Annotated in this window: 47 protein-coding genes; 26 read left to right on the top strand and 21 right to left on the bottom strand. The window is 60.8% G+C overall.

What is annotated here, in order from left to right; genetic code table 11:
* Positions 1–342: 342 nt before the first annotated feature.
* Together OKC31_RS19490 and OKC31_RS19485 are read right to left on the bottom strand one after the other, a co-directional pair.
* Entirely contained in the window at positions 343–2,919 is a 2,577-nt protein-coding gene (locus tag OKC31_RS19490) for a bifunctional acetate--CoA ligase family protein/GNAT family N-acetyltransferase (protein WP_247823748.1), read from the bottom strand.
* A 73-nt stretch (positions 2,920–2,992) separates the two neighbouring features.
* The gene (locus tag OKC31_RS19485) at positions 2,993–3,184 is read right to left on the bottom strand and encodes a hypothetical protein (RefSeq protein ID WP_019446537.1); all 192 of its coding nucleotides are present in this window, start codon (positions 3,182–3,184) and stop codon (positions 2,993–2,995) included.
* Positions 3,185–3,375: 191 nt separating this feature from the next.
* Here OKC31_RS19485 and OKC31_RS19480 point away from each other — a divergent pair, with 191 nt between their 5' ends.
* Positions 3,376–4,242: a hypothetical protein gene (locus OKC31_RS19480; protein WP_247823749.1), complete on the top strand. Its 867-nt coding sequence runs from the start codon at positions 3,376–3,378 to the stop codon at positions 4,240–4,242.
* On the opposite strand, the gene ilvY is transcribed toward OKC31_RS19480, so the two are convergent.
* A complete protein-coding gene (gene ilvY / locus OKC31_RS19475; protein ID WP_040069423.1) occupies positions 4,231–5,124 on the bottom strand; it encodes an HTH-type transcriptional activator IlvY in 894 nt (297 codons plus the stop codon). The two genes, OKC31_RS19480 and ilvY, sit on opposite strands and share 12 nt — an antisense overlap.
* Before the next feature lie 221 nt (positions 5,125–5,345).
* Between ilvY and ilvC the strand changes: the two genes are divergently transcribed.
* A complete protein-coding gene (gene ilvC, locus OKC31_RS19470) occupies positions 5,346–6,827 on the top strand; it encodes a ketol-acid reductoisomerase (RefSeq protein WP_247823750.1) in 1,482 nt (493 codons plus the stop codon).
* A 156-nt stretch (positions 6,828–6,983) separates the two neighbouring features.
* Here the strand turns inward: ilvC and pgi are convergent, their stop codons facing one another.
* From pgi to coaBC, 5 genes are all read right to left on the bottom strand, one after another.
* Positions 6,984–8,633, bottom strand: coding sequence for a glucose-6-phosphate isomerase (pgi, locus tag OKC31_RS19465; protein WP_247823751.1), 1,650 nt, complete (start codon positions 8,631–8,633; stop codon positions 6,984–6,986).
* A gap of 347 nt (positions 8,634–8,980) precedes the next feature.
* On the bottom strand, positions 8,981–9,817 hold the full coding sequence (locus OKC31_RS19460) for a mechanosensitive ion channel domain-containing protein (RefSeq protein ID WP_005339493.1): 837 nt from the start codon (positions 9,815–9,817) through the stop codon (positions 8,981–8,983).
* Between the two features lie 165 nt (positions 9,818–9,982).
* On the bottom strand, positions 9,983–10,579 hold the full coding sequence (slmA, locus tag OKC31_RS19455; protein WP_005339495.1) for a nucleoid occlusion factor SlmA: 597 nt from the start codon (positions 10,577–10,579) through the stop codon (positions 9,983–9,985).
* Between the two features lie 68 nt (positions 10,580–10,647).
* On the bottom strand, positions 10,648–11,106 hold the full coding sequence (dut, locus tag OKC31_RS19450) for a dUTP diphosphatase (RefSeq protein ID WP_005339498.1): 459 nt from the start codon (positions 11,104–11,106) through the stop codon (positions 10,648–10,650).
* 80 nt (positions 11,107–11,186) lie between these two features.
* Positions 11,187–12,389 carry a bifunctional phosphopantothenoylcysteine decarboxylase/phosphopantothenate--cysteine ligase CoaBC gene (gene coaBC / locus OKC31_RS19445; protein ID WP_124930445.1) on the bottom strand — a complete coding sequence of 401 codons (1,203 nt, stop codon included), beginning with the start codon at positions 12,387–12,389 and terminating at the stop codon, positions 11,187–11,189.
* Positions 12,390–12,536: 147 nt separating this feature from the next.
* On the opposite strand from coaBC, the gene radC reads away from it, so the two are divergent.
* The 6 genes from radC to OKC31_RS19415 all read left to right on the top strand — a co-directional run bounded on the left by radC (position 12,537) and on the right by OKC31_RS19415 (position 16,199).
* Positions 12,537–13,211 (top strand): RadC family protein, encoded by a 675-nt coding sequence (radC, locus tag OKC31_RS19440; protein WP_005339502.1) that lies wholly within the window; start codon positions 12,537–12,539, stop codon positions 13,209–13,211.
* Positions 13,212–13,347: 136 nt separating this feature from the next.
* The gene (gene rpmB, locus OKC31_RS19435; RefSeq protein ID WP_005307492.1) at positions 13,348–13,584 is read left to right on the top strand and encodes a 50S ribosomal protein L28; all 237 of its coding nucleotides are present in this window, start codon (positions 13,348–13,350) and stop codon (positions 13,582–13,584) included.
* An 11-nt stretch (positions 13,585–13,595) separates the two neighbouring features.
* Positions 13,596–13,763 (top strand): 50S ribosomal protein L33, encoded by a 168-nt coding sequence (gene rpmG / locus OKC31_RS19430; protein ID WP_005307500.1) that lies wholly within the window; start codon positions 13,596–13,598, stop codon positions 13,761–13,763.
* Between the two features lie 93 nt (positions 13,764–13,856).
* Positions 13,857–14,312 (top strand): hypothetical protein, encoded by a 456-nt coding sequence (locus OKC31_RS19425; protein WP_088868142.1) that lies wholly within the window; start codon positions 13,857–13,859, stop codon positions 14,310–14,312.
* Between the two features lie 24 nt (positions 14,313–14,336).
* The gene (gene mutM, locus OKC31_RS19420) at positions 14,337–15,149 is read left to right on the top strand and encodes a bifunctional DNA-formamidopyrimidine glycosylase/DNA-(apurinic or apyrimidinic site) lyase (RefSeq protein ID WP_247823752.1); all 813 of its coding nucleotides are present in this window, start codon (positions 14,337–14,339) and stop codon (positions 15,147–15,149) included.
* Positions 15,150–15,326: 177 nt separating this feature from the next.
* Entirely contained in the window at positions 15,327–16,199 is an 873-nt protein-coding gene (locus OKC31_RS19415) for a VirK/YbjX family protein (RefSeq protein WP_247824159.1), read from the top strand.
* Between the two features lie 93 nt (positions 16,200–16,292).
* Here OKC31_RS19415 and coaD read toward each other — a convergent pair whose 3' ends face one another.
* The gene (gene coaD / locus OKC31_RS19410; protein WP_088868145.1) at positions 16,293–16,778 is read right to left on the bottom strand and encodes a pantetheine-phosphate adenylyltransferase; all 486 of its coding nucleotides are present in this window, start codon (positions 16,776–16,778) and stop codon (positions 16,293–16,295) included.
* Positions 16,779–16,912: 134 nt separating this feature from the next.
* Between coaD and OKC31_RS19405 the strand changes: the two genes are divergently transcribed.
* Positions 16,913–17,950, top strand: coding sequence for a glycosyltransferase family 9 protein (locus OKC31_RS19405; RefSeq protein WP_041210780.1), 1,038 nt, complete (start codon positions 16,913–16,915; stop codon positions 17,948–17,950).
* A 332-nt stretch (positions 17,951–18,282) separates the two neighbouring features.
* Here the strand turns inward: OKC31_RS19405 and OKC31_RS19400 are convergent, their stop codons facing one another.
* Positions 18,283–19,059: a glycosyltransferase family 2 protein gene (locus OKC31_RS19400; protein ID WP_113740654.1), complete on the bottom strand. Its 777-nt coding sequence runs from the start codon at positions 19,057–19,059 to the stop codon at positions 18,283–18,285.
* A gap of 208 nt (positions 19,060–19,267) precedes the next feature.
* On the opposite strand from OKC31_RS19400, the gene waaF reads away from it, so the two are divergent.
* Both waaF and waaA read left to right on the top strand, forming a co-directional pair.
* Positions 19,268–20,302 (top strand): lipopolysaccharide heptosyltransferase II, encoded by a 1,035-nt coding sequence (gene waaF, locus OKC31_RS19395; RefSeq protein WP_247823753.1) that lies wholly within the window; start codon positions 19,268–19,270, stop codon positions 20,300–20,302.
* A 1-nt stretch (position 20,303) separates the two neighbouring features.
* Positions 20,304–21,569, top strand: coding sequence for a lipid IV(A) 3-deoxy-D-manno-octulosonic acid transferase (waaA, locus tag OKC31_RS19390; protein ID WP_247823754.1), 1,266 nt, complete (start codon positions 20,304–20,306; stop codon positions 21,567–21,569).
* A 78-nt stretch (positions 21,570–21,647) separates the two neighbouring features.
* On the opposite strand, the gene OKC31_RS19385 is transcribed toward waaA, so the two are convergent.
* Genes OKC31_RS19385 through OKC31_RS19375 form a run of 3 tightly spaced genes read right to left on the bottom strand, consistent with a single transcriptional unit; the run spans position 21,648 to position 23,725 of the window.
* Positions 21,648–22,907: a PTS ascorbate transporter subunit IIC gene (locus tag OKC31_RS19385; protein WP_042030406.1), complete on the bottom strand. Its 1,260-nt coding sequence runs from the start codon at positions 22,905–22,907 to the stop codon at positions 21,648–21,650.
* A 51-nt stretch (positions 22,908–22,958) separates the two neighbouring features.
* Positions 22,959–23,246 carry a PTS sugar transporter subunit IIB gene (locus OKC31_RS19380; protein WP_005356014.1) on the bottom strand — a complete coding sequence of 96 codons (288 nt, stop codon included), beginning with the start codon at positions 23,244–23,246 and terminating at the stop codon, positions 22,959–22,961.
* Positions 23,247–23,281: 35 nt separating this feature from the next.
* On the bottom strand, positions 23,282–23,725 hold the full coding sequence (locus OKC31_RS19375; protein WP_005356016.1) for a PTS sugar transporter subunit IIA: 444 nt from the start codon (positions 23,723–23,725) through the stop codon (positions 23,282–23,284).
* A 251-nt stretch (positions 23,726–23,976) separates the two neighbouring features.
* Here OKC31_RS19375 and OKC31_RS19370 point away from each other — a divergent pair, with 251 nt between their 5' ends.
* The 4 genes from OKC31_RS19370 (at position 23,977) to OKC31_RS19355 (ending at position 26,682) form a co-directional block, all read left to right on the top strand.
* A complete protein-coding gene (locus tag OKC31_RS19370; protein ID WP_064339009.1) occupies positions 23,977–24,999 on the top strand; it encodes a LacI family DNA-binding transcriptional regulator in 1,023 nt (340 codons plus the stop codon).
* 32 nt (positions 25,000–25,031) lie between these two features.
* Positions 25,032–26,012, top strand: coding sequence for an acrylyl-CoA reductase (NADPH) (acuI, locus tag OKC31_RS19365; protein WP_247823755.1), 981 nt, complete (start codon positions 25,032–25,034; stop codon positions 26,010–26,012).
* Positions 26,013–26,086: 74 nt separating this feature from the next.
* Complete coding sequence (locus tag OKC31_RS19360) at positions 26,087–26,212, top strand: hypothetical protein (RefSeq protein WP_005339521.1); 126 nt, start codon at positions 26,087–26,089, stop codon at positions 26,210–26,212.
* A gap of 137 nt (positions 26,213–26,349) precedes the next feature.
* Entirely contained in the window at positions 26,350–26,682 is a 333-nt protein-coding gene (locus tag OKC31_RS19355; protein WP_247823756.1) for a DUF2799 domain-containing protein, read from the top strand.
* A 20-nt stretch (positions 26,683–26,702) separates the two neighbouring features.
* On the opposite strand, the gene OKC31_RS19350 is transcribed toward OKC31_RS19355, so the two are convergent.
* Both OKC31_RS19350 and OKC31_RS19345 read right to left on the bottom strand, forming a co-directional pair.
* On the bottom strand, positions 26,703–26,867 hold the full coding sequence (locus OKC31_RS19350) for a hypothetical protein (protein WP_005339525.1): 165 nt from the start codon (positions 26,865–26,867) through the stop codon (positions 26,703–26,705).
* Between the two features lie 112 nt (positions 26,868–26,979).
* On the bottom strand, positions 26,980–27,414 hold the full coding sequence (locus OKC31_RS19345; protein WP_040069400.1) for a flagellar basal body-associated protein FliL: 435 nt from the start codon (positions 27,412–27,414) through the stop codon (positions 26,980–26,982).
* Between the two features lie 145 nt (positions 27,415–27,559).
* On the opposite strand from OKC31_RS19345, the gene OKC31_RS19340 reads away from it, so the two are divergent.
* Together OKC31_RS19340 and ubiA are read left to right on the top strand one after the other, a co-directional pair.
* Positions 27,560–28,096 (top strand): chorismate--pyruvate lyase family protein, encoded by a 537-nt coding sequence (locus OKC31_RS19340; protein WP_247823757.1) that lies wholly within the window; start codon positions 27,560–27,562, stop codon positions 28,094–28,096.
* Positions 28,093–28,962, top strand: coding sequence for a 4-hydroxybenzoate octaprenyltransferase (gene ubiA / locus OKC31_RS19335; RefSeq protein WP_005339536.1), 870 nt, complete (start codon positions 28,093–28,095; stop codon positions 28,960–28,962). The genes OKC31_RS19340 and ubiA overlap by 4 nt, the downstream gene beginning before the upstream one ends.
* Positions 28,963–29,030: 68 nt before the next feature.
* Here ubiA and plsB read toward each other — a convergent pair whose 3' ends face one another.
* Positions 29,031–31,454 carry a glycerol-3-phosphate 1-O-acyltransferase PlsB gene (plsB, locus tag OKC31_RS19330; protein WP_247823758.1) on the bottom strand — a complete coding sequence of 808 codons (2,424 nt, stop codon included), beginning with the start codon at positions 31,452–31,454 and terminating at the stop codon, positions 29,031–29,033.
* Positions 31,455–31,658: 204 nt separating this feature from the next.
* Between plsB and lexA the strand changes: the two genes are divergently transcribed.
* From lexA to OKC31_RS19310, 4 genes are all read left to right on the top strand, one after another.
* Positions 31,659–32,282, top strand: a complete 624-nt coding sequence (lexA, locus tag OKC31_RS19325) for a transcriptional repressor LexA (RefSeq protein WP_005339540.1) — start codon at positions 31,659–31,661, stop codon at positions 32,280–32,282.
* Positions 32,283–32,766: 484 nt separating this feature from the next.
* Positions 32,767–32,982 carry a hypothetical protein gene (locus tag OKC31_RS19320; protein ID WP_247823759.1) on the top strand — a complete coding sequence of 72 codons (216 nt, stop codon included), beginning with the start codon at positions 32,767–32,769 and terminating at the stop codon, positions 32,980–32,982.
* Between the two features lie 210 nt (positions 32,983–33,192).
* Positions 33,193–33,819, top strand: a complete 627-nt coding sequence (locus OKC31_RS19315) for an SCO family protein (protein WP_204480477.1) — start codon at positions 33,193–33,195, stop codon at positions 33,817–33,819.
* A 74-nt stretch (positions 33,820–33,893) separates the two neighbouring features.
* On the top strand, positions 33,894–35,183 hold the full coding sequence (locus tag OKC31_RS19310; RefSeq protein WP_247824160.1) for an MATE family efflux transporter: 1,290 nt from the start codon (positions 33,894–33,896) through the stop codon (positions 35,181–35,183).
* A 13-nt stretch (positions 35,184–35,196) separates the two neighbouring features.
* Here OKC31_RS19310 and trmL read toward each other — a convergent pair whose 3' ends face one another.
* The 3 genes from trmL to OKC31_RS19295 form a co-directional block, all read right to left on the bottom strand.
* Positions 35,197–35,661 (bottom strand): tRNA (uridine(34)/cytosine(34)/5-carboxymethylaminomethyluridine(34)-2'-O)-methyltransferase TrmL, encoded by a 465-nt coding sequence (gene trmL, locus OKC31_RS19305; RefSeq protein WP_005339545.1) that lies wholly within the window; start codon positions 35,659–35,661, stop codon positions 35,197–35,199.
* A gap of 74 nt (positions 35,662–35,735) precedes the next feature.
* Complete coding sequence (locus tag OKC31_RS19300) at positions 35,736–37,106, bottom strand: ATP-binding protein (RefSeq protein WP_247823760.1); 1,371 nt, start codon at positions 37,104–37,106, stop codon at positions 35,736–35,738.
* Positions 37,088–37,783 carry a response regulator gene (locus OKC31_RS19295; RefSeq protein ID WP_005339549.1) on the bottom strand — a complete coding sequence of 232 codons (696 nt, stop codon included), beginning with the start codon at positions 37,781–37,783 and terminating at the stop codon, positions 37,088–37,090. The genes OKC31_RS19300 and OKC31_RS19295 overlap by 19 nt, the downstream gene beginning before the upstream one ends.
* An 85-nt stretch (positions 37,784–37,868) precedes the next feature.
* On the opposite strand from OKC31_RS19295, the gene fieF reads away from it, so the two are divergent.
* From fieF to OKC31_RS19275, 4 genes are all read left to right on the top strand, one after another.
* A complete protein-coding gene (gene fieF, locus OKC31_RS19290) occupies positions 37,869–38,780 on the top strand; it encodes a cation efflux pump FieF (RefSeq protein WP_042081837.1) in 912 nt (303 codons plus the stop codon).
* 8 nt (positions 38,781–38,788) lie between these two features.
* Positions 38,789–39,568 carry a serine O-acetyltransferase gene (cysE, locus tag OKC31_RS19285; protein WP_005339552.1) on the top strand — a complete coding sequence of 260 codons (780 nt, stop codon included), beginning with the start codon at positions 38,789–38,791 and terminating at the stop codon, positions 39,566–39,568.
* Between the two features lie 20 nt (positions 39,569–39,588).
* Positions 39,589–40,869 carry a hypothetical protein gene (locus OKC31_RS19280; protein WP_247823761.1) on the top strand — a complete coding sequence of 427 codons (1,281 nt, stop codon included), beginning with the start codon at positions 39,589–39,591 and terminating at the stop codon, positions 40,867–40,869.
* 246 nt (positions 40,870–41,115) lie between these two features.
* A complete protein-coding gene (locus OKC31_RS19275) occupies positions 41,116–41,325 on the top strand; it encodes a cell division protein ZapB (protein WP_005339554.1) in 210 nt (69 codons plus the stop codon).
* A gap of 72 nt (positions 41,326–41,397) precedes the next feature.
* Here the strand turns inward: OKC31_RS19275 and elbB are convergent, their stop codons facing one another.
* Positions 41,398–42,048, bottom strand: a complete 651-nt coding sequence (elbB, locus tag OKC31_RS19270) for an isoprenoid biosynthesis glyoxalase ElbB (protein ID WP_139494158.1) — start codon at positions 42,046–42,048, stop codon at positions 41,398–41,400.
* Between the two features lie 400 nt (positions 42,049–42,448).
* Between elbB and polA the strand changes: the two genes are divergently transcribed.
* A complete protein-coding gene (gene polA / locus OKC31_RS19265; RefSeq protein ID WP_247823762.1) occupies positions 42,449–45,214 on the top strand; it encodes a DNA polymerase I in 2,766 nt (921 codons plus the stop codon).
* An 88-nt stretch (positions 45,215–45,302) separates the two neighbouring features.
* Here polA and OKC31_RS19260 read toward each other — a convergent pair whose 3' ends face one another.
* Positions 45,303–45,842, bottom strand: coding sequence for a gamma carbonic anhydrase family protein (locus OKC31_RS19260; protein ID WP_159164585.1), 540 nt, complete (start codon positions 45,840–45,842; stop codon positions 45,303–45,305).
* Between the last annotated feature and the right edge of the window lie 130 nt (positions 45,843–45,972).

Genomic DNA, 45,972 nt, shown 5'->3' with positions numbered 1-45,972 from the left:
CGGTAGTTCAGTCGGTTAGAATACCGGCCTGTCACGCCGGGGGTCGCGGGTTCGAGTCCCGTCCGCTCCGCCACTAAATAGAAGGCCTTCCCGATTGGGAAGGCCTTTTTGCTATGGGCGATTTGCCCGTTGGCCACAGCGTTGCACGCCAGAATAGACACCAAAGCCCGGTCTGATGACCGGGCTTTTGCATTTTTAGCATCCAGAAGCCACTGACCAGTGGCCCTTGCCTGAGGGAGGGCGCTAGCAGGCCTGCTTTCCCTCCTTTTGGTATGTAATTGCGGTCATTTTTGGATGATTCGCAACCATTTGTACTGGATTACTCGCTTCCACCCATCCCCATCACCGGACTCCAGCCCCACAGGGAAGGGCCATATTGACCACTCCCTCCTCCATCTGGACATCAATGGTAAAGCCGAGTCGCCTGGCGAGGGTCACCATGCCGCGATTGCTCGGCATGGTCATGCCGGAGAGCTGGCCAATCCCCTGTTCGTAGGCGTAGCGTATGATCTTCTCCATCATCAGTTTGCCGAGCCCAAGTCCTTTCAGGTCGGAACGAACCAGAATGGCAAATTCGGCATCGCTGAGATCCGGCGTCGAGATGGCGCGCACTACCCCGAGAATCTGATCTTTACGTTCCCCATCCTGCCCTACGGCGACAAAGGCCATTTCGCGGTCGTAATCGATCTGGGTCATGCGGGCTAACTCTTCGTGACCCAGCTCACCCACGTCGGCGAAGAAGCGTTTGTACCTGTCCTCATCGGAAACCTGCAGCACGAACTGTTTGTGAGCCGGTTCATCTTCCGGGCGAATGGGGCGCAGCAGAACATGACTCTGATCCTTGAGCCAGGCTCCTTCCTCCAGCTCGGTCGGGTAGGGGCGGATAGCCAGCCGACTGGCGGCTGGAAGTGCTGGGTCGGCCAGCGTCACGCTGGCATCCAGCACTACCATCTCGGCACCGCACGCTTGCAGCGGATGAAGATCCAGCTCCTGAATTTGCGGGAAGGCGAGCAGCAGTTCGGATAGCTGGCAGAGCACCTGACCGAGGGCATCGATATCCAGCCGATCCGGAGTGGCATGTTCACGGATCTTGCGACTCTTGAGCGCACCGATGATCTGGTAACGGGCCAGCGCCTGATTGAGCGGTGGCAGCGCTGCAACCATCTCCTGTGGTTCCGCACCCGATTCACCGAGCAGGATGACAGGGCCAAAGATGGCATCTTGCTGGATTCGAACCCGCAGCTCAAGGCCACCGCTGCGCCGCGCCATGCGCTGTACCAGCAACCCTTCAATGCGGGCGCCGGGATCGTGCTGTTTCACCCTGTCCAGAATGGCATCGGCAGCTTGCGCCACCTCGGCCGAGGTACGCAGATTGAGCACCACACCGTGCACGGCAGATTTGTGCAGGATATCGGGCGAACGGAGTTTGACTGCCACCGGGTAGCCGATCTGCTCGGCAGTCAGGGTTGCCTCGATGGCGTCGGTGACGATCCAGGTGGGCAATGTTGCGAGCCCGGCTGCTTGCAAGATGGGGTGGGCGAGATGGGTATCCAGCCTCAGCTTTTTGCGATCCTGTGCCTGGCGGATCAGCTGCTGGCAGAGCTCGATATTGAGCTGGTTGCCGTGCAGGGAGGCGGGGGTCTCCATCAGCTGCTTCTGGTTGCGGCGGTACTCCACCATATGCATGAAAGCGGCCATGGCGCTTTCCGGGGTACGGTAGGTCGGGATGCCCGCTTCGGTAAAGAGTTTGCGCCCCTCCTGTGCCGAGTACTCGCCTGCCCAGTTGGTGAGGATATTGAAACGGCGAGCTCTGGGGTGCTGTTTCAGGTGGGCGATAAGGTGGCTGGCCAGCGGCGCACTCGGGGCCGTGAGCGAGGGGGCGTGGATGATCAGGATGGCATCGATCCCCTCTTCCCCGAGCAGGTTGTCCAGCGCCTCCTGATAGGTGGCGATGGTGGCATCGCTGCCGATATCGAGCGGTGGGCGTGCCAGTTTGCCGCCCCGCTCCAGCAGCACATCCACCGCCATATTGGCCAGCCCGCGGCCATTGGAGATGATGGCGAGCCGCTCCCCCTTGAGGGTCATGGAGTGGCTGAGGGTTTCAACTGCGGCAAACAGCTCGTGGGTATCCCGTACTCGCAACATGCCGGCGCGGCGGATGGCGGCGTCATAGACGTTGTCGAGGCCATGAGCCGGATCATGGCGTCCGCTTTTCAGTACCAGGATCGGCTTGTTGCGCGAGGCGGCTCGCGCCGCCGAGAGAAAATGGCGGGCATCGTGCAGCTTGTCCATATAGAGCAGGATGGCGCGGGTCACGCTGTCGCGGGAGAGCTGGTCCAGCAGCTGGCCGAAGTCGATGTCGCAATGATCGCCAAGGGAGATGAAGGCAGAGAATCCCAGCTCATGTTGCTTGGCCCAGTCGAGAATGGTGGTGCTGACCGCGGCAGACTGGGAGAGAAAGGCGACCTGCCCGGGATTGGCGGCAATTGGTGAAAAGCTGGCATTGAGCCCCTGACCGGGCAGCAGCATCCCCATGCTGTTGGGTCCGAGCAGGCGGATGCCATATTGCTTGCAGAGCCGTTTCAGCTCCTGCCGCTCATCTTGTGAAAAATCGGCGGCGAGGATGATAGCGGCGCCTGTTCCCTTCTGGCCGAGCGCCTCCAGCAGGGGGATGACCCGCTCCCGGCGAGTGCAGATGATGGCTAGATCCGGAGCCAGTGGCAGGCTGGGAATGTCGGGATAGGCCAGCACGCCGGCCACTGCTTTGCTGCGCGGGGTGACTGGCAGGATGGGCCCTTTGAAGTGGCCCGCCAGCAGGTGGCGGACGATGACATGGCCCGCTTTGTGCGGATCGGTCGAGGCGCCGATGATGGCGATTGATTGGGGTTTGAACAGCCGATCCAGACCGCTTGCGTTCATGGGCACTCCCGTCGAAAGGGGGAAGATACCAGTCTAATACCTCTTTGTTGCAGGTTCTGTGACCGGCTCCCGATCACCGTTTGTTCAGGGCGTTGGCGCGCAGGTAAAAGCGCAGCTCCCCCTGTACCCGGCGGATGGCACCGAGGTGACGCTCCTGCAGATAGATCTCCTGCTCCCTGTCCAGCAAGGTGCTGGGCAGACCCATGCTCTGCAGATACTCCTCAAACAGGGTTGATCCCTTGATCTCGACCAGATGCTGTTTCATGGCGCTCCTCCCTGATGTGGTTCGATGATGGCGAATATTCAGTCTGCGATCCCTTGCCCGGTTTGCCTATTGTCACTTCTGACATGAGACGGGACAGGAGAAGGTTCACACATCTGGCAGCGAACGCCGCATCAGACCCTTGGCTGGCGTTATAGTATGACCAGAAGCATGGCGCTTGGATGGTGCAGGGAATGAAGCGAGTCGGATTGTGGTGCATGGTGTTGTGGCTGTGGGCGGCAGATGCGTCGGCTGCCGTGCAGTCGATCCGCACCTGGAATCTGCTGCTGGAGCATCCCAACCCGGCAGTGGTGCAGTTGTTGCGGCTCTCCCTTGATCTGACGGTGCCCGAATATGGCCCCTACCAGCTGGTCTCCAGCCCGCCGATGGAACAGGGACGGACGGTGAAAGAGCTGCACAGCGGCGAGCTGGTTCAGGTCGGAGTGTTTGCCCCCGATGAGGAGCGGGAAAGGGATCTGCTGGCGGTACATATTCCATTGGCCAAGGGGCTGCTGGGGTGGCGGGTGTGTCTGGTTCGGCAGGGGGATGAGGGGCGTTTTGCCGCGATCGGATCGTTGGCGGACTGGCATCGCGCCGGGCTCTCCATCGGTCAGCATAGATCCTGGCCAGACACCCAGTTGCTGCGGGCTAACGGCCTCAAGGTGACGGTGGGCAATCTCTATGAGGCGCTCTTCAACATGCTGCGCAAGAAGCGCTTTGACTGCTTCCTGCGCTCGGTCATCGAGGTCGAGGATGAACTGCGGCAGCACACGGATCTCGCCATCGAGCCCCGTCTGGTGTTTCGCTATCCGCTGGCGCTGCTCTTCTTTGTCTCGCCAAAATATCCGGAGCTGGCGCAGCGCATCGAGCTCGGCCTGCAGCGGGCGCGGCAGTCTGGTGCTTTTGACCGGGTCTTTGAAGAGGGATTTGGCAGCACCATTCGGCGGCTGAAACTGGATGAGCGGGTGCGCCTCGAGCTGCACAACCCCGACTTGCCGCTGCCCAGCCGCATCATGATGGCCGATCCGGCCCTTATCTATAATCCGGTGTCAGCGCAGTGAGCCCTGATTCTGCGCGGTATCCCAGAAGGCGCGGATCAGCGGCTCCTCCAGCCGCTTCTTGAGCACCCCGATCCCCACATCAAATGGCTTGAAGGCGGGCTTGAGGTCGATGATCCGCACCTTGTCGCCGAGCGGGCTGTGGTCGATCACCGCCGCCGGCACCAGCCCCACGCCACAACCGAGCGCCACCATGGCGACGATTCCCTCGTTACCCGCCACTTCGGCATAGATGTTGGGGGCTATCCCCTTGTTGCGAAACCACTGATCGCTGCGTTTGCGGGCCAAGCCCTGCTCGGAAAGGATGACTGGCAGCTGCTCCCAGTCCGGTTCTCCCTGACGGAACCACTGGTTCAGTTGCGGGGCGTTGCGCGGCGCGATAAAGACCAGCGGCACCTGCTGCAGGCTGGCGAACTCCAGCTTGGCGGGCAGGGCGTCGGGGCGGGCGGCGATGGCGAGATCGGCCTCGTCGGCCAGGATCTTGTCCACCGCCAGCGCCGGGTCGCCAGTCTCCAGCTTGATCTCCAGCTGGGGGTAGCGGCGGCGAAAGCGCTCCAGTACCTCGGGCAGCAGAAAGTAGCTGGCAGTGACCGAGCAGAAGACCCGCAGGCGCCCCTGCAGCGGTTCATCGCTGCGTTTGAGCTCCTGTTTGAGCTGACGCCACTCCTGCAACAGGCCGCCACCAAACTCCCGCAGCTTCTCGCCGGCAGGGGTGAGTCGCACCGAGCGGTTGTCCCGCTCGAACAGGATGCAGCCGGTCTCCTGCTCCAGCCGCTGGATGGCGCGACTCAGGGTGGAGGGGCTGACCGCCATGGCATCGGCACTCTTGCCGAAGTGGAGGGAGTCGGCGAGGTGGAGAAACAGCTCGAGATTGCGAAGGTCCATCTTTCAGCTCCTGGCGCGGCTTGTGTGCCCGATATCCAGCGGTTGGCGGCTTGTTGCTGCCATCTCGCGGTACATTCAGCAGGCAATTATGAAGGATTAACGTTTCAATTATTGCAACGTACTGTTTCGAATATATCAGTTCAGGCAATAAGTGTCCCGCGCTATATTGGTTCAGACAACGCCGCCATCCGGCATGGAATCAATCGAACGGAGCAATCACCATGGCTAACTATTTCAACACCTTGAACCTGCGTCAGCAGTTGGCCCAGCTGGGCAAGTGTCGTTTCATGCAGCGCGAAGAGTTCGCGGACGGCTGCAACGTGCTGAAGGGCAAGAAGGTGGTGATTGTGGGCTGTGGTGCCCAGGGTCTGAACCAGGGTCTGAACATGCGCGACTCCGGGCTGGATATCTCCTACGCCCTGCGCAAGGCCGCCATCACCGAGAAGCGCGCCTCCTGGCAGAAGGCTACCGACAACGGCTTCGCGGTTGGCACCTATGAAGAGCTGATCCCGACCGCCGATCTGGTGCTCAACCTGACCCCGGACAAACAGCACTCCGACGTCGTCAAAACCGTGATGCCGCTGATGAAGCAGGGCGCCGCGCTGGGTTACTCCCACGGCTTCAACGTGGTGGAAGAGGGTCAGCAGATCCGTTCCGACATCACAGTCGTGATGGTGGCGCCCAAGTGCCCGGGCACCGAGGTGCGTGAAGAATACAAGCGCGGCTTCGGCGTACCGACCCTGATCGCCGTTCACCCTGAAAATGACCCGAAAGGCGAAGGCATGGCCATCGCCAAGGCGTGGGCCTCTGCCACCGGCGGCGACCGTGCCGGCGTGCTGGAGTCCTCCTTCGTGGCGGAAGTGAAATCCGACCTGATGGGCGAGCAGACCATCCTCTGCGGCATGCTGCAGGCCGGTTCTCTGCTCTGCTACGACAAGCTGGTTGCCGAAGGGACAGACCCGGCCTACGCCGGCAAGCTGATCCAGTTCGGCTGGGAGACCATCACCGAAGCCCTGAAGCAGGGTGGCATCAGCCTGATGATGGACCGCCTCTCCAACCCGGCCAAGCTGCGCGCCTTCGAGCTCTCCGAGCAGCTCAAGACCCTGATGCGCCCGCTGTTCGAGAAACACATGGACGACATCATCGCCGGTGAGTTCTCCCGCGGCATGATGGCCGACTGGGCCGAAGACGACATCAAGCTGCTGACCTGGCGCGAAGAGACCGGCAAGTCCGCCTTCGAAAACGCCCCGGCGTTTGCAGGCAAGATTGCCGAGCAGGAGTACTTCGACAATGGCGTGGTGATGGTGGCCATGGTCAAGGCGGGTGTCGAGCTGGCGTTCGAAACCATGGTGGCCTCCGGCATCTACGAAGAGTCCGCCTACTACGAATCCCTGCACGAGCTGCCGCTGATCGCCAACACAGTTGCTCGCAAGCGTCTGTACGAGATGAACGTGGTCATCTCCGACACCGCCGAGTACGGTAACTACCTGTTCGCCAACGCTGCAGTGCCGTTGCTGCGCGAGCACTTCATGCCGACCCTGAAAGCGGGCGATCTGGGGGCCAGCAAGGCGGAAGGGCAGAGCGTGGATAACCTGGCGCTGCTGGCGGCCAACGAAGCGACCCGCAACCACCCGATCGAAAAAATCGGTCAAGTACTGCGCGGTTACATGAAGGACATGAAACGCATCGCCGTTGGCGGTTAAGTCTGCATCGGGCAGGATGATGATGGGGCGGGGATGACGATCCCCGTCGCCGGTCGGACTGGACACCCGACCGGCCAGCCAGAAAAATCAGCCCGACAATCATAAAAAAGCCCCGCTCATCGAGCGGGGCTTTTGCATTCAGAAAGGCTGGATAAATCAGGCTTTCCACGCTTTCCAGGTGTTGATCAGACCGTTGGTGGAGCAGTCGTGGCTGGTGACAGCTTCGTTGTTGCCCAGCTCCGGCAGGATCTTGTTGGCCAGCTGTTTGCCCAGCTCCACGCCCCACTGGTCGAAGGAGAAAATGTTCCAGATTGCGCCCTGTACGAAGATCTTGTGCTCGTACATGGCGATCAGGGCACCCAGGGTTTTCGGGGTCAGGCTCTTGAACAGGATGGAGTTGGTCGGGCGGTTGCCTTCGAACACCTTGAACGGCACCAGATCCTTGACCTGCTCCAGGGTTTTTCCAGCCGCCAGGAACTCGGCTTCAACCTCTTCCTTGCTCTTGCCGAAGGCCAGTGCCTCGGTCTGGGCGAAGAAGTTGGCCAGCAGTTTCGGGTGGTGGTCACCGATCGGGTTGTGGCTGATGGCTGGTGCCAGGAAGTCACAGGGGATCAGCTTGGTGCCCTGATGGATCAGCTGGTAGAAGGCGTGCTGGCCGTTGGTACCCGGCTCACCCCAGATGATGGGGCCGGTCTGGTAGTCAACCGGCTTGCCGTTGCGATCCACGTACTTGCCGTTGGATTCCATGTTGCCTTGCTGGAAGTAGGCAGGGAAGCGGTGCATGTACTGGTCGTACGGCAGAATGGCTTCGGACTCGGCACCGTAGAAGTTGTTGTACCACAGGCCAATCAGCGCCAGCAGCACCGGCACGTTCTGCTCATAGGAGGCAGTGGCGAAGTGCATGTCCATTTCGAAGGCGCCTTGCAGCAGGGCTTCGAAGTTCTCGAAACCGACAGACAGGGCGATGGGCATGCCGATGGCAGACCAGGAGGAGTAGCGGCCGCCAACCCAGTCCCAGAACTCGAACATGTTGTTGGTGTCGATGCCGAACTCGGCCACGGCCTTGCCGTTGGTGGAGAGGGCGGCGAAGTGCTTGGCAACGTGGGCCTTGTCACCGGCGATCTTGATGAACCAGTCGCGGGCGGTCAGGGCGTTGGTCATGGTCTCCTGGGTGGTGAAGGTCTTGGAGGCCACCAGGAACAGGGTGGTTTCCGGATCGATCTTCTTCAGGGTCTCGGCGATGTGAGTGCCATCGACGTTGGAGACGAAGTGCATCTGCAGGTGGTTTTTGTAGGGACGCAGTGCCTCGGTGATCATCACCGGGCCGAGATCGGAGCCACCGATACCGATGTTGACCACGTGCTGGATCGCCTTGCCGGAGTAGCCTTTCCACTCGCCGGAGATGATCTTCTCGCAGAAGCCCTTCATCTTGGCCAGTACGGCGTTCACTTCCGGCATCACATCCTTGCCGTCGCTCTCGATGGGGCGGTCGGAGCGGTTGCGCAGGGCCACGTGCAGTACGGAGCGGCCTTCGGTCATGTTGATCTTGTCGCCATTGAACATGGCATCGATCGCGCTGCGAAGATCGGTCTCTTTGGCCAGATCAACCAGCAACTTGAGGGTTTCTTCGGTGATCAGGTTCTTCGAGTAATCAACCAGGATGTCGCCGCCGAAGGTGAGGGAAAACTTGTCAAAGCGCTTCGGGTCCTGCGCGAACAGATCCTTGAGTCGGGTCTCTTTGTTTGCTGCAAAGTGGGCTTCCAGTGCCTGCCAGGCCTGGGTTTGGGTTGGATTGATATTTTTCATAGGATTCCTGAAATGCCAAGTTGTGTTTGAACCTTGCAGGCAAGGTCCCGCCAAACCTTATTATCCGAGCATTATAGCGAGCCGATCGGGCGGCCCGTGTAACAGATTTTTACCGATTGTCTTTTACCGCAATGGGTCACTGCCGGGAGCATACAACCAGAACATTGGGATTATGTGTCACGAAAGCAAGGCGGATCTTGCGCTTGCTCATGATTGGGGCCACCCCGATAGCCTGAAATTGTTTTCATCCGGTTGGCGTGGTTATGCATCGACATGGCCATGGGCTGGGGCCAGAAACGACAATGCCAGCCCGAAGGCTGGCATTGTCTGTTGCAGCAGAACCGCGATCACGCCTGCGGTTTTTGCATGTGCATCACCATCTGCGGGAAGGGGATCTCGATGCCTTCGGCATCAAAGGTCAGTTTCACCTTCTCGTGGAAGTCGAACCAGACACCCCAGTAGTCAGCGGTTTTCACCCAGGGGCGCACCACGATATTGACCGAGGAGTCGGCCAGCGCGGCGACGGCGATGGTAGCGGCCGGATCTTTCAGGATGCGCGGCTCTTCGCTTACCAGACGCTCCAGGATCTGTTTGGCCTTGCGCAGGTCGGAGCCGTAGCCGATGCCAAAGGTCATATCGACGCGGCGGGTATCCATACGCGAGTAGTTGACGATGGTGCCGTTGAGGATGGCGGAGTTCGGTACTACCACCATCTTGTTGTCACCGGAGGTGAGGGTAGTGGTAAAGAGCTGAACGGACTGTACTACACCCGCGGTACCTGCCACTTCGATAAACTCGCCCGCCTTGATGGGGCGGAAGATGATCAGCAGGAAGCCGGCAGCGAAGTTGGAGAGCGAGCCTTGCAGTGCCAGACCGATGGCCAGACCGGCGGCACCGATAATGGCGACGAAGGAGGCGGTCTGCACGCCGACACGTCCCAGCGCGGCGATCACCACGAACACCAGAATGGCGTATTTGAGGATGCTGCCGACGAAGTGAGTGACTGTGGTGTCCAGCTTGCGGGCCTGCATCACCTTGACCACGCCACCGCTGATGAGGTTGGCAGCGATATAGCCGACCAGCAGGGTCAGCAGGGCGGCGGCGATATTGACGCCGTATTCGATCAGCAGTCCCTGATTATTGACCAGCCAGGTCTGCGCTTCGGTAATGATTTCGGGTTCCATAGGATGTCCTGTCAGGTTCTAAAAGGTTTATGGTGGATAAATCTAACACCGCAGCGCGACAGTACGGGTCGCATCTGGTACTTCTTTTCTGCCATAAAAACCTGACACAAAAAAGAAGGGAGGCCAAAGCCTCCCTTCTTTTTGCTGAATGACGCGAAAAAACCATCAGCTCTGCAGCAGCTGGCTGCGGATAAATTGCCACTGATCTTCGAAACCGGCGGTCGGCTTGAGCTTGAACTCGGAGCGCACGAACTGGCTGATGCGGCCTTCGGTGTAGGCCAGCAGCAGATTGGCCAGCATGGTCTCGTCGAGCTGGAAGCCCTGGCCCTCGCGTAGCCGCTTTTCGCGCAGCACCTGTTTGATCTGGGTCTCCAGCTTGTCGAAGAGGATGCTGATGCGATCCCGCAGCCGATCGTGCTCACCCAGCAGGGCGTCGCCGTTGAGGATGCGGGTGATGCCGGGATTGCGCTCGGCGAACACCAGCAGCAGCTGCAGGATATGGTGACAGCGCGCCATGGTGTCCTTCTCTTCCGCCATGATCAGATTGACCCGTGACAGCAGGGAATCCTCGATAAAGTCGATCAGCCCCTCGAACATCCGCGCCTTGCTGGGAAAATGTCGATAGAGGGCTGCTTCAGAGACGCCGACCTCGGCCGCCAGACGGGCCGTGGTGATGCGCTGACCCGGACTGGTTTCCAGCATATGGGCGAGCGCCTGCAGGATCTGATCGCGCCGACTCTGTTTCTGATTACTGCTTGCCATGGATTCCCCTAAAAAAACAATGGCTTGATTCTGTTATTAGGCACCGCCCATCGGGCTGGTGTGGTCTGTTATTGGCGACCAGAAGAACCAAAACCGCCTTCACCCCGTTCGCTCTGATTGAACTCATCGACCAGTTGGAAGCTGGCCTGAACCACCGGCATGATCACCAGCTGGGCGATGCGCTCGCCGGGTTGCATGGTGAACTCATCTTTGCCGCGGTTCCAGACCGATACCATCAGCTGACCCTGGTAATCGGAATCGATCAGACCGACCAGGTTGCCCAGCACGATGCCGTGCTTATGGCCGAGGCCAGAGCGGGGCAGGATGGTGGCACACAGACCCGGATCCTGGATGTGAATGGCCAGACCGGTCGGCACCAGGGTGGTATCACCCGGAGCCAGAGTCAGCGGCGCATCCAGCAGAGCGCGCAGATCCATGCCGGCAGAGCCCGGTGTGGCGTAGGCGGGCAGCGGGTACTCGGTACCGATACGGGCATCCAGAATCTTCAGTTCAATTTGTGTAGTCATGAATCGCTTTTTCAGTTGGATCTTGTATTGGCGTCCCTCTTGGCAGGCGGGGCGCCGTGAGTCTTGTTCTTTCGGGACGCTCAGTGCCGGTAGTGGCGCGCAATCAGGGCGATCAGGTGACGGGCCAGCGTCAGCTTGTCGGCCAGCGGCAGCGGGGCCTGGCCCCCTTGCCAGAACACGGTCAGGGCGTTGTCATCGGCGTTGAAGCCTTGCCCCTCGCGGGACACATCGTTGGCGGCGATCATGTCCAGCCGCTTACGCTGCAACTTGTCGAGGGCGTATTGTTCCACATCCACGGTTTCGGCGGCAAATCCGACGGTGAAGGGTTTGTCTGAAAGGGCGCCGACGGCCGCGATGATGTCGGGGTTTTTCACCAGCTTCACCACCATCTGGTCGTTATCGCCGGTCTTCTTGATCTTCTGACTGGCGACCTGCTCGGGGCGATAGTCGGCCACCGCCGCGCAGCCGATGAAGAGGTCGCACTCGCCGACCCGGCTCATCACCGCCTGATGCATCTGCTCCGCGCTCTCGACATCGATGCGGGTGACTCCAGCAGGTGTAGCCAGCGTTACCGGGCCGCTCACCAGCGTCACCTCGGCGCCCGCTTCGCGGGCGGCGCGAGCGATGGCGTAACCCATCTTGCCGGAGCTGTGGTTGCTGATGTAGCGCACCGGATCCAGTGCCTCGCGGGTTGGTCCTGCGGTGAGCAGCAGCTTGACGCCCGCCAGCAAGGGCTCGGCGGCCAGCTGCTGGCAGCAGCGATCCACCAGTTCGAGGGGATCCAGCATCCGCCCCGGGCCCACATCGCCACAGGCCTGGCTGCCGGCATCCGGCCCCCACAGCAGAATGCCGCGGCTGGCCAGGGTCTTGAGGTTGGCCTGGGTGGCGGCGTTGAGATACATCTGCTGGTTCATGGCGGGCGCCAGCGCGATGGGCGCCGGAGTGGCCAGACAGAGGGTGGTCAGCAGTTCGTCGGCCATGCCTGCCGCCATCCGCGCCATCAGGTTGGCGCTGGCGGGGGCGATCAGTACCAGATCGGCCCACTTGGCCAGCTCGATATGGCCCATGCCCGCTTCGGCGGAGGGATCCAGCAGGCTGTAGGCCACCGGATGACCGGAGACCGCCTGCAGGGTCAGCGGGGTGATGAACTCCTTGGCGGAGCGGGTCATCACCACCCGCACTTCGGCGCCCTGATCTTTCAGGCGGCGTACCAGCTCGGCACTCTTGTAGGCGGCGATCCCGCCACTGACACCCAACAGGATGCGTTTATCGGCCAATCTCATCTGCTGTTTCTCTATCCGGCTCATTCTGACTGGTCGGCTAAGATACCACACGCAATGGATGACGACAGGGGTTGGCATCAAGGGGTGTGGTCGGGCGCGCGCAATTTTTTGCTATGTTTTTTCTCAACAGGGATGAGGGAGAGACAAATGAGCATCAAAGAGTGGCCGGAAGATGAACGCCCCAGAGAGAAGTTGCTGCGTCAGGGGCCCGCGGCGCTCTCCGATGCCGAGCTGCTCGCCATCTTTTTGCGCACCGGCGTGAATGGCCTGAGTGCAGTGGATCTTTCACGTAATCTATTGAATCAATTCGGCTCTTTGCGCAGCTTGCTGGGCGCGGATCAACGGGCATTCTGCGAGGCGCACGGCCTTGGCCCGGCCAAATATGCCCAGTTGCAGGCGGTGCTGGAGATGGCCAGACGCCATCTGGCCGAGCAGTTGCAACGGGGCGATGCCCTCACCTCGCCCCAGCTGACCCGCGACTATCTGCAGGCTCAGCTGCGGGATCGGCCGAGGGAAGTGTTTGCCCTGTTGTTGCTCGATAATCAGCATAGAGTCATTCAATTTGTTGAGCTTTTTTTTGGCACAATCGATTCGGCAAGCGTCTGGCCAAGAGAAATCGTGCAGATCGCGCTCAAACATAATGCAGCCGCGGTGATTCTGGCGCATAATCACCCGTCCGGCGTCGCCGAGCCCAGTAGGGCCGACCGCCAGATCACGGATCGGATCACGGCCGCTTTGGCCCTGATCGATATCAGAGTGCTGGATCACTTGGTGATCGGTGATGGCATCACGGTTTCTTTTGCCGAGCGCGGTTGGCTATAACTGTGCTCTGGCACCGTATTAGTTGATCTTTGATCACGGATGCTGTATAAAATGCCGCCTTCTGTTTGCCCCGCAATCGAAGGCCAGCGGGGCAGATATTTGCTCGAGCAATGAAGTAAGATTTGGAGAGACTGACATGTCTAGAGTATGCCAAGTAACCGGCAAGCGCCCGGCAGTTGGTAACAACCGTTCGCACGCTAACAACGCTACCAAGCGTCGTTTCCTGCCGAACCTGCACACTCACCGTTTCTGGGTTGAGAGTGAAAAACGCTTCGTAAGCCTGCGCGTATCCGCAAAAGGCATGCGTATCATCGACAAGCGTGGCGTTGAAGTGGTTCTGGCTGAACTGCGCGCCAGCGGTGTTAAGGTATAAGGAATTAGATCATGGCTAAAGGTATTCGCGAGAAAATTCGCCTGAACTCCAGCGCCGGTACTGGTCACTTCTATACCACTACCAAAAACAAGCGCACCATGCCCGAAAAAATGGAGATCAAAAAGTTTGATCCCGTTGTTCGTCAGCATGTGATCTACAAGGAAGGCAAAATCAAGTAATTACTTGATGCTGCATTCCCAAAAACCCGGCTTCGTGCCGGGTTTTTTTATGCGCCGAATTCAGTACACTGCCGGTTCAAAGGGAGGCTTGCCATGTTCAAATTGAGCCGCAAAGGCTGGAATAACGTGATCATTGTGGTGGTGCTGATCGTGATCACCCTGTTGCATCGTATGGAGACTGCCCAGCAGGAGAACAGCGCCAAGCGGGCTCGCCCCTTGCTGCCGGATGCGGCCGTGGTGCTCACCTGGCAGGGGCCGAGCTGGCAGATTGAGCGGATTGGTCAGGGCTGGCGCAGTGTGCCGGATCTGGGGCTCGACACGGCTCAGCTGGATGCCCGTCTGGCACGCTGGCAAGGCTGGTTGCTGCCCCCCGGCGAGGTGGTGCGCGGTACCCCGGTGACCATCAAGGTGTGGATTGCCGGCCAGAACGATCCGATCGAGATCGGCCTCTATCAGAACAGCGGCCAATATGGCGCCCAGTTGCCCTCCGGTCTCTGGCTCGCCCTCACTGCCGAGCAGTATCGCGATCTGCTGCGTCCTGCCCCCTGAGTTCCTTTTCCTTGCGAGGTGCCCATGCCTGAATTGCCAGAAGTTGAAGTCAGCCGTCAGGGGATCTCCCCCTGGCTCACCGGTATCAAGGTGACGCGTGTAGTGGTGCGGGATGGCCGCCTGCGCTGGCCGATCCCCGGTGAAATTCAGGAGCTGGTGGATCTCACCATCCATCGGGTGCGTCGCCGTGCCAAATACCTGCTGCTGGAGACCGATTTCGGCACCGCCATCCTTCATCTGGGGATGTCCGGCAGCCTGCGGGTGCTGGATATCGGCACGCCAGCCGAGAAGCACGACCACGTGGATATCGAGCTGGAGAATGGCAAGCTGCTGCGGCTCAACGATCCGCGCCGCTTTGGCGCCCTGCTTTGGACCCGGGAACCGGCCGAAGCCCATGCGCTGCTCGCCAAGCTGGGGCCCGAGCCGCTCACCGATGCCTTCAGTGCTGATTACCTGCGTGAGCGCGCCAAGGGACGCAGCACCGCCATCAAACAGTTCCTGATGGACAATCAGGTGGTGGTCGGGGTGGGCAACATCTACGCAAACGAGGCGCTCTATGCCGCCGGCATTCACCCCAAACGGGCGGCGGGCAATATCAGCGCCGAGCGGCTGGGAACCCTGGTGGCCGAGATCAAGCGGGTGTTGGCCGAGGCAATTTGCCAGGGCGGAACCACTCTCAAGGATTTCACCAGTGCCGATGGCAAGCCGGGCTATTTCGTGCAGCAGTTGCAGGTTTATGGCCGTGGCGGTCAGCCCTGTTTCCACTGTCACACCCTGCTGACCGAGACAAGAATGGGCCAGCGCACCACGGTTTTTTGCAGTCATTGCCAGCGCTGAGCGCACTTTTTGCCCCGATCCGGGGGAAGTTGTAACAGCGTATTTCCACTCTGTTGAAGATTTGCACAGCTGTCACTAGTATCCCGACCGTTCAGGCGGTTTGAGAATATAAAAATGACAGTTAAATCAATAGACTGGGAATATTTATCCCGGCAGGAGCGCTATTGCGCAAAATCCATGGCCCGCTTCCTCTACCCCGAGGGATGTGACCGGAAAACCTTCAATCGCGGCAAGTTCGTGCTGCGCAGCCTGCTCTATCGCAAGTCGCTGAGCCGGGTCTTCAGCCTGTTTCAGTGCGACTCGCTCAAGGCGCTGCCAGCGGTCTATCCCGAGCTGCTCGACAAGCCGATGCGCCCCTATCGCTTCGCCTGTGCCAGCGCCCGTGAGCGGGCCGAGATGCTGGAAAATCACTACCGTTTGCTGCTGGAGTGCTACCCGCAGCTGATCGACCCCCTCTATCTGGGCGAGGGGATCGAACTTGGGCACTATCCCCAGAGCGGCTGCCGCATTCTGTTGCGTCACGATGGCACCTTCCGCCGCGAGGCCGAGCTGGCGCTCTCCATCGTCAACGGCGAGGGACAGCGCCTCTACAGCTGCGCCTTTTCGCTGGCGGGCAGCGTGGATCGTTTGATTCTGATGATCGGTTCCATGCAGGGGCCGGAGCCTGCGGTCGACAATGCCCAGGATCGGGTGCGCGAGCTGACCAAAGAGGGGCACGGCCTGCGGCCCAAATCCCTGCTGGTGCAGCTGGTGCTGCAACTGGCGCAGGCCATGGGGGCGGCAGAGGTGCTGGCGGTGCGCAAGCGGGCCCACGTGTTTCAGGCCAAGCGCTACAGCAGCAAGCAGAAAGCCAACCTGCAGGCCGATTACGACGAGCTGTGGCAGGAGTTCGGCGCGCAGGATGTGGATGCCAACTTCGTCGCTCTGCAAGCCCAGCCGCGCAAGCCGCTGGAGGAGATCGCCTCCAAGAAGCGGGCCATGTATCGGCGCCGCTACGAGTGGCTCGATCTGCTGGTGCAGGAGATGAATGAGCGGTTTGCCCGTCAGTAACCGGCAAGCAGGCTGACCTCTTCATTGCGAGAGAGAAACAACAAGGGCTACCCGTGGGTAGCCCTTGTTCGTTTCTGCCAATCAGGGGAGGAATTAGCGCTGTCGCTGTTTGGCTGCGATGGCCTGCGCCACTACCGGGTCGACAAACTGACGAATGTCGCCACCGTGCAGCGCCACCTCTTTCACCAGAGTGGAGGAGATAAAGGAGTTCTCCTCGGCCGGGGTGAGAAAGACGCTCTCCAGCTCCGGCATCAGGCGGCGGTTCATGTTGGCCAGCTGGAACTCGTACTCGAAGTCGGAGACGGCGCGCAGGCCGCGGATCAGCACGTTGGCCTGATGCTCTTTGGCAAAATCGACCAGCAGCCCGGAGAAGCCGACCACCTTGACGTTGGGAAGCTGGCTGGTCACTTGCTGGACAAGCTGGACACGTTCCGCCAGATCGAACAGCGGGCGCTTGCTCGGGCTGTTGGCGACGCCGACGATCACCTCGTCAAACAGCTTGGCGGCGCGGCCGATCAGGTCGGCATGGCCATTGGTAACGGGATCAAATGTCCCGGGATAGATCACCCTGGTAGTCATCTTTGTGGTCCTGCAACCTGGAAATTTGGTCGCATTATAAGGTCGTCGCTTGAGAATAGCAGTGCATCAGGCAAGAATACGCCATCGCGCATCAAGCCTCCCTGCATTGGTGACAGGGAGCAAAGGGATTTTTTATGAAACGTATTCTGGTCGTTCGCAATGACAAGATTGGTGACTTCATGCTGGCGTGGCCGAGCTTCGCCATGCTCAAAGGCTCCATGGAGTGTCATGTGACTGCCCTGGTTCCGGCCTACACGGCCCCGCTGGCCCGGCTCTGCCCCTGGATTGACGAGGTGATCATCGATCCGGGCGTGCGTGCCGACAAGGAGCAACAGCGGGCACTGCTGGCCCGGATCAAGGCGGCGGCGTTCGACGCGTCCATCTGCCTCTTCTCCAACTCCCGCAACGCCATGCTGGTGTGGAAGGCACACATCCCTTACCGGCTGGCGCCGGCGACCAAGCTGGCGCAGGTGCTCTACAACCAGCGTCTGGTGCAGCGCCGCTCCCGCTCCCAGAAGCCGGAGTCCGAGTACAATCTGGAGCTGATCCGTCGCTTCCTGACCGATCATCAGGTCGCCGTGGTGGAGCCCAAGACTCCCTTCCTCAGTTTCGATGAGGCGAGCCTGCAGCAGGTGCGCGAGCAGCTGGCGGCCAAGCTCAAGCTCGATGCCAGTCGCCCCTGGCTGATGGTACACGCCGGCAGCGGCGGCTCGGCCAACAACCTCTCTATCGAGCAGTATGCCCGCATCATCATCAAGCTGAACCAGGCCTGCCCCGAGCTGCAGTGCGTGCTGACCGCTGGCCCGGGCGAGGAGAAGATGGCCGAGCAGCTGGCGGCCGAGCTGCTGGCCCACGGCGGCAACGGCTGGATCTACCGCTCCAGCGACGGTCTGCCGATGTTCTGTCAGGTGCTGGCCAACGCCGCGTTGTTTATCGCTGGCAGTACCGGCCCGCTCCATATCGCCGGGGCGCTCGACGTGCCGACCATCGGCTTCTTCCCGATGCGCCGCTCCGCCACCCCGCTGCGCTGGAAGCCCCTCAACAGCGAAGGACGTCACCTCGCCTTCAGCCCGCCCGAGGACAGCGACCACCCGGAGGATATGAGCCAGCTCGATCCCAAGGCCATGGTGCCGGAGATGGCCCGCTGGGCGGCGCCCTTCTGGCGCAAATAACCTATGCAGCAATGCAGACAGGGCCCCGCGGGGCCCTGTTCTGTATGGTGATGATCGCCGCTGACAGACCAGCAGATCGGACATTGCCCCGGCAGCCCTTTTACGGCCCTGTCAGCACCCCGCTGGCGCGGTTCCTGCCGGTATAAGCTGGAGTTGGGTCATTTAAGCAAAACCCATAAATTCAGCTTATAGCGATCAAGCTAATCCCTGCCGCCCTCCGTCATGGCCATTGAGCGTTCTGCAAGGGCTCCGCCCGATCTGCCGCCATGCCATTCGCCTCTTGTTCCGCTGGAACAAGGGGCGAATTGACGAACTTGCGGTGGGGGACGGCGCTATTCCGGCTGCTGCGGTTGCTGGCGCACCCAGAGGTCGGCGTATTTGACGAAGGTGGAGTGGGCGGAGAGGATGGCTAGGAGCAACCCCTGCTTGCCATCGAGGAAGCCCGCCTTGAGCAGGTACATCTTGATGAAGCAGCCGATGGCGTGCATCAGCCCCTGACTGAGGGAGCCCTTCTTGCCGCGAGCGGTGCGCTGATCGGCCCAGGCGCGGGCATAACCGGCCGATTTGACCAGATAGTGCTCCAGATCCCGATAGGTGAAGTGGTGCAGGTCGCCGTAGAGGTTGACGATCTTCATGTTGGCGCGCACCTCCACCTTCTCGTGCACCAGCGCCTCGTTGTAGCTGGTGAGTGCCTTGGGATAGAGGCGCAGCACCCGATCCGGATACCAGCCGCTGTGGCGGATAAAGCGGCCAAAGACCCAGGAGAGGCGCGGCAGCGAGTAGATGGTGTCGCTGGCCGGATTGGCCATCACGTTGGCGATGGCGGTTTTCAGCTCGGGGGTGAGCCGCTCGTCGGCATCCAGCCACAGCACCCAGTCGGACTGCACATGAGACTGGGCCAGTCGGCGCTGTTTGCCAAAGCCGGGCCACTTGGCGTTGACGAAGAAACGGGCCCCAAATTCGGCGGCGATGGCCGGGGTCTCGTCCTGACTGCCTGAGTCCAGAATGACGATCTCGTCCACCAGTCCGTCGAGGGAGGCGAGGCACTTGCGCAGGTTGTCGGCTTCATTCTTGACGATCAGAACGGCAGCCAGAGTCGGTTTTTTCACGAAATGGGGCTCTCGGTTGTTGCCCGTCTGGCGGGACATGCTCGAATTGGCGCCCATTCTAGCCTAAAAGCGTGGCCGGGGCATGGCTTGGGTGGCGGCTGGCCGAGGCAACTACCAAGGATCTTCTGTTATTTATCCGACCATTCTTGGGGCATAATCTCGCCCAGTGATGATTAACAGCCGGGCCAGTCCCGAGAGAAGACGCGTGATGAAAATATTGGTGATCGGCCCCTCCTGGGTCGGCGATATGGTGATGTCCCAGAGCCTCTACAAGGCGATCAAGGCCAACCATCCGGAGTGTGAACTGCATGTGATGGCTCCCGCCTGGTGCTGCGCCCTGCTGGAGCGGATGCCGGAGGTGGACAAGGCGATCACCATGCCCCTTGGCCACGGTGACTTCAAACTGGTGGCGCGCCGTCGCCTCGGCAAGCAGCTGGCCGCCGAGAAGTACGATCAGGCCATCGTCCAGCCCAACTCCATGAAGTCGGCGCTGATCCCCTGGTTTGCCCGCATTCCGGTGCGTACCGGCTGGAAGGGCGAGAGCCGCTATGGCCTGCTCAACGATCTGCGCAGCAACAAGTCCGCCTTCCCGCTGATGGTGGAGGGCTATCTGGCGCTCGCCTATCCCAAGGAGCAGATGAAGAGCCGGGCCGATATTCCGACCATTCCGCACCCTTCTCTGCACGTCGACCTGATCAACCAGAGCAAGGCGCTGGAGCGACTGGGGCTTGATCGCGCCCGCCCGGTGCTGGTGCTCTGCCCCGGTGCCGAGTTTGGTCCGGCCAAGCGCTGGCCAGAGGGGCACTACGCCGTGGTGGCCCAGCAGCATCTGGACGAAGGGTGGCAGGTGTGGATCTTCGGCTCCAACAAGGATGTGCCGGTGGCCAACACCATCCGGGATCGGGTCAATCTGCTGACTCGCCCCAACTGCCATGTGCTGGCGGGCAAGACCAGCCTGCACGAGGCGATCGATCTGATGGCGCTGGCCAGCCGGGTCATCTCCAACGACTCCGGCCTGATGCACATCGCCGCCGCCCTCAACCGGCCGCTGGTGGGCGTCTATGGCTCCACCTCGCCGCTCTACACCCCGCCGCTGGCGGATCGGGTCGAGATCGTTCACACCGACATCGAGTGCCGCCCCTGCTTCAAGCGCACCTGCAAGTTCGGCCATCTCAAGTGCCTGATCGACCTGGCGCCGGAGCAGGTGGTCGATGCCTGCAAGAAGCTGGAGCAGAGTCAGTAAGATGCCCTACCGTCTGCTCTACAACCTGCTGATCCATCTCGGATTGCCGCTGGCGTTGCTGGCCCTCTACAAGCCGAAGAAAGGCAAGCCCGGCTTTGGCAAGCGCTGGGCCGAGCATCTCGGGCGGCTGCCCGCCACCGGACAGGAGGCGCCGCTCTGGATCCATGCGGTGAGCGTGGGGGAGACGCTGGCCATCACGCCGCTCATTCGCGCCCTCAAGGCGGAGCGGCCCGATCTGCCGATCCTGCTCACCACCACCACCCGCACCGGTGCCGATCAGGCTGCCAGGCTGGGGGATCTGGTGATCCATCGCTACGCGCCGCTCGACTACCCCTGGGCCATTGCGGCCTTTCTCGACACCTTCAAGCCGCGCGCGCTCTGGGTGATGGAGACCGAGCTGTGGCCGAACTGGCTGGCCGCTTGCGAGGCGCGCCATCTGCCGGTGACCATTATCAACGCCCGCCTCTCCGAGCGTTCCTGCCAGCGTTATGCCCGCTTCCACGGCGCCTTCGACGCCCTGAGCCGGCCGCTGACCCATCTGCTCTGTCAACATCAGGATGATGCCGATCGCTTCGCCCGCCTCGGCATCGATCGTTCGCGGTTGGCGGTGACCGGCTCCATCAAGTTCGACATCCAGTTTGGTGATGAGGTGCAGGCCAAAGGGCGCGCCCTGCGCCAGCAGCTGGGGACGGATCGGCCGGTCTGGATCGCCGCCAGCACCCATCTGGGTGAGGACGAGCAGGTGCTGGCCGCCTTCGATCTGCTGCTCAAACGCCATCCCGCTGCGCTGCTCATTCTGGTGCCGCGCCACCCCGAGCGGTTCGATCGGGTGGCCGAGCTGTGCGCCCCTTATGGCTGCGTGCGGCGCACTGATGGTGCTGCGGTGAGTGCCGGGGATAAGGTCTATCTTGGCGATACCATGGGCGAGCTGCCGCTGATGCTGGCGGCGGCTGATGTGGCCTTCGTCGGCGGCAGTCTGGTGAAGATCGGCGGTCACAACCTGCTGGAGCCGGCAGCCCTCGGCAAGCCCTGCCTGACGGGGCCCGCCTACTTCAACTTCAGCGATATCACTCGTCAGCTGGTGGCTCAGGGAGGCGCCGCCATCGTGGCCGATGCCGCCGAGCTGGGCGAGCGGGTGAGCCAGCTGTTTGCCGACGGCAACGCCCGCCGCGAGATGGGCGAGCAGGCCCGCGCCGTGGTTCTGCGCAATCAGGGAGCGCTGGCGCGCACTCTCTCGCACTGCCTCACTGCGTTGGAGAACGACTGAGTTTCAGCCTTTCATACATCTCAGCCATAAAAAAACGGAGCGCGATGCGCTCCGTTTTGTTTTTGGCGGTGACCGGAATTAGCGAACGATCAGCCCCAGCAGGATGCCGACCACACCGAAGTCGGAGTCGCTGAAGGTGGTGTTGGCGAAGCCGAGGTCGCCCAGCACCGGCAGCAGGAACACCGGCAGAATGGTGAGCAGCAGCAGGCCGTTGGCGAAGGCACCCAGAATGGCGCCACGGCGACCACCGGTGGCGTTGCCGAAGACCCCGGCTGCGGCGCCGACGAAGAAGTGCGGTACCACGCCCGGGATGATAACGGTCAGGCCCATGGCGTAGAGCAGCGCCATTCCCACCAGGCCGGCGGCAAAGCTCGACAGGAAGCCGATCAGTACGGCGTTGGGGGCGTAGGGGAAGACGATGGGGCAGTCGAGTGCCGGCTTGGCGTTCGGTACCAGCTTGTCGGAGATCCCCTTGAAGGCCGGAACGATCTCGGCGATGACCATCCGCACACCTTGCAGGATGACGTAGACACCGGCGGCGAAGGTGATGGACTGCATCAGGGAGAACATGAACCAGTGCTTGCCCTTGGCGACGCTGGAGACAAACTCGGGGCCGGCGAAGGCGGAGGTCACCAGGAAGATGATGCCCATGGTGAAGGAGATGGCCACCGGGGTATCGCGCAGGAACAGCAGGCTTTTCGGCACCTGCACATCTTCGCAGCTGTGGGCCTTGTTGCCGAACTTGGCGCCGATCAGGGCGGAGAGCACGTAGGAGCAGGTGGAGAAGTGGCCCAGAGCTACGTCATCAGAGCCGGTGATCTGCTTCATGAAGGGGTGGGCGATGGCCGGGAAGAAGACCATGGCTACGCCGACCACCAGACTGCCCACCGCGATCAGCGGCACGCCGCTCATGCCGCCGGCAGAGAGGATCACCGCCACCATCATCGACATGAACAGGGTGTGGTGACCGGTCAGGAAGATGAATTTCCACGGGGTCAGACGGGCGATCAGGATGTTCACCAGCATGGCGAAGAACATGATCATCGCCATCTCCTTGCCAAACGAGGTCTGGGCGATGGAGACGATGGCCTCGTTGTTGGGGACGACCCCCTTGATGCCGAAGGCGTGCTGGAAGATGACGGCAAAGTCACCCAGCGAGTTGATCACCAGGGTGGCACCGGCCCCCAGAATGACGAAACCCATGATGGTCTTGACCGTGCCCTTGATGCACTCGGTCACCGGTTTCTTCTGGGCAATCAGGCCGATAAGTGCGATCAGGCCGACCAGCACGGCGGGCTCGGACAGCACGTCAAACATCAGAAAGTTGAAAAATTCCATGGTCAGCTCCTGGCAATGGAAGATGCGGCCCGCAGGCCGCATGGAGGATCCTTAGAGGGCGCCCAGTTCGCGCAGGGCGGTGGCGAGCTTCTCTTTCATCGCGGCCTTGTCGACCATGTTGTCGAGGGCCACCAGACGGCCGTTGACGCCCATGGATTGGAGCTGCTCGGCGATGTCACGGGTGGCGACAAAGATCTCGGCAGTTTCGCTGCCGGCGGAGGCCAGATCGCGATGATCCACTTCGGCGGTGACTGCCAGCTCTTTCAGGATGCTCTTGATGCTCATCTCCATCATCAGGCTGGTGCCCAGACCGTGACCGCATACAACCAGAATTTTCATTGTCTCTTCCTCTGTCAGGTGCGCCTTGGCGCAGATTAGTAGCGCGCCAGAATGCGCAAGATGTCGTCTTTGGTGTCGGCCGCAATGATGGCCGCCACGTCCTCTTCATTCATAAACAGCTCGGCCAGCTGGGCGATGGTCTCCACGTGGGAGTTGCTGTCGCTGGCGGCCAGGGTGATCAGCAGCCGGATCGGGTCGTTGCCCTCGGAGTCGAAGTTGACCCCCTGCTTGATGACGGTCAGCCCCAGACCCAACCGGTTGACGCCGTCTTCGGGACGAGCGTGGGGCATAGCCAGACCGGGGCCCAGCACGTAGTAGGGGCCGAGCTCTTCATGGGAGCGAAACAGCGCCGCCACGTAGGAGGGTTCGATGGTGCCATTGGCCAGCAGGGGCGCCGTCGCCAGCTCGATGGCGTGACGCCAGTCGCGGGCTGCGGGTTCGATGCGGATGACATCCTCGGTCAGCAGTTGAGTCAGCATGGTGGTGATCCGGCTAGTTAAGATGGCGCCAATCTATCGATCTTGCGGTGGTGAAACTGTGAGGGTGATCGCGAAAGTTAGCGCTATCAGATAGCGCTAACATCAAACTGTGATAGCGCTATCACTTCACCCATTAACGGGAGTCATCTTGCCCCCGTGATCCGGGAAAGAGGGTAGAATCGGCCCTGAGCAAATGGTCAGTGGCGCTCTTTTGCCTTAAAGTGAGCAGCCGCAAGTCGAGGATGGGATGGATGTCAGAAGCAAAGAAGCGCCGTAGCACGGGTCGGGTGACCCTCAACGATGTGGCCCAGCTGGCCGGTGTGGGGGCCATGACGGTTTCCCGTGCCCTGCGCACGCCGGAGATGGTCTCCGACAGGATGCGCGAGCGCATCGAAGCTGCGGTGGAAGAGCTCGGCTATATCCCCAATCGGGCCGCCGGGGCGCTGGCCTCTGCGACTTCCCAGACTATCGTAGTGATCGTCCCGAGTCTGGCGGAAGCTGGCTGTGGCGAGATGATCGCGGGCCTGCAACAGACCCTGCTCGAGGAGGGTTACCAGATCATGCTGGGGGATGCCCAGCATCTGAAACAGCAGGAAGAGAGCCTGCTGACCAGCTTTTTGCAGCACAATCCGGCGGCGGTGGTGCTGTTTGGTGGCGATCCCGGCGAGACGATCCGTACTCGCCTGAAAGCTGCCCGTTTGCCAGTGGTTGAGGTGGGTGCCATGGCCCGCAGTCCCATTGACATGAATGTGGGAGTCTCCAACTTCGATGCCGGTTATCAGCTCACCCGCCACCTTATCGAGCGGGGCTACCGCAATATCGGTTTTCTCTGTGCCCGTCAGGAGCAGTGGATGCTGCAACAGCGGATGCAGGGCTGGCAGAAGGCGCTGCTCGACAACTACCTCTCCCCCGATGCCATCATCAACACCTCTGAGCGGCCCAGCTTCAGTACCGGCGCCACCATGCTGGGTGAATTTCTACTGCGCTGGCCCGAGCTGGACGCGCTGATCTGCGTCAACGACGAACTGGCGGCTGGCGTGCTGTTCGAGTGCCAGCGTCGCCATTTGAATGTGCCGGGCAAACTCGCCATCGCCGGATTTGACGATCTGGATGTGGCGCGCGCCTGTTATCCGACCCTTACTTCGGTCAGGATCCCCTATCGCAAAATGGGGCAGGAGGCTGCCGAGCTGATCCTGCGCCAACTGGCCGGGGAGCCCGTGATGGGCACTGCTCTGGCTCTCGATTTTCAACTGCAAAAGCGTCAAAGCAGCTGATCCCCGTTTCACACGTCATCAAAGAGGCAACCATGTTCAAGGCTCTGTTACTGGAAAACCAAGACGGCAAGACTGTTCCGACTCTGATCCGGCTGGCCGAGAGCCAGTTGCCGGAAGGTGAAGTGCGGGTAGCGGTGAGCTACAGCTCGATCAACTACAAGGATGGGCTGGCCATCACCGGCAAGGGCAAGATCGTGCGCCAATGGCCGCTGGTGCCCGGCATCGACTTTGCCGGTACCGTGCTTGAGTCTGCCGACAGCCGCTATCAGCCCGGCGACAAGGTGGTGCTGACCGGTTGGGGTGTGGGCGAAGGGCACTGGGGCGGCATGGCCGAACAGGCGCGGGTCAAGGGGGACTGGCTGGTGCCGTTGCCCGCCGGGCTGGATGAACGGCAGGCCATGTGCATCGGTACCGCCGGTCTCACCGCCATGCTCTGCGTGCTGGCACTGGAAGAGGCGGGTATTACTCCCGCAAGTGGCGAGGTGCTGGTCACCGGTGCGGCAGGCGGTGTGGGGGCCACCTCGGTCGCCCTGCTGGCGGCCCTGGGCTATCAGGTGGCGGCGCTGACCGGTCGTCCCGAAGAGCAGGGCGCCATGCTCACTGCGTTGGGTGCCAGCCGCATCGTGCCGCGCAGCGAGCTGCTGGTGCCTGCCAAACCGCTGGAGAAGCAGCTGTGGGCCGGTGCCATCGATACCGTCGGCAGTCAGGTGCTGGCCAAACTGTTGGCTCAGATGAACTATGGCGGCGCCGTGGCGGCCTGTGGGCTGGCGGGCGGTTTCGATCTGCCGACCAGTGTGATGCCCTTTATCCTGCGTAATGTGCGGTTGCAGGGGGTCGATTCGGTGATGTGCCCGTTTGAACGTCGTCAACTGGCGTGGCAGCGACTGGCACGGGATCTTCCTGCCAGCTTCTTTGAACAGGCGGTTACCGAGATTGGGCTGGAGCAGGTAGTGGAGGCCGCCGAGGCCATTACGCACGGCCAGATCGTAGGTCGCACTCTGGTCAAACTTTGAACTCTCTCTGACTGGCGAGCCCGACAATTCCGGATAAAATTGGAGTGCGGGTGAACTATCCAAGGAGAGTGAAGATGGGTGGACACAAGCCGGATTACGACTCCTCTGATGATGATTGGGAGCCGGATTCCTGGGAAGAAGAGCTGGATCAGTGGGAAGATGAAAGCTGGCAGGATGATGACACTTTCGATGACCAGTGAACCACGGCATTGAACGAACAGGCGGGCTTTGGGCCCGCCTGATTTTTTTGCCGCGCTCACATGGCTGAGCGTTCGTCCTTGGTCAGGGGCGGGGCGCTGGGTAGAATGAACTGCCCAAATGACGCTCAAGGATGACTATGCGACTCTCCATCATATTGTTGGCTGCCCTGCTGGGTGGCTGTGTCTCCAACGATGATCCCTGCGAGAAGGTGTGGAGTGAGGTGGGGGAGGCGGATGGCAAGCTGGGCTTCACCACCGAGCGGATCGAGTTCCATCAGGGGCAATGTGGCAAGAAGGTGGATTCTGAACTGTGGAAGCAGGGACATCAGAAGGGATTGGCATGGTATTGCCGCCCCGAGCACCTCTATCTGGCTGGCCGCTCAGGCGAGGAGTATCGCGGTGTCTGCCCGAATGATACCCAAGCACGCAGATTGTTCGAACAGGGGCGTCAGGGGTGGACCGATCAATAACGCCCTGACAGGGAGGGGCGTTACTCCTCTTTCAAACGCAGCGGTTGGCAGAGGTAACCCTTGTCATTGGCACTGCGGGCGCACTTGCTGCAGACAAACTTGGGTTTGCGCACGATTTTTCTCAGCGCCTTGAGATCGGTGGGGATCTCGTGACGGCGCCATTCACACAGGGTTTTGCTGCCCATAACGACTACCTCTACGACTTGACGGCCGTATTGTAATCGATTTTCATTTCGAATAAACCGGCAAAGCTCGCTTATTGGTCGATATGCCAATAAGGGATTGTTTCGGGAGGGATTACTGGTAGAGGAACTTGGTGAAGATAAGCTCGCGCACCGCTTTCTTGCCGGTCTCTTTCACCAGCAGCTCGTTGACGGTTGTCTCGCACTCCTTGCGCAGCTCTTCTCGGTTGGTCAGGGACTTCACTTGATCGGCATTTTTGCTGCCAATCAGACGGATGATGGCATCGCGGATCAGCGGGTCATGCTGCTCCAGCAGCTTGAGATCGGCCTCGTTTTCCGCCATCAGCTCTACCGTGACCCGGATATAACCGAGGGTTTTGCTATCACTCAGGTAGTTGGTGATGATGTCGGGATCGAGCGCGTGGTAGGAGAAACCAGGCTTGGCAGCCCCCTCTGTGCCCTCGGCGGGCGGCTCATCTTCAGCCAGAGCTTGCTGCTGCAGGGCGCCACAGCTCAGTAACAACACCAGCAGAATTTTGAATATCTTCATATAGATGGCTCATCAGCAAGAGATAACCCATTTTTGATGTTGCCATCGGGGCCGTCAAGCACGGATGTTCTTACATTTCGCTATTGATTTACGGATAATAAACCGGATTTTAACCTGAACACGGAAATCTCTGGATGGTGAAGCTGTGAAGTCCGAGTTGACTGTTCCCCTCACGCCGTTAAGCGGGTGGCTGGCTCCCGAATGTTGCGAATTGCCCGCCAGCTTGCGCCCCTGGCTGCTGGAGCCCGGCTCCATGACCCGGCGTCTGCGTCAGCACAATCGCCACTTTTCGGTGGAGTGGCTGGGCAATCACCCAGTCGCCCTTACTGCCGATGAGCAGTGGCTGGTGGATTCGGCCTCGCCGGCCGGTACCTGCCGCGAGGTGATCCTGCATGGGGATCGTGGGCCCGCCGTGCTGGGCTGGACCCTGTTTGCCGATGACGCACTGCAAGGGAGCGGCATTGCCGAGCTTGGCGAGCAGCCGCTGGGTGAGCGGGTATTTGGCCATGAGCCTGCCCGCCGTGATCACCTGCAGCTGGCCCGTTTCGATATTGCCGCCAATCCCCGTTGCCCGGCCGCCATTGTCTGGGGGCGTCGTTCCCGTCTGTTTCTGGGGCAGTGGCCACTGCTGGTGCACGAGCTGTTTCTGCCCTCTCTCGTCTGTGACAAGGAGCTGGAGTGAATCTGTTAACCAAGGAGCGGGGACTTGCCTACATGCAGTTGGCCCGCGTCGACAAACCCATAGGCACTCTGCTGCTGCTGTGGCCAACCCTGTGGGCGCTCTGGCTGGCCGCCGGTGGCCTGCCCAATCTCTGGGTGCTGACCGTGTTTGTGGTCGGGGTCTTTCTGATGCGCTCGGCAGGGTGCGTCATCAACGACTATGCGGATCGCAACTTCGATGGCCACGTCAAACGCACCGCTGGTCGCCCCTTGCCCACGGGCAGAGTCAAACCGTGGGAGGTGTTGGCGCTCTTCTTCGTGCTGGCGCTTATTTCGTTTGGTCTGGTGCTGACCATGAATCCGCTCACCATCGGCCTGTCGTTTGTCGCCCTGCTGCTGGCGGTGAGCTACCCCTTCATGAAGCGCTTTATCTCCAACCCCCAGCTGGTGCTCGGGATGGCCTTCTCCTGGTCGATCCCGATGGCCTATGCGGCGCAGGCGGATGCTCTGCCGCTGGTGGCCTGGCTGCTCTTCTTTGCCAACCTGCTCTGGACCGTGGCTTACGACACCCAGTACGCCATGGTGGATCGGGATGACGACCTCAAGATCGGCCTCAAATCCAGCGCCATCCTGTTTGGTCGTTACGACAAGCGGATCATCGGCGCATTGCAACTCTCGACTCTGCTGCTGTTGCTGGCGGTCGGGCAACTGATGACGCTGGGGGGTTGGTATTACTGGGGATTGCTGGGAGCGGCGGTGCTGTTTGTCTATCAGCAGCGACTTATTCGCGAGCGGCAGCGGGAAGCCTGCTTCCAGGCGTTTCTCAACAACAACTATGTGGGGGCGCTGGTGTTTGCCGGTCTGGTGCTCGATTACCTGCTGGCGTGACATGTTCCCACGCAGACTCCGATAAAAATGAAGGCCGCACATGCGACCTTCTTTGTTTGCGTTGCAGATTAGAGCTGATTGCCTGCCTGAATGGTGCGGCGGATCTTGTTGCTCAGCAGCGGCACTATGTTGTCGGCCAGCGCCTGGAAGCGGCCGAGATCCGGCTTGCACTCGGGAGAGAGGTAGCCCTCCTTGCGCAGTGTGTGGATCAGGGTGCTGAACAGCTTCTGGTCGAAGAACTCGGGGGCGTTGATGCCGTGCAGGGTGCCGAGGCGCTCTGCCATCATCAGGCCGTCCGCCTCCAGCTGCTCCGCCTCGATATGGGGTTGGGCCAGCACCCGGGTCAGCACGATGGCGTAGCGTTGCAGGGTCTCCTGAATGCTCTCCGCCAGCAGTAGCAGGCGCATCTGGTTGGCCGGATTGACCCAGTAGCCGTCATTGCGGGTCTCGATCAGTTGCTGGGTCTGCAGCGCGCCGAGCAGGCTGTCGACCAGCGCCGGCAACTCATCCTCTTCATAACGCAGGAACAGCTCGGTCTTGAGCAGCGGATAGATGTCGATGCAGCGGGCCATGATCTCGCTGCGGGAGATCCCTTCGCACCGTTCGATCAGTGCCGCCACCAGAGAGGGCATGGCAAACAGGTGGAGGATGTTGTTGCGGTAGTAGGTCAGCAGGATCGCCTGATAGCGGTCGAGACTGATGATCTGCCCCAGCTTGTCCTCGCTGACCTCGAACTTGTTGAGCTCCATCGCCTGATCCAGCAGGGTCTTGGCATCCTCATCCGGAATGGTGCTCTGCGGGCTGTAAGGCACCGCCTTGAGCAGATCCAGATAGGTGTTGAGCTGGGCCTGCAATTCGTCGCGGGTCAGGGCGTGGCGCTCGGCGGCCAGCAGCGCCAGCGCGCTCAGGGTCAGGCCGTTGACCGCGGCAGCGCCGTTGATGCGGGTCATCAGCAGTTCGGCCAGATTGTTGACGGTGCCCGCCATCCACTCCGGACGCTCCTCTTCCCCGATGTGCTTTTTCCAGTCGGGGATGTGTTCGCTCAGGTAGCTGTTGAGAGTCAGCGGCTCGCCGAAGTTGACGAAACCACGGCCGTAGTTGCGCAGCTTGCGCAGGATGCCGAGCACCTGCAGGAAGCTCTCTTTCTCCTTGCGACTCCCCTTAAGCTCGTTGTGGTAGGTGTTCACCTCCATCACGTGCTCGTAGCCCAGATAGACCGGCACCAGAGTGACCGGCCTGTCCAGCCCGCGCATCATTGCCTGCAGGGTCATCGCCAGCATGCCGGTCTTGGGCGGTAGCAGACGGCCGGTACGGGAGCGACCACCTTCGGTGAAGAACTCTACCGAGTAACCCTTGGCAAACAGCAGGTTGAGGTATTCCCGGAATACCGTGCTGTAGAGCGGGTTGCCCTTGAAGGTGCGGCGAATGAAGAAGGCGCCGCCGTGGCGGAAGATGGGGCCCGCCGGCCAGAAGTTGAGGTTGATGCCTGCCGCGATATGGGGCGGCACCATCCCCTGGTGGTAGATGACGTAGGAGAGCAGCAGGTAGTCCATGTGGCTGCGGTGGCAGGGAACGTAGACGATCTCGTGCCCTTCCTGCGCCAACTGGCGTACCTTCTCGGCGCCATTGACCGACAAACCGCGGTAGAGCTTGTTCCACAGCCAGCCGAGGAAGCTCTCGCCCAGGCGGATCAGCCGGTAGGAGAAGTTGGAGGCGATCTCGTCCATGTAGCCATGGGCACGCTTTTGCGCCTTCTCGAGGCTGATCCCCTCGCGCTGGGCCTCCTCTTCAATCGCCTGCTGGATCACCGCGGAGTCGAGCAGCTGCTTGAACAGCAGGTTGCGGTTCGGTAGTTTCGGGCCGGTGGCAGCCAGCTGCTGACGGCTGAAGTGGGTACGGGCCACTCGTGCCAGCTTGTGGGCGATGGCCTCGTCGGTGCCGTGTTTGTCGGCCATGTAGCGCAGGGAGAGGGGCGGCGAGAAGCGCACCAGATTCTCGCGACCCTTGAGGATCACGATAAGCGCCTTCTTCAGCCGGTTCGGCGCCAAGCTGCTGATGATGTTGAGGCCGGAGGCTTCTTCCCCTTCCCGACCCGGAGCGCGGCCCCAGAACAGGGTGACGGGCACCACCTGGATATCTAGCTCGGGATCCTGCTTGTGCAGATCCAGCAGCTGGTGGAACTCCTGCAGGAAGGGGAGCGGTTTGCTGCGTTTGCCAAACAGGGGAGGTGGACGGTCCAGACAGACATAGCGCGGCAGCAGCTGGCCGTTCAGTTCCAGCGGCGTGAAGGGGCCGGGCAGACCGAGATCCTCGCAGCACTGCTGCAGGGTCATCAGGTCGGTGATCGAACTGGTTTTCAGGGCATAGACGATGGGTCTGGCCGGATCCAGATTGAGTTCTGTGATGGGATTTTCCGGCAGGCTCTTGTGATTGACCAAGCCGCTGACCGGCCATTGCAAGATGGCTCTGGAAATCTTCTGTCCTAGGGACATGTGCGTCTGCTCTCCAAAAAAATGCGGCGTGAGCATAGCAAATCGACAGCCCCTTGTCGCCGAGAGGTACGATGAGTCGGCTGCGCAGGATCAAAACAGTAGTAAATGAGGGGTTGGTCGCGACAAATGTCAGCTGCGCCTTGCCTTGGCCACTGCACTGTATATACTGCCAGTGTGCTGTATAAAAAGACAGGTGCCAATTCTATGAAACCCCTTACCCCCCGCCAGGCCGAAGTGCTGGAGCTGATCAAGGTGAACATGAGCGAGACCGGTATGCCGCCGACTCGTGCCGAGATTGCCCAGAAGCTTGGTTTCAAGTCGGCCAATGCGGCCGAAGAACATCTGAAGGCCCTGGCCAAAAAAGGGGTCATCGAGATCATGCCGGGCACGTCCCGCGGCATTCGCCTGTTGCTCGAAGAGGAAGAGGTGCTGGAAGAGAGCGGCCTGCCGCTCATCGGCAAGGTGGCCGCCGGTGAACCCATCCTGGCTCAGGAGCATATCGAGAGCCACTATCAGGTTGATCCCGCTCTGTTCCATCCGCGCGCAGATTTTCTGCTGCGGGTGCAGGGGATGAGCATGAAGAACATCGGCATTCTGGATGGCGATCTGCTGGCGGTGCACAAGACCCAGGAAGTGCGCAACGGTCAGGTGGTGGTCGCCCGTCTCGATGAGGATGTCACCGTCAAGCGCTTCCAGCGCAAGGGCAGCCAGGTATGGCTGCTGCCGGAGAATGAAGAGCTCTCCCCCATCGAGGTGGATCTCTCCTGCCAGCAGCTCACCATAGAGGGACTGGCTGTCGGGGTGATCCGCAACGCCGACTGGATGTAATCATCTCCGCCAACTGCGTTTGCCACACGGCCTCCTTCGGGAGGCCGTGCTGTTTCTGGCGCACTTTCCCTGTCATATCAAACAGATCATCGGCGGCGGCATTTTTGTCCTGCGCGACCGGCTACCAATCATCCATTTCAGATATATGCTCAGATCAGTGCCCTGTCGCCGAGAGAGGGCTTGGCACCTCCCTCTGACCATCACAATGCGTCGGTACGGGAGGGCCGGTAACAACGAGAATCGGGCAGTACACCTTCACGGGATATGAAGGGGGAGTGGGGAGATCCCGAGCCTTGTCAGGCAAAGGGGACCACTCGTAATGGTTGCAGATAGTCGTGACGGGCCTGTTCCCAGTTCAGGCCGACGAAGCAACATGACCTGTCGGTCAAGGAGGACTGGTATGGCATCAAGATCGCCATGGGATTCAGAGGCTGGGGCTGCGCCAGCGGAATCGTCAATCACCCGTTTCGTCAAAGGTAGCCGGATGACCTGGTTTTACGGTCTCTGGCTGCACCATCGTGGTTCGCACTGGACGCTCTGGCTGGGATGCCCGAAAGAGAAGGTGGTGCGTCTGGTGTTGCTGTTCAAGCGTGGTCATGGCGATCCCCAGGGGGAAGAGGGCTGGCTGGCCCCCGTGATTCCCATCGGCGTGCGGGCCATCGGCAAGATGTTGCAGCAGGGGCGTAACGCTCGCCCCTGAGCAGAAGAGACAAACAAATCCATCCATAACCGGCACCCGAGGGGGCCGGTTTTTTTATGGCCGCAACTGGCGATTAATTATGCCAAATGGTCGACTCCTGACAGGGCGTTGCACAAGGTTGAACCACCTTGGCGGCTCGCTGGGGTACAATGTCCCCCTCTTGTCCGGTCATTGCTGGCCATCTGCCTCGAACTGAAAGGGTCTCTTGTTATGATGAAGCTCCGCTATCCCCTGCTCTTTCTGCTGCTGACAGCCTGCCTGATCCTGGTGTTCTACGCCACGCAGCCAGAGCAGCCTGAACAGGCTGACTACTATCCGGCGGGGCGGGACATCAATGATTTCGCCTTTACCGATGCGGACAACCAGCCGTTCACCCCTGCCAACTTGAAGGGGCACTGGACCTTCCTGTTCGTCGGCTACACCTTCTGCCCCGATATCTGCCCCACCACCCTGGCAGATATGCGCTCCGTCTATGACCAGCTGAAGAAGATGGCGCCCGACAGTCAGGTGGTGTTTATCTCGGCGGATCCCCAGCGTGACGACATTCCCCGTCTCAAGACCTATACCGCCTTCTTTAATCCCGAATTCAAGGCGGCCACTGCCCCCCACGACAAGCTGTTCCCGTTCGTGCGCAATCTGGGGCTGATCTACTCCATCGCCAATCAGGGGGAGAAGGATTACCTGATCGATCACTCCGCCTCCATCGTGCTCATCAATCCCAAGGGCAAGCTGCAGGCGGTATTCCGTCCGCAAGTGGCGCCGGGTCAGGTGCCCAGAGTGCAGATGGCCACCATGCTCTCTGACTTCGCCCGCATCCTGAAGTTGGCAGGCCGCTGAGCGTGACCCCAGCTGTTGCCCCCTGGTGGCGAGATCCCTCTCGCCACCGCGCTGTGTTTGCGCTCGCCCTGCCCATGGTTTTCTCCAATATCACCACCCCCTTGCTGGGGCTGGTGGACACCTGGGTGATCGGTCATCTCGGTCAGGCCTGGTTTCTGGGGGGAGTCTCGGTCGGTGCGACCCTGATCAACCTCATCTTCTGGCTGCTCGGCTTTTTGCGGATGTCGACCACCGGGCTGACGGCGCAGGCGCACGGCGCCGCCGACGGTCGTGCCCAGCTCGATACCCTGCTGCGGGCGCTGGGGCTGGCCATTGCTCTCGGTCTGGCGCTGCTGTTGTTGCTCTTCCCCCTGTTGCCACGGTTGATCGCCCTGAGTGGCGGCTCGCCCGAGGTGCAGCTCTATGCGGGCCAATATGTGGCGGTGCGGATCTGGAGCGCCCCGGCGGCGCTCTGCAATCTGGTGATCATGGGTTGGCTGTTGGGGATGCAGGATGCCCGCAGCCCCATGGTGATGCTGATCCTCACCAATCTGGTCAACATGGCGCTCGATGCCCTGTTTGTGCTCGGGCTCGGCTGGCAGGTGCGGGGTGTGGCGGCGGCCTCGGTCATGGCGGACTACTGCGCGCTGGCGGTCGGGATCTGGCTGGTACGCCGTCAGCTGCGGCAACTGGCGCCGACGGTGTGGCAGGATGGTTGGCAGCGCTGGCGGCAGCTTGCGCCTATGGTACGGTTGCTCGGCCTCAACCGCGATATCTTCCTGCGCTCCCTCTGTTTGCAGCTCTGTTTCGCCTTCATGACTCTGCAAGGGGCACGACTGGGGGACGTGGCGGTGGCCGCCAATGCGGTGCTGCTCAACTTCCTGATGCTCATCTCCTACGGACTCGATGGTTTTGCCTATGCGGTGGAGGCCATGGTAGGACGAGCCATCGGTCAGCAGGATCGGCAGAAACTGCGGGAGGCCATCGTGCTCAATCTGGGCTGGGCCGCCCTCATCGCCAGTGGTTTTACCCTGGTGTTTGCCCTCTTTGGTGCCCACCTTATCGGCTATATCACCGATATTCCGGCCGTGGTGGCGGAGGCACATCATCAGCTTCCCTGGCTGATCGCCATGCCGTTGCTGGCGGTCTGGTGCTTCCTGCTGGATGGCGTATTTATCGGGGCGACCCGGGCGCGGGAGATGCGCAACAGCATGTTGCTGGCCGCGTTTGGCGGCTTCTTCCCGATCTGGTGGCTCTGTCAGTCGTGGGGCGTGGCCGCGTTATGGGCGGCGATGGCAGCGCTGATGGTGGGGCGCGGTCTGTCGCTGGGGGTCACTTGCTGGCGGCTGGAGCGCAGCGGGCATCTGCTCGACGCCCGCCACTGAGCATCGGTGGCGCTTACATGGCTCCGTCGTAGCCGAGCTGGCGCCAGCTCTCGTAGACAAAGACAGACACCGCGTTGGAGAGGTTCATGCTGCGGCTCTGGGGCACCATAGGGATGCGCAGCCGCTGCTCGAATGGCAGGCTCTCGATGATCTCGATGGGCAGGCCGCGACTCTCCGGGCCAAACAGCAGGGCGTCGCCAAGGGCATATTGTGCTGCCGAGTGCGCGGTACGGCCCTTGGTGGTGCAGGCAAACACCCGCTTGGGCGCCACGGCAGCCAGAAAAGCCTCATAGCTCGGCCAGCGCTTCACCTCGGCAAACTCGTGATAGTCGAGTCCCGCCCGCTTTACCCGCTTGTCATCCCACTCAAATCCCAGCGGCTCGATCAGATGGAGCCGGTAGCCGGTATTGGCGCAGAGCCGGATGATATTGCCGGTGTTGGGCGGAATTTCCGGCTGGTAGAGGACGATATCGAGCATGACGAGCTCCTGCAAAGAGATGTAAAGCCAAGAAGGGGCGCCAGCATACCCAGCGCCCGTCCGGATGAAAAGGATCAGGCGATGGGCAAGCGGATGGTGATGGTCAGCCCGGTGGGGTGATTGTTGCTGGCCGCAATGGTACCGCCGTGGCGCTGGATCGCCTCCGAGGCGATGGCCAGCCCCAGCCCGGTGCCGCCAGTCTTGGCGTTGCGGGCATCATCGACCCGGAAGAAGGGCTGGAACAGCAGCGCCTGCTGCTCGTCAGGCACCCCGGGGCCGTCATCCCGAATGGTCATCACCCACTCCAGTCCCTCCCGATACCAGTCCACCTTGATGAACTCGCGGGCATATTTGAGGGCATTGCGCAGGGGGTTCTCCACCGCCCGGGCCAGCAGCTCGGGCCACATCTGGATCGACTCTGCGGGCAGCGGCGGCAGTCTGAGCTGCTTGCCGCTCTGGTTTGCCTCGAACATGGCATCTTCGAGGATGGGCTCCAGCAGGTCGGCCAGCGGCTGCACGATGGGGGCCTCAACATGCTGCTGCACCCGCGACAGATCCAGCAGATCGCCGATCAGCTTGTCCAGCCGCCCGATCTCCGATTCGATCCGCACCAGCTCGGCGCTGTCACCCTGCTTGCGGCGGATCAGCGCCTGCGCCAGTTGCATCCGGGTGAGGGGGCTGCGCAGCTCGTGGGAGATATCGGAAAGCAGCTGTTTCTGCTTCTGGATCATGCTCTTGAGCGTCTCCACCATGCGGCTGACGTTATCCGCCAGCTGGCCAATCTCGTCGCCCCGTCCCAGGTTGGGGATCTGTACCTCCAGATTGCCAGCCGCCAGTTGGGAGACCGACTTCTGCAACTGCAGGATCGGGCGGGTCAGCCGCCAGGCGAGCAGCAGGCAGAGCGGGGTGCTGACCAGCATCGAGATGCCCAGAATGCGGATCGGGTGATCCAGCACCTGAATGAACAGGAACAGATAGGGGTTCTCGGCATTGAGGCCGAAATAGACGTGATAGCGATGACCGTGGTGCTCCATCAGGAAGGGGCCGGCGATCGCCTTGCGATCCTCGTTGCCCAGCATGGGGTTGGCCGGGTCATCGGCATCCACCATAAAGCGCACCACGAACTTGCGCGGATGGGTGGTGGACTGGATCTGCCCCTTCTCGTCGCGCAGGTAGACGTTATCCACCGGCAGCATGGCGATCTTGTCCATCGCCTTGGCCAGATCGAAATCCTGATCCGGCTCGGCGGCGTTGAGCAGGGCCTGCACGTTGTTCTGCATCCGCGCGACTTCGTGGGTTGGCAGCGGGATCTGGTTGCGGGGATCCAGGGTCGGCAGGCTGATCACGGCGGCCAGCATCACCAGCAGCATGAACCAGAACCAGAGGAAGATGTGGGTCGAGATCCCGTTGAGGGAGTTGATGCGCTCTATTCTTGCTCTAGCCACAGGTACCCGCGCCCCCGTACGGTTTTGAAGCGGGGCTGGCCATCGGTGCGATCCGGCAGCTTCTTGCGCAGGTTGCTCAGGTGCATGTCGATGGCGCGATCGAAGGGTTCCAGCTTCTTGCCCAGCACCTGCTCGGAGAGGTGGCTCTTGCTGACGATCTGGCCGGGATTACGCAGCAGGCACTCCAGCAGCCCGAATTCGGTGGCGGTCAGCTCCAGCAGCTGTTCGCCGCAGCGGGCCTGCTGCAGGCCGGGTTGCAGCACGATATCCATGAAGTGCACTTCGTCGGAGGAGTTGCCGCGCTGGGGCGGGGCGCTCTGGGTACGGCGCAGGATGGCGCGTACTCGGGCCAGCAGCTCCCTGTCATCGAACGGCTTGGCCAGATAGTCGTCGGCACCCGCTTCCAGACCGTTTACCCGATCCTGGCTGTCACCGCGGGCGGTCAGCATCAGCACCGGGGTATCGTGAGTCTTGCGCAGCTTGGTCAGCATGGCAAAGCCGTTGAGTTTGGGCATCATCACATCCAGCAACACCAGATCGAAGCTCTGCTCCGCCAGTCGTTGCAGCCCCTCTTCACCATCCTCGGCGACCGTGACCTGAAATCCCTCCAGGGTCAGAATTTCGGTGAGCAGTTGGGTCAATTCAAGATCGTCGTCGACCAAGAGTATTCTGTTCATCTGGTGTTATTCCGCAGATTTTCGCGCCAAACTGACGCCGGGGTCAGGGTATAATAAGTTTTTCATCGCCAGAGGAAAGCCGGTTTTGAGCCATCAACAATATTCCCGTTGGGTGACCTTTGCCAGCATAGCGGCGGTCACCACCGCTACCTTGCTGATCATCGGCAAACTGATCGCCTGGCTGATGACCGACTCGTCGACCCTGCTGGCGTCGCTCACCGACTCCTTTATGGATGTGAGTGCCTCCATCATCAACCTGCTGGCCATTCGCTATGCGCTGGCCCCCGCCGATGACGAACACCGCTTCGGTCACGGCAAGGCGGAGTCGCTGGCGGGCCTCATCCAGTCAGCCTTTATTTCCGGCTCCGCCCTGCTGCTGGTGATGCACGGAATTTCATCCCTGCTCAATCAGGCGCCTATTCTGCGGCTGGAGGCGGGTCTCTGGGTCAGCGGTGGCTCCATCGTGCTGACCCTGCTGCTGGTCAGCTTCCAGAGCGTTGTCATTCGCAAGACCAACAGTGTGGCCATCAAGGCCGACATGCTGCACTACCGTTCCGATCTGCTGCTCAATGCCGGTGTCTTGCTGGCGCTGGTGCTGGCGGGGCAGGGGTGGTACTGGGCCGACGGCCTGTTTGCCATCCTGATCGGGCTGTTCCTGTTGTGGGGGGCGGGACACATCGGCTACGAGTCGGTGCAGGCCCTGCTCGATCGTCAGTTGCCAGCGGAAGAACAAGCGAGAATAATGGCGCTCTGCTGTGCCGTAGAAGGTGTACACGGCGTACATGACCTGCGCACCCGTCAATCCGGGCCGACCCGATTCGTACAGTTGCATCTTGAACTGGATGATCAGATCCCCCTGGTCAAGGCCCATCAGATCGCCGATGAAGCCGAACTGGCGGTACGCCAGGCATTCGAGCGGATGGATGTCATCATCCACATGGACCCCATCTCGGTGCTGACAAAAGAACAACAGAGCCCTCACCCAGAACAACAGTAGGCTGCAACATGGATGAACTGGTTGCCAAAACCTGGCACAAAATTCAGCAAGAAGCGGAGTGCATGGCGGCCCAGGAGCCGATGCTGGCCAGCTTCTTCCACTCCACCATTCTCAATCACAAGAATCTGCGTTCGGCCCTCAGCTTCCAGCTGGCCAACAAGCTCGATAGTGCCACCATGCCCGCCATCGCCTTGCGCGAGGTGATCGAGCTTGCCCTGCGCAGCGAGCCCGAGCTGCTAACGGTAGTGGCGGCTGACATCTGCGCTGTGCAGGAGCGGGATCCTGCGGTCGATCTCTTCTCCACCCCGCTGCTCTACCTCAAGGGGTTCCATGCCCTGCAGGGCTATCGGGTTGCCAACTGGCTGTGGCGCCAGGGGCGCCGCTCGCTGGCCCTCTATCTGCAAAACCAGATCTCGGTGGTGTTCGGGGTGGATGTGCACCCGGCCGCCCGTATCGGCAAGGGGATTATGTTCGACCACGCCACTGGCATAGTGGTGGGCGAGACGGCGGTGATTGAAGATGATGTCTCCATCCTGCAGAGCGTGACCCTCGGTGGTACCGGCAAGGAGAGCGGCGATCGCCATCCCAAGATCCGTGAAGGGGTGATGATAGGGGCGGGCGCCAAGGTGCTCGGCAATATCGAAGTGGGCGTGGGCGCCAAAATTGGCGCGGGCAGTGTGGTGATCAACCCGGTGCCGCCCCATACCACGGTCGCTGGCGTACCCGCCAAGATCGTGGGCCGTCCGGAGTGCGACAAGCCTTCACTGGATATGGATCAGTGTCTCTGATCTCCCGGCCGGAGTAGTCGATGGCCAAACGTTGGTCGGGTTATCTGATTTTGGGGATGTGGCTGCTCAACCTGCTCCATCTCTATCTGGGACTCTCCCCCTGGCCAGCGGCCATGGCGGCCTGGGGGGCATCACTGCTCACCTGGCCCTGGCTGGTGGGGGCCGCCAAGCGGCAGGCGCTGGCCCTGTATGGCGCGGCGCTGTTGCTGCTCATCTTCTCTTGGTGGCAGGGTGCGACCCTCAGCGCCGGTGACTGGCTGTTGCCCAACATCAATATGCTCACCATGTTTGCCGCGGTTAGCACCCTCAACCTCGCCACCTCGGGTCTCTTGACCGGCACCACCTCCTGGACCGGGCGCAAGGGGCTGTGGAGCACCATGGCCAGCCTCAATCTGCTGGGGGCGGTCATCAACCTCTCGGTGCTCTTTATCATCGGCGATCGGCTGGAGCGCAATGGCACCCTGGAGCGGCGTCAGGTGATGGTGCTGAGCCGGATCTTCTGTGCCGCTGCCTTCTGGTCACCCTTCTTTGTCGCCATGGCGGTGGCGCTCACCTATGCGCCGGGCTTGCAACTCTCCCATATTCTGCCGTTCGGGATCCTCGCCGCCTTGCTGGCGATGGGGCTGACCGCCTGGCAGGTTGAGCGGATCGGGGTGGCCGACTTTGCCGGTTATCCGCTGCGGTTGCAGACCCTGGGGTTGCCGGTCACGCTGGCGTTGCTGGTACTGCTCATCAAGCAGATCTGGCCCCAGCTCGGCATTCTGGCGGTGATCGCGCTGGTGGCCCCGCTGCTGGCGCTGCTCTTTATGCCGAGGGCCGGGCGCAAGGCGGCCCTCAAGCGGCAGGTGGTGGAGCGCTTCCCCGCCATCGGTGGCCAGCTGGTGCTGTTTCTGGGGGCCGGTTTGCTGGCGGCAGGCATCAACAGTGCGTTGTCGGTCATCGATCTCGGTGCCGGTCATGGCCTGCCACTGTTCAACCACTTTGGCTGGCTTGAGGCATCCCTCACTCTGCTATTGATTTTGCTGGTGGCCATCGTCGGGGTGCATCCGCTTATCAGTATCTCCGGGCTGGCGCCGCTGCTCTGGCCGCTGGCGCCGGATCCCAGCCTGCTCGGCATGTGTTTCTTGCTGGGATGGGGGCTTGCCACCGGCACCAGTCCGCTCTCCGGCTCCAATCTGGCGCTGGCCTCCCGCTACAACCTCAGTGCCGGGCTGATCCTGCGCTGGAACCTGCTCTACGGCCTGCTGATGTATGTGGTCGCTTGTCTGTTGCTGGGGGCTTATATCGCCTTGCATGGATAACGGCGGTTCCGTTGGAAGGGGGCAAATGATGCGCGGGCTGCGGGGTCTTTTACGCACGGTTCAGTGTGTTGTCGCGGCTCGGGCGCAGGATGCGAGAAAAATAGACGCATATTTAGACAATACATCTATGGAAGGCGCATTTTACAGCGCACTGGCTTGTTTGTGCCGATGCGCTCGGGGTATGCTGGCTTCACGCGCTTGAATCGCCCTCTGTGGGGCATCGCAATTGAACAAACAGGTATGCATATGTCACTAGAAGTCCTTGAGCAACTCGAATCCAAAGTACAATCCGCCGTCGACAACATCTCCCTGCTGAAGATGGAGCTGGACGAGCTGAAAGAGCAGAACAGCAAGCTGCAAGACGAGAACCATCAGCTGCGCAACGAGCACACTGCATGGCAGGAGCGTCTGCGTGCCCTGCTGGGCAAAATGGATCAGATGGGCGAAACCATCTAATTCATCGCCTTCAGGCAGAATTGAAAACGGGCCGCTCCATGAGCGGCCCGTCTGTTTTTGGCAGGGTGAGGATTATAGCGCCAGCAGTTGCTTGACCGTCTTCTCGATGCCGTCCGCCGCTTCGACTATGTTGTTGGCCAGCATGTAGGCGGGGGTGGAGATCACCTTGCGCTCCTGATCCACCACGAATTCGTTGACCGGGCAGTTGAGATGGCTGCCCCCCATCGCCTCGATGGCGTTGGCGGTACCCTCGTCATGGCCGATGGTCGCCAGCGTCCCGGCACCATAGATCAGCGGGATCATGGCGGGTGCGATGCAGATATAGGCGGCCGGTTTGTTGGCGTTGGCAAAGCTCTGGCACGCTTTCAGCACATCGGGCTGGATCTGGCACTCGGCTCCTTTGATAGCGAAGTCGCACAGGTTTTTGGCCGCGCCAAAGCCGCCGGGCACCAGCAGCGCGTCGTAATCGGCCGCATCCAGCTCGGCCACATCCTTTATCTGGCCACGACAGATGCGGGCCGCTTCGACCAGCACATTGCGGCTCTCTCCCTCGCTCACTTCACCGGTCAGGTGGTTGATGACATGGAGCTGCGCCACGTTCGGGGCGAAGCACTGGACGGCGGATCCCTGACGGGCCAACGCCAGCAGGCTGATGACGGCCTCGTGGATTTCGGCCCCGTCAAAGACACCGCAGCCACTCAAAATCACGGCCACTTTTTTCATGGCAAACTCCTCGTTGTTGAAAATGTGAGCCAGGATGGATTGTTGTACTTTTGTATGGTTATCGCTCGCCCTCCGCTGGTCAAGTCATCTTGCTGTGCTAGGATTGTTTCGCTTTGGATCCTGCCGTACCTACTCCCTTAAATCTTTTTCCACATTGATCGAGATCATTCTAACTGTCTCACGATCGGTTTTTACGATCTCAATGCATTGTTTTTAATGACTTTTTATATTCTTATGCACAGTTTTATCACTGTGCGCTCTGATGCGCCCCATTTTTGAACACAGAGTTATCCACAGATTGAGTCCCTTTATCAGGCGTTGTGTGCTGTTGCTGCGCCCCTTGGTGTGAGGGGGGCCCTGTGGCATCCTAGCGGCTGTTTATCTCTGGCAGGACGATTTCATGGCCCCTAGCAACCCCCTTATTCTGGTCGACGGCTCCTCTTATCTTTACCGCGCCTTCTTCGCCTCCCAGCAGGCTGATCTGCGCACATCGACCGGTTTGCCGAGCGGCGCCGTCCGTGTCATGGCCAACATGATGCGCAGCCTGCGCAAGCAATATCCTGACTGTCATGTGGCCGTGGTGTTTGATGCCAAGGGCAAGACCTTCCGCGATGACATCTATCCCGAGTACAAGGCGACCCGTGCCAGCATGCCGGACGATCTGCGCAGCCAGGTTGCCCCTATCCACCAGATGATCAAGGCGATGGGTTTCCCCTTCCTGATGGTGGAGGGGGTGGAGGCCGACGACGTGATCGGCACCCTGGCCCGCCAGGCGACCGAGAAGCAGCTGCCGGTCCTGATCAGCACCGGTGACAAGGATATGGCACAGCTGGTCTCCGACCATGTCACCCTGATCGACACCATGAAAGATGTGAAGACCGATCGGGAAGGGGTGATCGAGAAGTTTGGCGTACCGCCCGAGCTCATCATCGACTATCTGGCCCTGATGGGTGACAAGGTCGACAACATTCCCGGTATGACCGGTGTCGGCGAGAAGACCGCACTGGCCCTGCTGCAGGGGATTGGCAGTATCGACGAGATTGCCGCCAACCTCGACAAGGTCGCCGCCCTCGGCTTTCGTGGCTCCAAGGCGTTCGCCGACAAGTTCCGCGAGCAGGAGGAGCAGGTTCGTCTCTCCTATCGACTGGCGACCATCAAGACCGATGTCGAGCTGGAACAGAGTCTGGAAGAGCTGTTGCTCAAGCCGGTCGACAAGGAGTCCCTGCTGGCGGTCTATCGCGAATACGAGCTGCGCAACCTGATCAAGGAGCTGGAATCCGGTGGTGAAGATGGCAGCGAGATTGCCGGACAAGACGAGGCTGGCGATAAGAGCGCCGCTCCGGTTGCCGCCATCGAAACCGACTACCGCTGTATTCTGGACGAAGCCGAGTTTGACGGCTGGCTGGAACAGTTGAAAGCGGCACCGCTGTTTGCCTTCGATACCGAAACCACCAGTCTCGACTATATGGAGGCGCGGATCGTCGGCGTCTCCTTCGCGGTTGAACCGGGCAAGGCTGCTTATGTGCCGTTTGGCCACGACTATCTTGGGGCACCGGTACAGCTGAGCGAGGCCGTGGTGTTGGGCAAGCTCAAACCGCTGCTGGAAGATCCGACCCGTCTCAAGGTGGGACAGAACCTCAAGTATGATCGCAACGTGCTGCTCAACCACGATATCGATCTGCAGGGCATCGCCTACGACACCATGCTCGAATCCTATGTGCTCAACTCCACCGCCAGTCGTCACGATATGGATTCGCTGGCCAAGCGTTATCTCGGGGTCGAGACCACCTCCTTTGAAGATATCGCGGGCAAAGGAGTGAAACAGCTCACCTTCAACCAGATCGAGCTGGAGCAGGCGGCCCCCTATGCGGCGGAAGATGCCGACATCACCCTGCGTCTGCACCAGACCCTGTGGGGTCAGCTGGAAGCCGTGCCGGGTCTCGCCAAGGTATTCAGCGAGATCGAGCTGCCGCTGCTGCCAGTGCTGGCGCGGATGGAGTTGCTCGGCACCACTATCGATCCCAAGTTGCTGCACCAGCAGAGCCAGGAGATCGAGCTGCGGTTGGCGGAGCTGGAGAAGCAGGCTCACGAGCTGGCCGGGCAGGAGTTCAACCTCTCCTCACCCAAGCAGCTTGGGGAGATCCTCTTCACCAAGCTGGGCCTGCCGATCATCAAAAAGACGCCGAAGGGGGCACCGTCCACTGCGGAAGAGGTGCTGGCCGAGCTGGCGGAGACCTACGAGCTGCCGCAACTGCTGATGGAGCATCGCGGTCTGGCCAAACTCAAGTCCACCTACACCGACAAGTTGCCGCTGATGATCAAGCCCCGGACCGGTCGGGTACACACCTCCTATCATCAGGCGGTGGCGGCTACGGGCCGTTTGTCATCATCTGATCCCAACCTGCAGAACATCCCGGTGCGCAACGAGCAGGGGCGCCGGATCCGTCAGGCCTTCATCCCGAGCGCCGGTTACAAGCTGGTGGCGGCGGACTACTCCCAGATCGAGCTGCGCATCATGGCGCACCTTTCCGGTGACAAGGGGCTGCTGACCGCCTTTGCCGAGGGCAAGGACATCCACAAGGCGACTGCCGCCGAGGTGTTCGGCGTGGCGCTCGATGCGGTCACCACCGACATGCGCCGCAGCGCCAAGGCGATCAACTTCGGCCTTATCTACGGCATGAGCGCCTTCGGTCTGGCCAAGCAGTTGGGGATCGGTCGTGCCGAAGCGCAGAAGTACATGGATCTCTACTTCGAGCGCTACCCGGGCGTGCTGGAGTATATGGAGCGTACCCGTCAGCAGGCGGAAGCCCAGGGGTATGTCGAGACCCTGTTCGGCCGTCGCCTCTATCTGCCGGATATCAAGTCCCGCAACGCTGGTCTGCGCAAGGCAGCCGAACGGGCCGCCATCAACGCCCCCATGCAGGGTACGGCAGCCGACATCATCAAGCGCGCCATGATCAACGTGGATGGTTGGATCCGCGGGATTGAAGATGAGTCGATCCGCATGCTGATGCAGGTACACGATGAACTGGTGTTCGAGATCCGCGAAGAGAAGCTGGAGGAGTACATCGCCATCATCAAGGAGAAGATGTCTGCCGCAGCCGAATTAGATGTGCCGCTGCTGGTGGAGGCGGGCACCGGTGACAACTGGGATCAGGCTCACTGATTTCCGGTCAGCCGTTCTGCACGGTTATATAGCTATATAAGAAGCGAAGCCCGGCATTATGCCGGGCTTCCTGTTTCTGCCAGCCCTATCAGGTCTCTTGCAGATACTCATCCTTGAGCAGCACATAGTTGTCGGCCGAGGTCTTGAGGAAGGCGATCTCGGCGGGCTTGAGCGGGCGAGCCTGTTTGACGGGATTCCCTATATATAGAAAGCCCGACTCGAGTCGCTTGCCCGGTGGCACCAGCGAACCTGCGCCGATCATCACATCATCTTCAACCACGACGCCATCAAGCAGAATGGCACCCATGCCGACCAGCACCCGGTTGCCGATGGTGCAGCCGTGCAGCATCGCCTTATGGCCGACCGTGACATCCTCACCGATCAGCAGCGGATAGCCGGTCGGGTTGCTGGCGCTCTTGCGAGTCAGGTGCAATACGGTGCCATCCTGAATGTTGCTGCGGGCGCCGATGCGGATATGGTTCACATCCCCCCGTGCCGCCACCATGGGCCAAATGCTGGCGTCGTCGGCCAGCTCGATATCGCCCACCAGTGTCGCGCAGGGATCTACATATACTCCTTTGCCCAGTTGCGGGCGTTTTCCCTTGTAGGGTCTCAGTCGCAAGTCCATCTTGGCCTCCTTGTTTTCGGCCATTCTAGCAACCAGAAGGGTGTTTCTGTGGATAAGTTTGTATAAAAGCTGTGGTTGGATATGAATAACTAAAAAAGTGCTGTTTTTTGCAATTTTATTGCAGATAAGG

Origin of the sequence: Aeromonas sp. Y293-4 (assembly GCF_027705905.1) — a bacterium.
GTDB lineage: Bacteria > Pseudomonadota > Gammaproteobacteria > Enterobacterales > Aeromonadaceae > Aeromonas > Aeromonas veronii.
Note: the sequence above shows the minus strand (reverse complement) of the source record. Positions and strands in the feature narration are given on the sequence as shown.

Coding starts and splice junctions, on each gene's coding strand:
- rpmG (WP_005307500.1), top strand. CDS start 13,596: ATGGCTAAAGGTATTCGCGAGAAAATTCGCCTGAACTCCAGCGCCGGT.
- trmL (WP_005339545.1), bottom strand. CDS start 35,661: ATGCTCGATATCGTCCTCTACCAGCCGGAAATTCCGCCCAACACCGGC.
- OKC31_RS19360 (WP_005339521.1), top strand. CDS start 26,087: ATGGGTGGACACAAGCCGGATTACGACTCCTCTGATGATGATTGGGAG.
- coaBC (WP_124930445.1), bottom strand. CDS start 12,389: ATGAGATTGGCCGATAAACGCATCCTGTTGGGTGTCAGTGGCGGGATC.
- OKC31_RS19275 (WP_005339554.1), top strand. CDS start 41,116: ATGTCACTAGAAGTCCTTGAGCAACTCGAATCCAAAGTACAATCCGCC.
- plsB (WP_247823758.1), bottom strand. CDS start 31,454: ATGTCCCTAGGACAGAAGATTTCCAGAGCCATCTTGCAATGGCCGGTC.
- dut (WP_005339498.1), bottom strand. CDS start 11,106: ATGACTACACAAATTGAACTGAAGATTCTGGATGCCCGTATCGGTACC.
- OKC31_RS19385 (WP_042030406.1), bottom strand. CDS start 22,907: ATGGAATTTTTCAACTTTCTGATGTTTGACGTGCTGTCCGAGCCCGCC.
- elbB (WP_139494158.1), bottom strand. CDS start 42,048: ATGAAAAAAGTGGCCGTGATTTTGAGTGGCTGCGGTGTCTTTGACGGG.
- OKC31_RS19485 (WP_019446537.1), bottom strand. CDS start 3,184: ATGAAACAGCATCTGGTCGAGATCAAGGGATCAACCCTGTTTGAGGAG.
- waaF (WP_247823753.1), top strand. CDS start 19,268: ATGAAAATATTGGTGATCGGCCCCTCCTGGGTCGGCGATATGGTGATG.
- OKC31_RS19425 (WP_088868142.1), top strand. CDS start 13,857: ATGTTCAAATTGAGCCGCAAAGGCTGGAATAACGTGATCATTGTGGTG.
- OKC31_RS19460 (WP_005339493.1), bottom strand. CDS start 9,817: ATGGAACCCGAAATCATTACCGAAGCGCAGACCTGGCTGGTCAATAAT.
- OKC31_RS19295 (WP_005339549.1), bottom strand. CDS start 37,783: ATGAACAGAATACTCTTGGTCGACGACGATCTTGAATTGACCCAACTG.
- OKC31_RS19370 (WP_064339009.1), top strand. CDS start 23,977: ATGTCAGAAGCAAAGAAGCGCCGTAGCACGGGTCGGGTGACCCTCAAC.
- cysE (WP_005339552.1), top strand. CDS start 38,789: ATGGATGAACTGGTTGCCAAAACCTGGCACAAAATTCAGCAAGAAGCG.
- polA (WP_247823762.1), top strand. CDS start 42,449: ATGGCCCCTAGCAACCCCCTTATTCTGGTCGACGGCTCCTCTTATCTT.
- slmA (WP_005339495.1), bottom strand. CDS start 10,579: ATGGCAAGCAGTAATCAGAAACAGAGTCGGCGCGATCAGATCCTGCAG.
- OKC31_RS19380 (WP_005356014.1), bottom strand. CDS start 23,246: ATGAAAATTCTGGTTGTATGCGGTCACGGTCTGGGCACCAGCCTGATG.
- OKC31_RS19355 (WP_247823756.1), top strand. CDS start 26,350: ATGCGACTCTCCATCATATTGTTGGCTGCCCTGCTGGGTGGCTGTGTC.
- waaA (WP_247823754.1), top strand. CDS start 20,304: ATGCCCTACCGTCTGCTCTACAACCTGCTGATCCATCTCGGATTGCCG.
- ilvC (WP_247823750.1), top strand. CDS start 5,346: ATGGCTAACTATTTCAACACCTTGAACCTGCGTCAGCAGTTGGCCCAG.
- mutM (WP_247823752.1), top strand. CDS start 14,337: ATGCCTGAATTGCCAGAAGTTGAAGTCAGCCGTCAGGGGATCTCCCCC.
- OKC31_RS19375 (WP_005356016.1), bottom strand. CDS start 23,725: ATGCTGACTCAACTGCTGACCGAGGATGTCATCCGCATCGAACCCGCA.
- acuI (WP_247823755.1), top strand. CDS start 25,032: ATGTTCAAGGCTCTGTTACTGGAAAACCAAGACGGCAAGACTGTTCCG.
- OKC31_RS19480 (WP_247823749.1), top strand. CDS start 3,376: ATGAAGCGAGTCGGATTGTGGTGCATGGTGTTGTGGCTGTGGGCGGCA.
- OKC31_RS19345 (WP_040069400.1), bottom strand. CDS start 27,414: ATGAAGATATTCAAAATTCTGCTGGTGTTGTTACTGAGCTGTGGCGCC.
- OKC31_RS19280 (WP_247823761.1), top strand. CDS start 39,589: ATGGCCAAACGTTGGTCGGGTTATCTGATTTTGGGGATGTGGCTGCTC.
- OKC31_RS19320 (WP_247823759.1), top strand. CDS start 32,767: ATGACCTGGTTTTACGGTCTCTGGCTGCACCATCGTGGTTCGCACTGG.
- coaD (WP_088868145.1), bottom strand. CDS start 16,778: ATGACTACCAGGGTGATCTATCCCGGGACATTTGATCCCGTTACCAAT.
- ilvY (WP_040069423.1), bottom strand. CDS start 5,124: ATGGACCTTCGCAATCTCGAGCTGTTTCTCCACCTCGCCGACTCCCTC.
- OKC31_RS19415 (WP_247824159.1), top strand. CDS start 15,327: ATGGCCCGCTTCCTCTACCCCGAGGGATGTGACCGGAAAACCTTCAAT.
- OKC31_RS19350 (WP_005339525.1), bottom strand. CDS start 26,867: ATGGGCAGCAAAACCCTGTGTGAATGGCGCCGTCACGAGATCCCCACC.
- OKC31_RS19490 (WP_247823748.1), bottom strand. CDS start 2,919: ATGAACGCAAGCGGTCTGGATCGGCTGTTCAAACCCCAATCAATCGCC.
- OKC31_RS19315 (WP_204480477.1), top strand. CDS start 33,193: ATGATGAAGCTCCGCTATCCCCTGCTCTTTCTGCTGCTGACAGCCTGC.
- rpmB (WP_005307492.1), top strand. CDS start 13,348: ATGTCTAGAGTATGCCAAGTAACCGGCAAGCGCCCGGCAGTTGGTAAC.
- OKC31_RS19260 (WP_159164585.1), bottom strand. CDS start 45,842: ATGGACTTGCGACTGAGACCCTACAAGGGAAAACGCCCGCAACTGGGC.
- OKC31_RS19405 (WP_041210780.1), top strand. CDS start 16,913: ATGAAACGTATTCTGGTCGTTCGCAATGACAAGATTGGTGACTTCATG.
- lexA (WP_005339540.1), top strand. CDS start 31,659: ATGAAACCCCTTACCCCCCGCCAGGCCGAAGTGCTGGAGCTGATCAAG.
- radC (WP_005339502.1), top strand. CDS start 12,537: ATGAGCATCAAAGAGTGGCCGGAAGATGAACGCCCCAGAGAGAAGTTG.
- OKC31_RS19310 (WP_247824160.1), top strand. CDS start 33,894: ATGGTTTTCTCCAATATCACCACCCCCTTGCTGGGGCTGGTGGACACC.
- pgi (WP_247823751.1), bottom strand. CDS start 8,633: ATGAAAAATATCAATCCAACCCAAACCCAGGCCTGGCAGGCACTGGAA.